This window comes from Shewanella sp. NKUCC01_JLK, assembly GCF_019345615.1.
Lineage (GTDB): Bacteria > Pseudomonadota > Gammaproteobacteria > Enterobacterales > Shewanellaceae > Shewanella > Shewanella oncorhynchi.
The window spans coordinates 1-57,671 of sequence record NZ_JAHKRD010000016.1; the positions used below are offsets into that span (position 1 = coordinate 1).

Genomic DNA, 57,671 nt, shown 5'->3' on the forward strand with positions numbered 1-57,671 from the left:
GTGCCCGCGAGCATCAATGTCCCCAGTGCGACGGTGACGAACGGCAGTATAGCGATAAGCTGGGCCGCGGCATCGACGGCCACAAGTTACACGTTGCAAGAAAGCGTGAGTGATGGGGCGTGGACAACGATCACATCAGCGACCACCCCGAGTTACACGGTTACTGGGCGCCAAAATGGCAGCTACAAATACCAAGTGCAGGCCTGCAATGCATCTGGTTGCAGTGGTTGGAAAGCCTCTGCCGCGGTCAGTGTGTTATTGCCGCCAGATTGGATGAATACATCAACTGTTAATGTTGGTGATGCAACAATAATCGATCCTGTATTAACCGATATAACTGACTTAAGTACTGTTGCGGTTAAAGGGAAAGCTGGAGTGTCGGGTGGGCAAGCAATTTATCACATCCCGATCGATTTACCTCCAGGGCGTAATGGTGTTCAGCCTTTGGTATCACTCAGTTATAATTCCCAAGGTGGTAATGGAATTTTAGGTGTAGGTTGGTCCCTTAATGCTGACTCAAGCATTAGTCGTTGTAGTGCCACATTTGCTCAAGACGGTTTTACACGCTCGGTCACTTTTAATTCCTCAACTGATAGATTATGCCTTGATGGCCAGCGTTTGATTGCTATTAATGGTAGTTATGGAGTAAGTAATACTGAATATCGAACAGAGATGGACTCCTTCATAAAGGTTGTCCAGCACGGCAATATTAATGATAGTAATAGTAGCTTTACTGTTTATAAGTCGGATGGAAGTTTGGCAATATATGGTGCGAGTGCTAACAGTAGATTCGTGCCGAGCGATTTAAACACAGTGTTAAGCTGGAAAATAACGCAAGAGTCTTATTCTAATGGAACTAATACCATTGATTATGAATATGATAATAATGTTGTCTTGGGCGAAAGCTTACTAAGTAAAATATACTATACTGGGAATAATAATTTTAAAGGTGAGTGGTCTATTTCCTTTGGGTATGAAAATAGAAATGATATATCCACTCAATACGTTGGGAAAGGAAAAATTCAGAATATTAAACGCATAAATGAAATAGGCGTGTACAATTCTAGTAATAACTTGGTAAGAAAATATATAGTGGAGTATGTTTATAGTAAAGTATCATCGAGAAGTTTAGTCGCTAGCATTCAGATGTGCACTAGTAATAATCAATGTACTTTGCCAACAACATTTAATTGGTTAGATAGCAATTATGTTGCTGAGCCTGAAATTCTAACAATAGGGAATACGGAGCCATTTTATGGTGTTAATCGTATTCATGAAGTAATACCTCAAGGAGATATGAATGGTGATGGTACTCGTGATTTTGTTGGAGTAAACACAAATGCGGAGCAACAAAATATAGGTGGTAACTTTCAAGGAATAAACTATTCTTGCTATCGGTCGCTTACTTCATTTACATATTCATGCTTGGAAATGGATATTGATCAAGATGGGGTTAACGATGCTTTTAATGGATATGGCGGCTATTTAAATATCCGTTATTCAAGTGAGACAGGTTCATCAAACTCTAATTACCATAACACTGGGATATTATATAAAATACCAGATTCTGCAGATGTAAATCATTCTCCTTCATATGTAAATAATTATGATAGATTATTATCTTCATCTGATATAGATGGTGATGGTTTTCCTGATTTAACAATATATAAAGTTGTTTTTGATGGTGAGGACTCTGGTAAGGTGCACATCGATGTATATTTGCACAACAAATCCAATACAATGCCATTTTATGATAAAAACAATCCTTCACGTATATATGATCTTGCTGTCAATAAAGGTTTTTTAGGCACTCAATATAACTATGCTGCAATTGAATCTATTACAGCAATAGGTGATATTGATGGAAATGGTCTAGATGATTTTGTTTTGGAGAAATTTGATGATGGTTATAAAGGCATGCCGGATGGAAAGCCATATAAAATATTACTAAATAATAGTAAGCCAGGCCAGCCATTATTTATTTTGAAGGATATTATGCCTTTTGATCATTTTACCCCTAATCCAAAAAAGCAAATGTATTTTCATAAATTTATTGATGTTAACGGAGATGGCTTAGCAGACTTACTCGGTTGGGATAGAGGGCTTTTAACGTTGCAACTCAACATTGGAGAGGGGGAGTTTGGCAATAAAATTACACTTGATAATGGAGAACTTTTAAGTCAGAGAAGTTATACCCATGTTGTTAATGGTGGGTTTGGGGTTGCAGCTATTTTAGATTTGACCATTCCAAAGTATTTAAATGCTATTAACGTTCAAGATATAAATAATGATGGTAAACAGGAGTTGATTATCCCAGGAAAGAGACTTATAACAGCATGCGCAGTTGTAAGGAATGAAAAGTTGTGTGGTGATCAATTATATCAGGCAATAGCGTTGAATCCTGGTGATACTATTTATCCTTACAATGAGATTTTGATAAATGCCTATCTTTTAGATGATTCACTTTATCAATTTGATGCCATATATTTTGATGAAACTGAAAATGGTACATATTCTGCAAGAAAAGTTACAACATCATTTATAGGTACGGCATATGAGTCACAGTTTATTGATGCTTTTGGTGATGGCAATATCGATCTAATATCAACATATGGTAGCCGACCTTTATCTGGGCTTACTACTGGAAACAATCTAGACTATTCAAATTCAGATTCAAATTTGTTATCAATTTTTAATCATAGCGGTGCTTATATTTCGAGAAGTTATGGTTCTGGAAACGGACAAACACATTCAGATTATGGTCCATTAGAACGATTAAGTTCAGCCATGGGCCCTTTTAATCAAGTATCTACTTGGGATTACAAGCCCTTATCAACAGGAAGTGGTAGCGGTGACCAAAGTAAGACGTATGTTACTGATAATCTGAAACTAGGTGATGGTTATATTCATTTTGCTTCCAGTATGTATGTGGTGCAGTCCTTTAAGCAAAACAACGGACAGCGTGGCGAAAATGAAACCCAATATGCCTATAAAGGAGCAATGTATAACCTGCGAGGACGCGGCTTTACCGGATTTAATCAAATCTGGGAGAAGGATATGCAGCGAGATAAGACGGTGCATAGCATCTTCAAGCAGAAGTTCCCTGAGGTGGGACTGCTAACCAAGCAAACGGTCAGCGTGGGCTCGACTACCGTTAACCAAGTGACTAACACTTGGGCAGATAATCCACAGCACACCATAAGCGGTGTTTACCACAATATTCAAACCCGTTCGCTACAGCAAAGTTGGGACTTGCAAGGCACGCCTTTATCAACACAAGATGTACAAGTAAGTGCCAGTGATGTTGATGCATCGGGTAATATTAAAAAGCAAACTCAATCGGTTACAGACTACATAAAGGGCCAGGCGAATACCTATACTAGTGTGACGGAAACTGATTATGTGCCCGATATTAATAATTGGTGGCTCAATAAGTTCAATTCGATAAAGACGAGCCACGATATAGCCCTGCGCAATTGGGGAGATGACCCCGTCGGCACGATGGATAAGGTGCAGTGGCAATTGCAAACGGTCAATACCTGGGATGGCAATCATAAGTTACCCACTAAGGTGACTTTCACCGCCAGTGATAGCAGTTGCAATCGCGTCGAAGAAACCGGATTAAACAGTTACGGTCTGCCACTGTGGACCAAAACCACAGGGCAAAGCAGTACGTGTAGTGCCTTGGTGGCAAGGCAAACGAGCTTTACCTACACCAAAGACGGCACAACTCAGGCTGACGATGGCTATCTGCCTTACAAGGTCACCAATGCCAAAGGCCATATCACCACTACCGAATATGATATGGGCTTGGGGCTTCCCACTAAAGTGATAGCGCCCAACAATATCGTCACCCAAACCCAGTACGACGGTATCGGTCGTCCGGTGCAGGTCAAACAGACGGGCAGCCCGACTCGCTATTTGCGCTATTTACTCGCCAATGAGGGTAATAATCCGCCCCAGGACAACGACAACATCCCCGTGGTGATGACCCGCACCAGTGGTGCCGGTATCCCTGAAACGGAGCAGTATTTTGACGGCCAAGGTCGCTTACTGCGCACGGCAACCCAAGGCTTTGATGGGGGTTATCAGTATCAAGATAAATATTATGATGCACTTGGGCGCTTAACCCGCGAATCGACACCCTATGGTAATGGCACGGCGGCAGATTATACCGAGTTCAGTGATTTTGATGCGCTCGATAGGCCCGGCAGACGAACTATCCCTAATGGGCGCTCCGGTGGGCTAGAGTCCCTATACACCTATAACGGGTTAACCACGGATATCAATGTTGAAGGACGCTTGATGTCGCGCACCTATGGCAGTCAAGGCTGGTTATATGAAACCGTGGATGCACAGAATGGGACTAACCGCTTTGCCTATGATAGCGCCGGTAGACCGTTAGTTATCCGCGATGCTAACAACAGTGATATCAAGTCTACTTACAACGGTTTTGGCCATAAAACCCAAGTTATTGACCCTAACCAGGGCACCACAGTCTTCGGTTACAACAGCGTAGGCGAACTGGATAAGCAAACTGATGCCAATGGCGTGGTACAAACCTACGTACTCGATGTGCTCGGCCGCGTCACCAGTAAAACCACCACTGGCGGCAGTGCCCCAGGCACCTTTGTGTGGGACACGCTCAAACAAGGCTTACTCACCTCTGAAACTGAAAACGGTGTCGCCCGCACTTATGCCTATACGCCCGCGCTGCAACTGGCACAAACCACAGTGACCGTTGATGGTGTGAGCCGCACGGTTAAGCATCAATACGATAGTTTCTATGGTCGTCCTAAGGCGCTCGAATACCCGAACGGCTTAACCCTGAAATATACCTATAACGATTATGGTTACCTCGAGCAGACCAGCAATGCAGCTTCTGGCTACCTCTATCGTCAAATCACTGCTATGGATGAAGCTGGCCATATTACAGGGGCGGATTTAGCCAACCGCGTGATGTCGGAATCCCGCAGTTATTACAGCGAAGGCACCATGGCGAGTGTCGAAGTGGATGGTCCGCTCGGTCGTATTCATGCGCACTACTATGATGGCTATGATGATTTCATGAATCTCACCAGTGAGCGTGATGGCGTCACAGGACTGACGAAAAGCTACCACTACGACAGCCTGAATCGATTGGAAAGCTACAGTTTTAGCAATACCAATCCCACCTTTAGCGCCACAGTTAACTATGCCTACGATAAGGTGGGTAACTTCCTTAAAAAGACCGACTACAGCGCCAATAGCACCACGGCCTACCGTTATGGTGGCAGCGCCTGTGGCTACAAGCCAAACGCAGTGTGCCAGCTAGATAAACTCAATGGCACGACGGTGAGTTTTCAATACGATAATCGCGGTAATTTACGTGTGGGTGATGGTCTCACCATGACCTACAACGCCATGGATAAGCCGCTGAGCGTCTCTGGCCGTGGTGCCACTACAAGCTTTGTCTATGGCAGTGATAATATGCGCGCCAAGCAAAGCCGCACCGTTGGTAGCACGACTACAACTACCTATTATGTCGATAAGTACTATGAAGCCGACAGTGATGGTAGTTGGCGTGCTTACTTAGACGACATTGCGGTACTCAGTTATACCTCACAGCGTGGTCACTTACTTCAATACACTCTTCGAGATAGGCTGGGCAGTGCCACCACCCTAGCCGACCAAAATGGCAATATTGTCAGCCAGCGCTATTTTGACCCCTTTGGCCGTACTACAGATCTGGGGGTTAATCATCAGTTAGATATCCAAAATAAAAACACGACACTCTCACAACTACAGGATTTAGCTGTCACCAATCAAAACCGTCGCGGTTTTACCGACCATGAGCATCTGAATGAACAGCAGTTAATTCATATGAACGGGCGGATTTACGACTATAACCTCGGTAGGTTTATGAGTGTGGATCCGTTTATTCAGAGTCCGACCTCAACTCAGAGTGTTAATCCCTATAGCTACATAATGAATAATCCGTTGGCAGGGACAGATCCTACGGGTTATTTCGCAATGTTTATGTATAGAGAAAAAGGCGCTGTTGGTCCATTCTCGGTGACATCTTCAAGCTCGAAAGGGACGGGATCTCGTAGTAATGGCGCTTCTGGTAATTCAAATGAAAAATTGCAAACAAATAATATTGCGGATATTGGAAGTACTAAGCAGAAACAGAATCCAAGTTATGGTAATGATGCTAACTTTGCCAAAGGTTATAGTTCAATCAAAGGCGATATGTCTGGAGCTTTGTCTTGGACGGGACCCGGACAGGCGGTTGATAGTATAAAATCTGGCATTGAAGGTGTTGAAACCGCACTAGAAGAGTATGATAGAACAGGTTCGCTAGCTGGAGCCGCTTGGGCTGGAACTGTATTCGCACTTGAAAAGTACGTTGAGTACAAGCTTAAGATTGGTAGAGGGCCTGATGTTACAAACACTGCAGAAGCGGCTGCTGACGCAGCTAGACTGACAGGTAAGAAGTCAGGGGCAGCAGCTGAACTCAGAGTAGGTGATAAAACATTTACAGGTGTCAGTGGCGAAATAGTCTCTCATAATCCAGATGTTACTGGAGCACTTATGGGGACCTCTGCTTCAGCCAGAAAGCCGTGGCATGGAGGCTGTGCAGAAATAGTTTGTTTAGATAAAGCTATGAATGCAGGAGTCGATCCAAGTGGTGGAACTATGCGCGCAGTGAACATAGGAATTTCTGGCAATGGTCATAATACAGTAAAAGAAATTTGCACGTCTTGTAACGATATTTTGAATTTCTTCGGAGTAAATAAGTGAATATAGGTTCAATTCTTTGGCCGCTAGACAAGCGTGAAGCGGTCAATTTATATCTTGGATTTTTAATAAAAATTGTAGAGTACTTTGGATTCCGTTTTTCCAGTGATGGCCCTGATCCTATTTCAATTTCAAAAGCTTATATTGCAGGAACTGTGTCTGAACAGGATTATAGAAAGTGTGCAAATGTTTGGTGGGCCTATTTGGACGGTAGTGGTGCAATACGTAACTTGACCGATGAGGATGCATTGTTGGCTCGTATAGCGATTTGCTTACTATCGGTAACAAAAGAAGATGCAGAAGAACTAGGGGAGCATCTTTCTTGGTTCTTTGAGGTCTTGGAACAAGTAGGGGTAGATATAGATAAGCCTATTGATATGATGGTTAACCATTTCAAATTTAATAAGAACTAAAAAACAGGACATATGTGGGCGCTCCTTGTGAGTTAAAGAGAGGGAGCGGACAGACCAGCAGCCTGAGGCCAGTAGAAGTGGGCAGTCTGTAACAGCCGTGTGTGCAATTTGGTGCAGCACCGCCAAGTGGTGGTACTGGCACAATTGACCGGTTCTGCTGCATATGATTAATCACTTCTACTGTTTTGTGATGCTCAGTCTGCTGTGAGTTTTGACCAAATGAGTTTTTGGAGATCATTCGGTTCAGTTCATGCAACGAAAATGGATGGCTTGTTTATCGGGTTTAATACTAACGTTCAATAATCGCCTTACAAATATTAATCCGAAACCAATTAATTAGAGTAAAAAATCTAGCAAGGTTTTGTCCCAAATTGTGTTAGTGAATCAGACTTGCCTAGTCTGGTTCACGCGCCGAATGCCGTCATTTTACGCTGGCCTTGGGCTAGTGCTATTCGCCCCCATTGTCTTGCGCGCCCGACTAACCTTAGCTCGCTTTTAAACACAAAGAAAAGTCCGCTATCAAGTGTGTTTGTATCTGGATAAGGTTACGCTATTGCATTTTTGTATCTTTTTATTGGTGCAAAAATAATCTATTGTATCTGTAATTCGGTACGTATGACGTATTAGTGTAATTATATTGAAATACGTTAAATTTGAAACTGTATCCGTTTTAGAATACATTTAATGTGTTGATAATGGAAAACGAGGTTACTATGTACTCTTTTAAAAAAACTCCGCGCAAGCTACAACCCGTTAAAAAAACGGTGTTAAGGCAGTACAGAGAACTGGTTGATGCAGTTAAGGGAACGCTATTCCCCTCAACACCTAAAGAGGGCTGGATTAGGACAGTAAGAAAGGCTCTTGATATGTCAGGCGCCCAGCTAGCAGAAAGAGCTGGCATGACAAGAAATAGAATATCAGTTCTTGAAAGGCGCGAAGCGGATGGCGACATAACTCTAAATCAGTTAAAACAGCTAGCTGAAGCTCTAGACTGTGACTTCTCATACGCTCTAAAACCTAAAAAGGCTGTTTCTGACATAATACAAGAGCGTGCGCTTAAGGTTGCGAAAATAGAAGTAAAGAAAGCGTCTAAAAATATGTTTCTAGAGGCACAATCAGTTAGCCAAGAGAAAGAAGATATCTTAATAAGTGAGCTAGCCGAAGAAATTATGCGTGCAGGTGGGCGTAAGCTTTGGGGTAATAGTAAGGAGGGCAAAGTATTTTGATCATTGATGAACCAGAAGGTGCTACACCGCTTGACCCAGATGATATGGAAGGGTTGAAACATCCACACGTAACAACAAGAGAACAACTTAACGAACTTGAACAATCCAATATACTAGCAGGCCAGCAATGGGTTAGTGGTATTTCTGGCCTAACACTGGATTCTATTTTCTCAGTTGAGTTCGTTTTTGCCCTCCATCAGAATCTATTTGGTGATGTTTGGGCTTGGGCTGGGACGTCTCGGAAAAAAGAGTTAAACATTGGCTGCGATCCATCCCAAATAAGGCACAATCTCTACAATTTTCTGGAAGATGCCAAATGTTGGGTAACGTTCAAACACTTCTCACATCTAGAACTCAGCGCTCGCATACAGCACAAGCTTGTTGAGATTCACCCTTTCCCAAATGGTAACGGCAGGCACTCGCGTATATTTATCGATGTTGTTCGCATAGTGTTACTAGAAGAGCCACCGCTTAACTGGGCAGAGGGCAACCTAGAGAAAGTAAGTGAAGAGCGCAAAGCTTATATATCTTGCCTTAAGGAAGCTGACAAAGGTGATTTTGCTCCGTTCGTTAAATACCTAGAGAACCTTGGCAACTAGCTTAAAAATCGGACACACAAAGGTCACTAAATGCGGTGTAGTGGATCGTCACTTGAACTGAGGCTTTCTTCATACTTCAGGTAATCCGTAAAATGAAATAGCTGATTAAATTTTGCCCTAAAGTGAACTAGTGAATCAGAGTTGCATAGTCTGGTTCGCACTGAATACCGTCATTTTTCATTAGCTGCGACTAACCAATTTTTGTCCAAAAGCTTGCTAGAAATTGATCAATATTTATTTTCACGTCTACCGTCGTGTTGGTAGTGATTTTCCTCAAAATTGATCAAACTTTAGATTTTTAATGGCTATCAATAGCTTAAAAAGGCGCATTTCCACTCAAACAATTATCCAGCGAAAATTGGGGCATTGCCAATAAAAAGCCTCTTCCCACATTGGGTAAGAAGAGGCTTTTACTGCCTATCCGGCAGTTTGCTGTATTAACATAAACGTCGAAACGATTGTTTTTATTATCAGCTGCCTATTCGGCAGGTCACCTTGGTATAAAGGATTTTACACTGTTCACTAAATTTTCAGCTGCCTATTCGGCAGGTCACGATTTGAGTCGGCTTTTACCACTTTTGATGATATTTTCAGCTGCCTATTCGGCAGGTCACTCGAGTGCGGGGAAGTGTTAACTCCCGGCGACATTTTCAGCTGCCTATTCGGCAGGTCACGACCAAAATTGCCACGATTGGCGCTGTGGTTAATTTTCAGCTGCCTATTCGGCAGGTCACTATACACTCATAAAATAAGCCTATATAAAATCAATTACTAGATCCAAAATTAAGGAAATAACCATATAATTTTTAAAACAGATAATTGGCTTTAAAATTAAAACGTTACAGTAAACACTAAACCAAAAGGTCAAATTTTATCTACAAGACGAGATAGCTCCGGTACTGTTCCATTTAGTTGTAAATTGCTAGCAAACCCATAGCTACTAAATAATGGTTCAGTTTGCTCCTTTGCTTCCATTTTCTGAATATGAAGAAGGTAATCTTGCTTATTGCTACCGCTACTCATTGCTATCCGGTGAAAAGTAATAAACTCTCTTGGATTCGTATTTTTACTAGGACTAAATGCCTTCCCTCTCGCTAGCGCTCGTTTTTCCAAGCGTTTTAAGCGTCTGCGGGCCTCACCAACGAACATCTTTGCAATTGCCGGATTACGTTTGAACATCACTTCAGCACAATCAGCAGGCACAATTTTCACGCTACCAAGACTAAAAAAGCCACATTCTTTCATATCTTGAAAATAGGATTGCAGCTTCAGCTCGCTTAAAACAGCTTCATTCGCATGAACAAAAGCAATGACATTACCGATAGAGGCATCCGACCAAGCAGGAAACGTCACCCCAAGACCTTTAATTTCATTTTTGCAGATGTACCCATGCATCACTGAGATACAACGCCCCATTAGCAAGGCCAAGTTTGCTTCTTCAGGTAAGAAACGTACCATAAAATAGTAGCGCTGCATGTTATGCCTTCTTTGTTTCGGCTTTCTTCTGGAACATGCCACCCTTTATCAGGACAGCAAAAAGATAGTAAATATTTGGATGAATTGAATGCCCTGACACTGCTGCCTGTTGGTTGAGTTCAGCTAAATACCGTTCTGCATTTACAAATAAGGTATAAAAACTCAGTGCAGATTCAGGTGAGCGTCGTGCAATACCCAGCTCTTTGTCTGCACCGTACTCATGTACTCGTAATCGTTTAACATCGTCCTGATCCCACCAATTATCAATTGATTGAATAGCTGCACCAATCTTGACCGAATTAAAACTCACAGCATAACGACCATCAGTACATTTAACCTTAGTAAACTGTTTCGAAGTTTCACCTTCTGCGGACTTTTCACCAAAGGTTTGGCTTGGGTAGATCTCTTGGCAAAAGACAGTCTCAATTTTTGCTGTAATATCGGCGTTCCAAAATACATTCGGATCAGTCAAAGCTAAGTGCATCTCTTTACTTAATTCATCAAGAACAGTCCGGGCTTCATCAGACCAAATATTCCAAGCTAACTGCCTCGTATTACTGATTTGATAACACTTTCCCGTACTGGTTTTAATATCTATTTGAGTGTTACCAGAGTTTTGATTACGCCAGAGCCAAGTTCCTAACAGCAGATTTTTACAAAAACGGGTCGCCAGCTCTTGGTAACCGTCGCACTCCTTAAATGCTGCGGACAATTTCTCAAGCAAACTAGAAACTTCAGGATCGCTGCAGCCAGAGGGTTTGAGCGAGTTAGCTTGTACTCTTAGCGAGAAGCGGCAATAGATGTGATCTACATTTGGCGGAACATAACACTCTTCAATCGTTAGAGGATTACAGTGTGTAAGGTCCTGGGGTGCTAAGTTTTTCGATTTAAATTGAGGAGTAAATGCTTCAGTGAATCCAGCTTTTTGACCACGTATACGAGTGATTTCAGCTTCAAGAGGAACAAAATCAGAATCGGCTGTTTTATAGAAAAATACCGCCTTACTTGGGTAGAGGGATCGGTCATACTTTAAAACATTGCATAGCTCCATAAACCTTCCTTAAATCCGTTTCATCAGCATTGAATACTCTTTTGCCTCTAACATCCAAAACGCTCTCTTAAAATAGTTTATTTGCCCCTGTAACCTTATCTCAATTGCCGATGCACACTCAACTACGCCAAGCGCTGGTTCAGCATAGCAATGTAAAGGCTCTAGGCTACCGACTCGGTTAACGGGTTCAGTCAATGGTAAATAGCCAAACATAGTGGGGCACAGCGAAGAATTTTTATCCAGCAGAAACAGAAGATCACTAACATTACCCATTGAATATCTAGTCGGCATAATCCATTTTCCTGACATAGGCAGTCTTTTCAATATTGAGAAAAGTTCAGCTTCGGATTGATAAAGCTGGCACCACGCACCAACAGCATCTAACTCAGGAGGATGCATTACTCCACCGGCAAAGTTCGCCGGAAAACTTGCTTTCAACATTTCAGTTTGATTATCTAAGATCGCTAAATCGTCTTCATAACCATCAATGTGAATGACAAGATCAAACACTAAATCACAATGTCGATGATCAATTATTCCAGCTCGCCTAAATTGATTCTCTTTCGCTCCTTGCATGCCGTACTCAGGCAGTTTTTTGCCCGAGACAGATGAGTACTGGCGAATAAACCACGAAAAGGAGGTCAATCTAAGCTGAGTACCCAATCCTTCATTTAATCGCCGCTGGTAGTTATGCATCATTCCCCAAACAGCGGTGAGAGAAGGAATGCCAACACAATAAGGATTAGATAAAGCTTGGGCATCAAACACTCGAATACCTTTCAAATGCAAATATCGCTGGAAATGCTCATCCTCAGCATCTTTTTGTAGCAAAGGTTCTTTATAAGCCAAATGAGTTAACAACCATTTCAAGCTATTTCGAAGATAGGGCATCAATCTCTGGTGAAAAGCATACTGACTTATCGTTGCAGAATACGACATCACCGAATTTAATCTGCCGAACAGAGGCAGCAGCAATTCGGGTAATAGCTCATTCTCAAAGGTTAAAAACTGATACTCTAATGAGCCACTAATAGGCTCAAGCTCGCCAAGAAGAATCGGCACCTCTTTAGTCTCTAATCGCCATTCCAACATTGGCGCAAGCCACTCAGATAACATCGTTCTTATCTGTCTAAGATTGGCGACTTTTTGTTGCCTGCGTTGCTTTAACGCCAATGCTGATTCACTAGATAACAGATCATCCAATACCCTCACAAATCGAGGCTGTGACAATACATTTTGATTCAATACATCCTGACCAGATAAGACCCTAGCCAGTAAATTGTTGCCTAATCCGTGAGTTTTTTTATTAATACGAGGCGGATAATTCAGGGCTTTAGCATTACCGCCAAGAGATGCGACTAGCTCACTGACTGCCGCAGGACGAATAAACTCAAGACTAGTATATCGGCCCTGTTTTTTGATTGCTGCTTGCTGGAGTTCAGACTGAAGTGCATGGCTTACAACGGGGGTAACCGCTATATATCCATCACGGTATGGCATTCGAACCTGTACGGAGTATTTATCGACTTTATCTGGGCTTAACTGCTCAGGTAAAAAATGCTTCACCCTACCGCAAATATTCATAAACTGTTTAACAGGCATGCCAAGTTCTTGAAAAGCCTCTTTCCAGTATTTTGGTGCTTCACACATTAACGTTGCAAGGCAAGTTACTTTACCTTGCCAAATAAAATGGCAAACAAACAGCTTGGCGAAATTGACTTTAGCACTGTCATGAGACCACCCTAAAGTACGCTGGCAATTAGCGCTACTCAATATGCTGGGATGTAATTGAGGACTGGGGGTAACGAGCCTTTGTTTACTGACCCGAATATCTGGGTACTTGAGATTATGGGTATGCAGCCATTGTACTTCGTCAATGCAAACATCAATATGGGTTTGGTTGTTAACAGTTGTTCTAGCTAACCTTTTATCGAGTAAGTCATCCACCAACTTTTTCGGATAGGTAAGATTAAGCAAAATAATTAGGGCAGAGCTTTCCTCGCCAGTCACATCTAACGGTTCTGTATAAGCAGCAAATGCACGCCTCAACGCTGCCGAACGTGCTTGAACATCTTCAATATCTAGCAGTTCTCGCAAATGTAAATTCTTTACCATGCCGATAAGTACACCCCCTGTCTATCACTGCCGAAGCTGCTTTTATACTCGATCACTTGCCTTAAATAAAATACAGCTGCGTGAGGGTCAATCCGCTGCTTCATTTTTTGTCTAAACGCCGACGTTAATATCCCATCTTGATGAAGCCGATAAACTTGCTCTTGGGTTGTTGACAGTAAAACCGCTGTTTCTGCAACGCTGACTAGCATATCGGCCACGTTAGGCTTTTTCGATTTTGGATGTAACACCACCAATCTTTGCAAATAACCCATTGAAGCAGAATAGATAAAATGTGGCTCTTTATCCTCTGGATACAGACAGCGGGAATGCAGAATTAACTCACCAAAAATAAACCGAAAAGCAGTACGATTAAATAGCTCTATCAGCCTTAATTCAGCGCCTTGCGTCAGTTTATCCAGTTCTTGATAAAGGATTTCAGGCCAGTAATCAAAATACTCCACCGCATCGCTAAAAGAAGCTTCTTTACTTTTGCAATAACGCTTTTGATACCAAAGTAGAGCCGCAAGCCGATGAGTCGCAGATACTTCATGAAGAAGCGGATTTGTAGAGGTAACATCACCACCAATAAGGCTCCTCGCTAACATGAGATCTGGCTGTTTAGCGCGAACAATTTCTGCTTTTGAAAGCTCAAATCCACAGGAACAATAGCCAATTGATTCATTCTCAATATAGTTGAGCGGCGCTTTGCATTCGGGGCAATGATGGATCAACGCACACTCATGCTTGGCACAGGCAGCATATGGTTTTAAATGCCAAACTTGCCGAATATAAGGCTCATCCTTTAAGCATTGAGGGCAAACGGGCACACTCTCAACATCATCCTCATTTGCATAACGGATAAAACTTAAAGGAATATCGATACCATTACGATGCACTGCAACGCTAGACCCAATAAAGACTCTGTTCGATCTAAATAGGGCTATTTTCTCGAGTTCATGGGGAGGTAAACCAAGAAGGGATTCAAGTAAGCCCAACGCCCTCATCCTAAAATGGCTATTGTGCTTAGCATGATAAATATTGAGGCGTTTTAGCTCGATAGGGAAAGCCCCATGTGCTTCAAAGTCGAGCTCATGTAGCTCTTCTCTGATCGCCAAGCTGAGCTGCTGGTAAGAATCAAAAAAGTTCTCTGAAACGATTCGAAGCAAATAACTTTCAAGCGACTCATCAATGAATGCTCTTGCTCTAGGGGAAAATAAAAATGCCATCACTCACCAAAAACTAAGAAATCCTTAGCAATATAAATAAAACAGTTACATAAAAATAGCAAATGGTGAGTAATTGATTCTTTGTAGTTACCATGCCGCCGGTAGCAATACAGCATACTCTAAGCTAAGCTCACTTTGGGACATGAACCTTGTTAGATTGTTAGTTCTAATTTTTGATTTTCGGATAAGATATTCTATTAGTAATGCCCCAAAACAATTCGCCTCAGGCAAAAAGAGCGTTAATGGCGGTATCACCAAACGCGGCGACGGCTACTTACGTAAACAACTTGTTCACGGTGCCAGAGCCATAGTCAGTCATGCCAACAAGAAAAGTGATGATTTAAATCAGTAGATAACCCAATTAAGAAGCTGTAAGAGTATCTGCACAAAAGTAGTGGCCACCGCTCATCGACTCGATAGGCTGATGTGGACTTTATTGCACAAGCAAGTGCTCTACACACAGCAATACGGTACCTACCAAGGCAGCATAAACCATGAAGCAAATCGCTATCTTGCACAACTCGGTCGTGCCAAGGGCTTATAGCCCGTCTGGATGATAAGAGCAGCAAGATAGCACCTAATACTCAAGGTTGTTGTTAACGATGAAGAAATGGCTCAGTCCAACCAGTGTAAGCCCGATTAGGCCAAGGATAGGGTAACCCTAATACGCATGGGTGTTTCACATTTACAGGCACAGCGGTACGGATTTCATTAGGGGCAGCACATTCAGATGAATGAATGCATGCATAGCCCGTATATATGGCAGTACAACCGCTTTTAGCGGAAATTAGTCGCATCAATAACAATGGCAGGAGTAAAGCAGTTGAACAGAAAACTAAGGCCAAAAAGCCTTCGGTGAGCAGATTATTGCCTTGACTCACCGGGAGCGTCCATATATGGCCCCTTATTTTTAGAAATAACAGATTTGAGCGACAAAAAAGACATTCTGAAAATTGTCTGGTAATCTGGATTAAAGTCAATTTTTACCCAAAAATAGACGTTAGAAATTCAGTGATTTTGATCCTTTAGATTCAAATAAGGGTTGGGTCCCCCCCAAGAATGGAACTAAAATTAATAGCATTACAAGGAGCGACATTAATGTCAGGTAAACTTAGGAATGTATTTATAAGTCATCATCATAAAGATGATGCTAGTGTAGATGGTTTGACCAGTATTTTAGCAGGTAAAAATTACACAATAAGAAACAGTTCAATTAGGGCTAAACCTGAAAATCAAAAACGTTTAGATCAAAATAAAGTTAGCGATAATACCATTAAAAGACTTTTACGAATGAAAATGAGTTGGGCTAGTAAGGTAATCGTAGTTATCGGTAAAGAAACCCATTTAAGACCCTGGGTGAATTGGGAAATAAAAGAAGCTCATCGGCTTGGTAAACCAATAATCGGCGTATTCGAGAATGGTCTTAAAGATCAAGTAGATCTTCCTGAAAATTTAAAAAAATATGCATCATCTAGAGTTGGTTGGCGTTCAGAGTCCATAATTGATGCGCTTGAAGGGGAAAGCCAGTTTGAAAACCCTGATGGAACAATTTCACCAAAAATAGATGGGCAAAATATAGTATGTTGATAAATCCAAATTCAACTTTGTTCGCATATGTAATCACAAGAGACTTTGGATTTGCGCCAAATCCGTTTTACGGAATTTGCACACTAGCTACTTGTAAACCCAAAATAAGAAAAGGAGCAAAAATTGGCGATTGGATACTGGGTGTAGGTGGACGTGATTTAGGTACAGATATCCAAGGAAAATGTATCTTACTTATGAAAGTTTCAGAAAAAATGAGTTTCGAAGAATACTGGAATGAACCTCGATTTTCGCTAAAAAAACCTTGTAGAAATGGCAGTCCATTAAAAATGCTTGGAGACAATATATATCATAGAGATGGTGTTGGTAATTGGATTCAAGAGGACTCTCATCACAGTAATTCTGATGGAACTACAAATAATGATAACTTAAAAAGAGATACGGGTGATTGTGACCAAGTATTAGTTTCAAATAACTTCTTTTATTTTGGTAATAATCCCATTTCGGTGGATTTAGGTTCCATAAATTATAAGCCAGGAATAGGTCATAAAAAAATCCCATTTTCTAGTTCAGCAAGTGCTAAAAAACTCGTAGAGATGGTTTATTCTAAAAATAAATGCAACCTAAATTGTGTTATGTCAGATCCTTGTCAATTTATGGTTTCCCACCAAAGGGTAAATCAAAGCACAGGTGTAATATATTAACAAGAAAAAATTAAGCACATGATTTAATTGATATTTAATGTTTAACATTGGCGCTTACAAGGTGTTCGTTATTATAGAACAGGACCGACTCTAATTTGAGAGGAAACATACTTATGGACAAAAATATTTCTGAGGTGATGCTTTAATGGAGCATTTTTATAGCCCACCTTTAGCTGTCAATTTTATATGGAATCCATCAGATTCTGATTTAGCGATGCCTGTCCTAAAGGTTATTAGAGAAAGTCTAACTAGAGATAGGGATAAACCTTTTTCTCGAAGCTTAAATATCCCATTTTTTCAATACAGTTCATCAAATGGTAATGAAACGCCAAGTAAGTATCCCCAGAAACTTGCTGATAAAACAATTATTTTTGTGTTTACAAGTTTGAATACTGTAGGTAATAGCAATTGGAGTGATTATATTGAAGGTATTCCCTTAGATGATTCTGTATCTATTGTACCGATAGCCTTGGACCAATATGGGTTGAATCACGCTGGAACTCTTTATGGCTTGAATTGTATCCGCGCATATGACTGGCCAAGCGAGAATAAAAGCCTATTTGCGACTGTTTATCTGGCGCATGAAATTTACAGACATGGCTGTGTACAGAATAATTTCAATAATGCTGGAAGCGACCTATCTATTAAATTATTTTTAAGCCACTCAAAGCGAGGGGATACAGGATTATCTAATTCATTAAAAGTAAAGGAATTTATTGACACCACGAATATGAAGCGTTTTTTTGATGCCACAGAAATTGCTCCCGGTTTCTTATTTTCTGAAGAAATTGAAAAACATATTCCAAACTCTACACTCATTGCATTTGAAAGTGATTCTTATTCATCACGCTATTGGTGTCAAAGGGAGATACTTTGTGCAAAAGAGAATAATAGACCAGTAGTTGTCGTAAACTGTCTAGATACTTTCGAAGATAGAATATTTCCTGCAGCTTCAAATGTTCCATGTGTTCGTATTTCAACGTCTAAAGAACTAGGTGAAAGGGATGTACTTCGCATCTTGTCCACAGCGATTATTGAAACCATACGGTTCGATTTGGCATTAAAGTCATTGCAAAAATATAAGGAAGAAGGATGGCTATTATCGGATTGTCATTTATTCGCGCGACCACCCGAAATACGACAGATTTTGAAACTAAGTGAAACAAGCTCAAAAACGGTTTACTACCCTGACCCTCCTATTTTTGCTGAAGAAGCAGATTGGCATTCTTTGTTAGGAGTTAGGGCATGTACACCTCTTTGGGATCCATCTGATCATGATATTCTAACTAGAGTTAAGGTTGGAATATCAATATCAGATAGAAATGAGAATGATTTTTCAGAAACCCATAGTCATCCAGACCAGTTGATTTTATTGGCACAAGAGCTAGCAAGACACATGCTTGCAAGGTCTGCAACATTGATATATGGCGGAGATTTACGACAAAATGGGTTTACAGAATTCATCCTAGATGAAGCGACTATATTAAAAGAAAGGCTAAAAGATACAGATATTCATATAGAAAATCATCTCGCTTGGCCTTTATATTTGTCAGATAAAAACATAATTGCTTGGAGAGCAAAATATCGTCAAATAATGTCTACTGTCCAACATGCTATTCCAACTGATGTTAGTGTAGGAATATCTAACACTGTTTTTTTACCTTCAAATTCACCAGAAAATTCTTATATCTGGTCACGCTGTCTGACTAGTATGCGAGAAAAATTAATAGATACATCAACGATTATAATTTGTGCCGGAGGGAAGGCATCTGGCTATAAAGGGAAAATGCCGGGGGTTTTAGAAGAAATAATAATTTCACTATTTAACAAAAAACCAATTTTTCTCTTTGGTGGTTTTGATGGAATTGTAGGCGATGTATGTAACGCTATACTAAATAAAGAGACGCCGGATACTTTAACTGAAGATTGGCAAACATCCAATAATTCTGGCTACTCAGCCTTGCAAAAACTTGCAAAATATCACAATCATAATTGTGACTATCAAGAAGTAATTACTTTTATTCACAACATTTGTTTGTCAGATTTAGCATCAAACGCTGGACTTAGCGAATCAGAGTATAGACGTTTGATGGTGACACCATTTGTTGACGAATGTGTTTACTCGTTATTAAAAGGCTTAAAGCAATTAAACGAAAATACTTAGCTGTTTAGCCAATATTATTAAGAACTACAAGGAGTTTGGGAATGGAAACCTATTCAAAAAAAAGCATAGAAAATGTAGGCGGGTCATTACCACTTGCTGAATACGAGGCCGCTATCGAGAAAACAGATATGTTTTTGAGTGACGATATTACTCCTGTTCTCCTAGGCCTTTTTGGTGAAGTCGGCAGTATAATGGCAGCCACAAAAAAATATCGAAGGGAGGAAAAAGCATACACCGGTTACAAAGAATCTGTTGAGGAAGAATTTGGTGATGCACTTTGGTACTTTACCGCAATCTGTAGACGATTTGATTTACGGATATCTGACATTTTTGAAGCTGCATTTAATAATAATGATCTAAAAACAATTTCAGCTAATGACAGTGAGGATGCACCTATATCTCAAATTATAACATCTGAAAAAATCAATGACCTTGATGAAACTTTCATCGCGTTGGGGTGTGCAACAGCTAAATTACTTAAAGTGAATAAAAATACAGATCAGAACTTTGATTGTCTTGTTGAGTTTGCTCGAATTTATATTCAATCATTACAGTCTATAGGACTTTCATTCGCAAAAGTTGCGAGAGAAAACATAAAAAAAGCGGTAGGCCGTTTTGAAAAACCAATTGCATCTACATTACCTGATTTTGACGCAGAATTCCGTGAGGAAGAACAACTTCCTAGAAATTTTGAAATAGAAATAACTCAAAGAGATAGCGGTCAAAGTTACTTAAGATGGAACGGTGTTTTTCTTGGTTCTCCTTTGACCGATAATATACGAGATCCAGATGGTTATCGGTTCCACGATGTATTTCATTTGGCACATGCTGCGATTTTGCACTGGTCACCTACTTTCCGAGCCCTAATTAAACATAAGAGAAAAAGCGATCCAATTTTTGACGAGGCTCAAGACGGCGGTAGAGCGATTGTTGTTGAAGAAGGGCTTACCGCTTGGCTATATTCATACGCAAAGGACCTAGATTATTTTGAAGGACATAACAGTGTTTCTTTTGATGTTCTCAAAATAATTAAAAAATTTGTTAATGGTTATGAAGTTCATGAATGTCCATTAAATCTGTGGGAAGATGCCATATTGCAAGGATATGAGGTGTTTAGACAAGTCAAAAAGTATAATGGCGGTATAATTATAGGAGATAGAGAACAACGAACTCTTAGATACAGAAAAATTGGAGAACAATATGAAAGCTGAAATTTTCATCAAAGAATTGAGTGGATTAAAATTTGACAATACTTTCAATCCCTACTCCGATCGCTGCGAGGTTTATGATAACTCCAATGCACCGGTACATCGTCGAGATGTATTAAAAAAAATGTTAGTAGCGGCGAGCAAAGTTGAAGTCGATTCTATTTGGATTGGCAGAGATTTAGGGCACCGGGGGGGGAGAAGAACTGGACTAGCACTAACTGATGATGTCAATTTTGCAAATCATTTGAGTAGATGGTCTTTAGGCAGTGATCAAATTACGAAAGGAGAAGCAGTGCCAGAACGAACAGCTGCGGTAATATGGAGCGTTCTCGAAAAAATCACATTGCCTATTTTCCTATGGAATGTTTTCCCACTTCATCCTTATGAGCCAGGTTCCCCCTTTAGTAATCGTGCCCATAATTCTAAAGAACGAAAAGCAGGTGAAGAGTTGTTAGAAGCTCTCATAGCTTATTTACAACCTAAGAAACTAATTGCAATAGGGAATGATGCTGAGCGTGCTGCTTTGAAATTTTCAAGTAAATGCAGCGTTTATAAAGTTAGGCATCCTAGTTATGGAGGACAAAATATATTTCTTAAACAAATGAGCTCGCTTTATCCCTAAGATTAAATATTTACGGGATCAGATACATTGATTTTATAATGTCTGTTATTAGCACTTTGCAAATCGAGATTCCGAGCGTCAGCGAAAGAGTCTTCTTCCCACAGTCTGGTAAACAAACATCATAATGCATGCCAGTCTTTAGTCGTTGCCAAAACTAAATAGGATCAGAAGTAAGGTTACTTTTAATTCAAATTGGCTGAAGAAGTAAGTGTAAAAATAGTTAATCGGTTCAGGGTCGGTACCTGTCTCTTGATCAGATCTTATAGCACCTTACCAGCAGCCAACATTTTTTTTAGCTAACCGATAAGCCAGACACTTGCGCGCGCAATATGTCCCAGCCTTCCCAAATCGTTGACCAGCTCGCTACGCCAGTGCGTTTGGTGTCCATAAAACCACCTAACTTAGCTAGTGATGTATAAGCCCAATGCCAAATTTAACAACGCAAGATCTCTGACATTATGTTCAATTTCTAACCTAGTTCTGATCCGCCATATGTCTTCAAGTTTAAAAGGACGTTATTGACCGATATGCTTAGTGTCTTGTTGAGTAACCATGTGAACCTCTTTATTCAAGAAAGATTACTGGTTAAGTGTAAAGCGATTAAGATTGGGATGTTGGATAAAATGCAGATTAGCTTTATGAATTTTGCATGAGAAAATGTAGGTCAAATGTACTCATTATTGCGAACGTGAAATATCAGTTCTAACGAGGAATGGGGCAAAAGCACGTTAACTCAAGGTTAGCTCAAATAGACAGTTTTATGGCGAGAATCAGACTTGCCTAGACTGACTCACATACATACTTTAAAACTTTATTCATCCTCAAATCGCAATAACACCGAAAAAATTGCGACGACAAAAAGAGCACGAATAGTTGCGCTTTATTAAGCCTTGTACTTGACAGAACCACTGACTTTAAAAGCATGCATACACCGTCTTCCTGAGGTTTCAGCACCATGACAGGTAATATTTTTTTCTATTTTTTCTTTCTTGCCGCTTATCGCTTCACGTAAAATATTACCCATTGAAAAACCTCCACCTTCACATGATGGATTGGTGCAATTAATGTATTCGCCGCCGGGGCGCTCTAGTGTGAGATGATGTGTCACCTGTTCCTTCATCCAGATTAGGCTCTCTAACTCTGTAACTCTGTAACATGAATAGACATCTCCTGAATTTCAGGATATGCGTCCTTGAAATCACTTTTTGAGCCGAAAACGAAGTTTGTTTCGTTAAAAATATCAGAAGGCTTCTTCGACATACGCATTCTCCTATATGGCTTAACATTTAATACGCATTTAGCTCATGAGGCGATTAAAACGCGCACTATTAATTCTCTTTTTGCATCGCCTGTATTGCGGGGTTATACATTAGGGCACGCTCAACACTATCATGCCGAATAACCAAGGTCTCATTACCAAGCCAAAAGGCACAATGAGTTGGACTACAGATGATCTGCTTCACACGTATGGGGGTTGGAAGCAACTTTGAATGAAGCATTGCATACGCCCCAAGCTTATCGTTGAACACTCCTATTTCTTTAACGGCCTGTTCTTTGCCAATTTTTCCAGATAAAACAGTAGCTAACACAAGAGAAAGCACCAATAAAAAGATACCAACACTATATCCATAAATGATTGTGCTCTTATCTACGAGATTGTGCATAGCTTCTGAAGGGCGATTTTTTAGTTTTAACGAAGCTAATCGGGCAAGAATAATGGATTGCCAATGTTTAACCTTTGGATAAGAAGAGAGTATTGCTGTAACAATCACCGTAAAAACCAATGTGCAAACAGCTATTATCGCGTACAGCATTGGCTTGAAACTAAATATCATCAAAGCAAGGAATCCAGACACTAGAGATTTATCTGATGCGAGTGGGAACTGTGAATCATCAAGGCCAAACACCGCGAGATAACTTTGATGATACGTAATTCCCATAAAATACAACGCTGCAGAAATGACTGGCAATACGGTAAACAGCGTTTGTAGACGAGACTCATTCATAATGCGATTTCACTTGAAATTTTAGAGTTAGTTTATTGATAACACTATAAAATATTGCAAGCAAGTGAATCTAGCCTACATTCTCTTTTGAAGATAGTAGCGCGGTAATCATTTTGTAATGCAAATTTACCAGCGGCCTCTATAAGAGGAACTTTGCATTAAGAAGAAGGAAAATAGGCGTATGCACCACATAGAATGAGTTATAACAGTAGAGTAGCGAAACAGAAACAACTAATAAAAACTCAAGAGCAATGTAAATATCCGTGTCTGAAGCACAAACTAGAAAGATCTAAACATGCAACAGTGATGAACTGATATTGATGAGCACATATGTAGACTGAAAATTATGTCGTTCTAGTCAATGAAAAGCCATGTCTAATCCCATTAAGACACTTCTTTTCGGTATGTTTTTCATTACCAGATAGTGAGGCCAAAACAATGCCTAACTCATTAGCCAAATCACACAACTCAATATCCTTCTGAGGAATAGCACTTAAAACAGCCTTGAGCTTAGTCATGAACAATTCAATATCAATCCGATTTGATTCTGAGGCTCTTTCAAGCAAGTAAGCTTCGAGAACAGCTGGGTCCTTGAATGCAGCGGCTTTAACTGCTGAAAATGGAATGCCTTTAACTTTATTTTTCACAATTAACCACCTTGGGAGTACTTACTATCTTTCTATGTGGGAAAACTTAAAGCGACATCAGCTCAACTAAGAACTTTCGACTGAGATATGGTATTTTCCTTTGCCTATTTGCTACTTAACAGCATAGAAGCACGGTTAGTGCGGCAGCCCTACGCAACTTCGATAACCTCCCACGAATAACAGAAGGACGATGAGCTATCTTCAGAAACGGACCGATTCAAATCTAGCTAAAAAGCACCACAAATATTTTATGACTTTGTGATTTGTTCTATCAAATTGGACTTTTCTTCTTCTGTCATTTTTTCAAGTAAACATAGCAATTTAGCCGTGCTTTCCGACTCACAAAAAAAGTAAGCGACTGGCACATCTAATTCATCAGCGATAGCCTTTAAAGTCTGGTAGTCAGGTGTATGCTTGCCTTTTTCGTACTGATTCATACGCGCACTCGCAGTGCCCACTTCCATACCTAGCTGGATACCCAGCTGTTTTTGACTAATCCCCTTAGCAGTGCGAGCTTGTTTGAGCCTGAGAGGTAATGGATTGGTGATTTTATCAGCCACAGCTTCAACATGATTTGTCCTTTGATAACTCAGATTGTCTTAGTTTTTTCACATAAGGTATACTAAGGAATCCTTAGCTTTTTAGGGCTTGTTGTCAAGATTTAATCTGAGCTAAGTAATATCAAGTTACCTATCAATGAAGACTCTGTTGATTTAAGCGTAACCAAATGTCATGGAGTGGCTCGTTAAGCATTGAAATTAAAAACTATTGGTAAAAACCGTGGCTATAAAATTAATCCGTATAAATGAAATTTTGTTTAGTATTATCATTGCCGTAGAGCTTGAAAAATTCACTATTACTCAGATAAAAAACTTAATAATAGAGGCAAATTCTTCAGTATCGCCAAAAGATATAGATCAACTGGTGCGTCGTGCTTGTGCAAAGCTGGTCAATGTTGGATTTTTGGAGAAAAGAAACCAGGGGAATAAGCACGTTTATTATAAAACAGCACTGTTCGATAAATCACAGCTAGTACCCAGCAACACGCGGATCAAAACAATAGTAACCACATCTTCAAACTCACAAGAACTGACGCGACTTAAGGCTACACTCAACCAATATCAAGTTGATTTACTTGGATACATTGGGGAAGCTGAAGAGTTTAAACGTCTCATTGAAGATATCCCCAATTCGAAACCCAGGCTTTATCCGAGATACATGAATGCTCGTAATCAAAGTTCAACCTTGATGGGGAAGATTAAAGCTGTAGAGTCATGCCTTAACGACCTCAAAGGCCTATGACTGTGAAGTTAAGACAATGGCAAAGCCAATGCGTTGATGCGGCATTGGCACGATATCAAACTCAAAGTCACTTTATGTGTTTAGCCACGCCAGGTGCGGGCAAAACAATAATGGCAGCTGAACTAGCATCAAGACTAATCGATGCTGGTAAAATTGATTTTGTGCTGTGCTTCTCTCCATCATCAGAGGTGAATGACAGCATTCGCTCAACCTTTTCAAAGCGTCTGAACAAGCGATTTGACGGGCTAATGGGGGCCATTGGTAGTGTCTATACTTATCAGTTCATGCCCTCCTTAACTGAGGCGTTTTGGCAGCTATTACGAACGCATAAAGTGTTTGTGATCATGGATGAAGTTCATCATCTAAAGGGCAATCTTCTTAGTAATGCCAATGCGTGGGGAGAAGAGGTACTACTAAATATTCAATATCATGCGGCATATACGTTAGCGCTTTCTGGTACACCTTGGCGCTCAGACAAGGCCCCTATTGTGCTTTCACGATTCACTGAACCAGATAATACAATCCACTGTGATTTTAGCTATGGATTAAAACAGGCAATTGCGGATAACGTCTGTCGTCAGCCTAATATCGTTTTAATTGATAACAACAAAATCAAACTAGAACTTGATCAAGAGATTGAGACATTTGCATCTATAGCTGAGCTCTTGTTAGGCCCAAGATACAGTTATCAAGCGTTAATAAATCATCATCAAATAATGCATTATATGTTGAATCAAAGCGTTAAAAAATTAGCTGAAACACGCCTGAGTAACCCGAATGCCGGCGGTTTAGTTGTCGCGGCATCAATTAAGCATGCTAAACGATTACTCCAAATACTTGTCTCTGACCTTAAGCAAAGTGCGTGTATCGTGACGTCTAACTCAAAGCATCCTTCCTGTATTATTGATGGATTTCGACAAAGTCACACCCAGTGGATTGTTAGTGTGGGGATGATTTCTGAAGGTACTGATATCCCTCGGCTGCAAGTATGTTGTCATTTGAGCCGAATAAAAACTGAAATGCATTACCGACAAGTGCTAGGTCGAATATTAAGGGTTAATTCAAATGAGGCTCAACAAGCTTGGTTATTCACGTTAGCAGAATCAAGCCTGACAGAGTTTGCTTATAGAATTGACCAAGATTTACCAGAGCAATCTGTGGTTATCGAGCAGACTGGCTCACAGGATTTAGACCTAGAGTTACCGCAATTAACATCGAGTGAGGCTACGCAAGGGAATATAGGTAATGAGTTACATGTAGATCTGTCAGATTTTTCATTATCCAATACTAATGGGCATGCTAGCGCTTCACATAAGTCAGCCATTGACGAAGAGAACTCTTACAATTTGGCATTGCTAGGTTCATATAAAGAGCAAATCGTCAGAATGTTTGATAATTATTTACTCAGTAGCTGAGCCAAGGTTTGTGGTTTAGAAAATACTCTAGCAATCAGCATGTCTTCTGCTGACATTGCATTGGAGTTATACCTAGAATGCCCAAAAACTTCAGAAATCAGAATCTCCTCTATTGGTTGAGTAAATGGATTATTTGAGACTGTCTCTGATGTTCTATTGAAAAGTGTTGTATAAGCATCAGCAAAATGTTGATTTTCTAGCATGTTAGCATCTGCGAGCAGCGCATTCTTCAATGATTCTAAAAGAAGGTGTTTTAGAATCCTATTTTCACCTCTACAGGCTGCAAACAAGGGAATTGCCACATACTTATCTTCCAGCTTGGGAGGCTCCGCAAACGGCATGTACTTAGCTAAACCCATCAGATATTGGCGGTAATACTTGCTGTCTTTTTGAAGACTAAAATATTCAAGCTTTCTTCTTCTCACTAAGCGAGATGACCACTGTGGTTCTTCTGCAATTTGTTCGGCCCAAGGCATACCGACTAACACAATAGGAACTCTGGCTTCTTCACTTATATACTTGAACGCATTTGCAATCAGCTGTCTCTCTTGAACTGTTTTGAACTCGATTAATTCTTGAAACTCATTAATGATAAGCAGCTCAACTTTGGCTTTAACCAAGTTATCAACCAGTTTTTTCCTCAAGTCTGTGGCATAGCCATGCTTCTTTCTTTGATGGCTTCCAAACAGTTCAAGATCCATCAACATCTGAGTTAGTGTTGCATCTAATCCTTTGCCACTAGATATACGGCTAACTAGAACTGGTATAGATTCACGTCCGTATTTCTGGCTAGCTAATACTTGTTTTTTATAGTGGTTAATTAGATGGCTTTTGCCTACTCCGGTATCTCCAGTTAAGAGCATACATTGCTGATCTGATTGAAAAGTTCGATTAAACCTTAGTTCATCAAAATCATTGAAAATGGTTATCAACTGAGGATGCATGACAATACAGTCGCTAAATTTACCCAGTTGTTCAATTTGAGTAGGACTTAATGTCTTCATTCAAAAGCCTCTAAATCGTCGTCCCAGTTTTCGAAAATATGGATTTGTTTAGCTGCTGATTTATTAGGTAAAAGTAAGCTCTGATCATCACTTTTCATTTTTATCGTATTTTGGCCTGTGCTACTCACATCAGCCAACTGAGCCTGTTTCTTAACCGCTGTAATTTTTGCTTTGGTTTTGGATGCTATAAATGCTTCTTGCTCTTGTTTAACTCGAGCATGAATAGCCATACGCGCTTTAGCTAATCCCAAATCATCCTTCCCTTCCCGAATAATCTCACGATTAATTTTCTTAATCACTTTATGCTCATGAAGGCTCAAACCGTGGGTATAATCACTATTATCAGTACAGGGGACTCTAAGATAACCGCCTAATTCCTCGAGGTAAACATGGATACTAGATAGATCATCAGGGTCGACTTTAATGATTTTTTTGATGGTTTCTTTGGTTTGTGGGTAATGCTTTCTGTAATCGGCCAAAGCAGTAGAGTCATACATTAACTCTTCAAATTTGAAACCATTTCTGGTTAATGTTCGCTCATCTGAAATACCCATCAGCACAGTAAACCGTTGTTCGTCCTCTGCGCTCATCTTTAGTGGCGGGAAAATATCAAAGCCGCGTTGCCACTGTTTTATGGGAATTCGCGTTTCACGTGAGTCTGAATCTTGATGATAAATATCAACAATCCAACGATGGAATTCTTCGACAAATGTGGAGAAACGCATAATGGCATCTTTTTCAGGTTTAAAATCTTCTTTTGCTAGGATGTTGGGGAAGGTTTTGCCTGGTATCTCAGTTAAAAAACACTCGTTAATCATCCCGAAAAAACGTTCTACAAATGGCTTTAACCAAGGTTTGCGAACTGGATTATATTGAATGTTAATTCCCGCCTCTTTACATGCATGCTCTAAGCTTTTAGACCAAAACTCTGCTCCATTATCCACAACTAGGGTTTCAAATTTGCCAAAGCAAGGCCACTCATTTTTAAGCTCGATTCCAAGGCCTTTAAATGATTTGGGTTTTATTGCATGTACTATTGCTTTTGCGGCTGAAACATATGAAGGAGCTCGATAACTTAAGTGAAATCCCAAAACGCAACCGCTGAAAACATCAACAACTAAAGTTAAATAAGGTCTGCCAATTGGGATAGATAATTCATCGTCAATCAGGATTAGATCTAGTGGAGTGTGATCAATTTCTACCCGTTCTAATATTCGCGTTGGGGGAATATGGGATGAGCAATATGCAAACCATTGATCTGCTCTAAATTTACCGTGCCGCGCCACTGCAACAGGATAAGGAGGTAATGACTTTATTCTTTGGTTAAAGCTTTTATAAGAAATGATAGGAATTTTTCCATCAACAATGCTCTCATTTTCAATTGTGATGGCATCTTTATAGTACTGATATGCTGTAGATACTTTAGGCCTTTTAGCATCTAAAAAACGAGTTAGGGCTTGCTCAAAAAATGCTTCATCCCCCTTAACTCGACTCGTTCTATTACCCATTTTGTGTCGCTTAACGACTAATGCTGCAAGGTCACCATCACTTTCAATGTAGCTTTTACGCCAACGGACTAACGTTCGCCAGTTAGGCCGCTTGTCCGTGGTGGTAATAAAAAGAGCATCAAGAATTGGGTCTAGATTTTTTTGAGTCCATCCACCAGTGATTGTTTTTTCGATGAAGGCAATGAGCTGGTATTTATCGAGCGCTTTGTTTTTTAAAAAGTCAGGAAAGGTATCTAAGTCTCTTTTGACTAATACTGTATCCTCTAACTTTACATATTGAATGGGGGTGTCGGGCTTCTTGACTAATTCAAACTCACTGAACTCATCCTCGAAGTCCATCATTCAATACACCATACTGCAGGATTGCAACTAAGATCATCTTGGCTTAAGTTCGCCTTAAGCAATCCTTTATGCATAAGGGAATACAAGTGTGAACGGGTTTCCCCTAATGCTAATGATTGCTTTACAGCTACATCGTTAACATTAATTTTCCCCGCTTTTTTTATAAGATTGAGCAGTTCAACTTGAATGTCGCTCAAGCCGTAAACTCCCGAATATCGATGCAAAATTTTAAGGTTATTTAGAATAGGATTTACGCGGATTTGTCGTTCTGTTATCAAGATAAGATCTGCTCCCAAAGACTGAGCAGCCGCCTTCTTTGCTAGAAATTTAGCCCTAAAGATTGGATCGAATGTTTTACTATAAGGTTTGTATTCGTGGAACTTTGCCGTCCCATCAATAAAGTGAACTATCGTATCAGGTGTATAGGGCAATCTTTTGCCCTCAAAATCGTAATAAAACCCTTCAGGCTGACTACCAAACTCCTCTATACAATCATTGTATTCATGATGAAAGCACGCATCAAACTCCAGTGTACTTTCACACATTATCGTTTCGCTAACTTTTGCGCTAGCGAATTTAAATACGTTTTTGTTCGGTGATGGTTTACGTAAGCTTCTTATATACATAAGTATAATTCGAACGAATAGTGTACATTTAGTTTACTGGCATGCAGTTTTTTGTCAATCTATGGGTTATTAATTGTTCAACATACTAATATTAAAGAAAATAGCTTTTGTAACATGATTACAAAAGCCATTTTTATGTCATTGAATGAGTTAAATTTGTCATACTATTGGTACATTATGTCAATGTATGGGTTCAGCGACAATGGTCATCATATTTAATGAGTGTCTTACTTAACCCTATTTCATCGCGGCTTTTACATAGACATCGAAACGGTTTTTCTTGGTTTCAATAACCGTATTAGGCTTAACCCCGTCCAAATCTTCGGCATAGTCTGGGCGCTTAACAACGACACGTTTAGTTGCTAAGGCTAAAGCGGGGGCGAGTAAGCCATCGGCATCTAAATCGGCACCGACTAAGGATTGGAATACACGCATTTCTTTTTTAACAAGGGCCGATTTATCACGGTGGGGGTACATAGGATCGAGGTAAACCACATCCACCTCTTGTGCCAATTTCGATAGTGCTTCTAGGCTAGATCCATGAAACAGGCGCATCCGCTCACGCATCCAATCGCCAATTTCAGCATCTTGATAGGCGCGGCGCAGGCCGTCTTCAAGCAATGCCGCAACCACAGGATGACGTTCAACCATAGTTACAGTGCAACCAAGGCTTGCGAGCACAAACGCATCGCGCCCTAAACCCGCAGTGCCATCAACCACACTCGGTGTTACCCCTTGCTTTAATCCCACCGCTTTAGCGATAGATTGGCCGCGACCACCACCAAACTTACGTCTATGGGCGACGGCACCAGTCACAAAGTCCACCACTATGCCATCGAGCTTAGGCTCATCGCGTTTATGCAGTGATAACGTATCTGATTCAAAACGTAATTCGAAGGTCGCATTCGCATCGTAGACGAGTTGCCAACGTGCACAAATATCCACAAGTGTTGGGTATTGCTGATTGAAAAAAATCGGGGTCACAGGCTGTCTTCTAACCAACGAAAATGATGGCCATTATGCCTAAAAATCTCGTTTATGAATATGCTAGTAAGCAAAACACATCGCTAAGCTCATCACTGTCTTAGCCAATTTGTCTCAGTACGCCCTTAATAATTCAAACAAGCATCACACTGTAATGTACTGATTTATAAAGGCAGCAATCTATTTGTATAACAGTTTAGTGATTTATGTTATATGTTACGTCCCCAGCCAACCTGCGTGACTTCCGTACGGGATAAGGACTTTTTTTGCTTCAATGGCTAAAAGGTTTTTTGTTTATCAGGGAGCAAGATTTTTTAAATCCTGACAAAACGATATTAAAAACCAGCTTATTGCGGATTATTCTGCTTAGTGGCGCCATCTTGACCACTAGCATAGTGCTGCATAGCTCTTTAATTGCGTATGAGTTAAACCTCACTTTCATTATCAGCATTACGGTCAGTTTTTTAACCGTACTATTCCTGTCTTTATGGTTTACGCGCAAATATTTACTCGTCAGCTCTATCAGCCTGCTGGCGATGGTTATTGCAGCCTGTTTATCTATGCTGTTGTTTATCCCTGACTTCAACTTATCGCAGGTAGGTATTACTTTCTTATATACCTTGCCCTTGATGGCGCTTTTCCTGTTTGGCAGAAAAGTCGCTTTTATTATGATGTGTTTCAACGTATTGCCTTTTTTACTGCTACTGCGTAACCAAAACCTGCCTCCCATTATCGATATTGATATCAGCCTACCTGCGACCCACGCTTATCTAAACGGTTTGCTGTTTATGTTTTTTAATATCTGTATCCCGTTGTCGGCGATGCGTCTGCTAAAAACCCAGAAAATCCATGCGCAGCAAATGATCCAGCATCAAAATGCACTGCAACATACATTAGACCAATATGCTGAAATCTTTGAAAATAATGGTACAGCCTCTTTCTTCTGCAATGAGGATGGAGTCATTCTCAACCTGAATAATGCCGCGAGGGAAATCGCTGGAGAAGTCACACTAAACCGCACTCGCCTATGTGACATTTTTGAACTTACCGAAGATACCAGCACGAATTTACTGGCGGCCTCGTTTCCGACCCATTTAAAGAACAATAACAGCACTAAATATCTGCTGCAAAAAGCCTCATTACAGCACCATGATACTTTGTTATTTCACTGCCACGATGTCACAGAACAGGCGAACCATGCGATTGAGCTGAGTCGACTTAAAAAACACCACATCAGCACGCATTTCTATGATTTAGTGACGGGATTACCCAACGAAAATCACTGGTATAACCCAGCGCCAAGCTTGATCCATCAGGAAATGACCGTAGCCTTAATCAAAATTGATAATCTTAGCCAAATTAATGCTGCTTTCGGTATCAACGTCGGAGATGCCATCCTAAAAGCCTTTGCTATTGAACTCAAAAATCGCTTTGGTCATATCGCAAAAATATACCGATTTAGAGGAGCATCGTTTGCACTCGAGTTTACTAGCCTGCCGCTTATCTCCCCTGAAAACCTAGCGCTACAATTACGCGAGCGTATTCCAACAAACCTACAACTTAAGCAAGAACAACAGACTGAATATCATCTCGAGTGCAGAGTCGGTTGCAGCTCTGGTAATAAAGCCTCACCGCAGCAAGCCGCGGAGCAATGTTTAATTGCCATAAAACAAACCACCCAAGCTAGCCCAGTGATAGTGTATTACATTGGTTTGATTAACAATCTGCTCGAAGCTTCATCGCAAAAAGCCAGAATCCGTGACGCGCTGAAACACAACCGCCTTGAAATGTGGCTGCAACCTAAAGTGATGGCCAATGGCCACATTACTAGCTTTGAAGCGCTAGCCAGAATGTTTGACGAAGACGGCACTATGATCATGCCGAACACTTTTATCCCCATCATAGAGTCATCTCAATTGCAGGCGATTTTTGCGATAAAAGTTTTCAGGCAATTACTACAACTGATCCGTTCTTGGCCTAAAAATGTGCCTCTGGTTAGGATTGCCTTTAATTTATCTGGGCAAGATATTCTGTCGGATCGCTTCTTTAAAGTGTTGATCCAAACCTATATGAATCATCCTGAACTCATCCCATTGTTGGAAATTGAAATTACTGAAACCTCTGTATTTTCAACCCATAAAGAAACAGGCCGACGCCTAAACACCTTAGCTCGCATGGGGGTTTCTATCGCTATTGACGATTTTGGCACTGGCCATGCATCATTAAGCCAGCTCATTGATATCAGTGCCGACACGATTAAAATCGACCGTTACTTTGTCAGTCAAATGGGCATTAGTGAACGCCATACCCAAATTGTTAACGCCGCCATCCTGTTAGCCAAGAGCTTAAAACTCAACGTCATTGCCGAAGGTATCGAAACCGAAGCCCAGTTATTGCAACTCACTGCGCTAGGATGCGAACAATTTCAAGGTTATTTATTCGGTAAACCCGCACCTGCGAATCTCTGGCTGAAAACCTTTCAAATGCAAACCCCCACACATTGGTTTGCCAATAAAAAGAGCGCCAACTGAGGCATTAAATTTACGCCTAGAACCATCGCAGGTATAATTGCCGACTGGCATTTGCCTCTCTTTGCTATGTTTGCAAATTACTAGGATTACCCCATGTTAAGTTACCGCCATGGTTATCACGCTGGCAATTATGCCGATGTGTTGAAACACGCCATCTTGCTACAAACCTTGCAGCTGATGCACAAAAAAGACAAACCACTCGTGTATATCGATACCCACGCAGGTGCGGGTGGTTATGCTTTAAGCGATGAATTTGCACAGAAAACAGGTGAATACCTCGAAGGTGTAGCTAAGCTTTGGGATAAAACTGACTTACCACAATCGCTGCAGGACTATGTCGCCGCCGTGCGCCATTTTAATGAAGAAAATCCAGACGAACTCAACTTCTACCCAGGTTCACCCGCCATTATCGACATGGAGCTAGGGCCTAAAGATCGCATGGTCTTGCACGAGCTGCACAGCACTGATTACGTGTTATTGGATGATTATTTCTGCGAAGACAGACAAGTTAAAGTGATCAAAGGTGATGGCCTAAAAGGCCTTATCGCCGCAGTACCACCATTAGAGCGTCGTGCTCTGGTGCTAGTCGATCCTAGCTACGAGATGAAAACCGACTACCAAGATGTGGCCGAAACCCTGATAAAAGCACACAAACGTTTTGCGACGGGTGTGTTTATCCTGTGGTATCCAGTCGTAAATCGCGCTCAGACCGAAGGTATGTTATCGCGCCTCGCCAACAGTGGCATTAAACGTCAGCTGAGAATTGAACAAGCCATTAAGCCCGATTCAGATGAATTTGGCATGACTGCGGCAGGATTATGGATCATCAATCCACCTTGGCAGTTAGACGAAATCGCAACTGAATTAATGGATTACTTGGGTAAAACACTTGGACAAGTGGACGGTAACATTACTGTAAAATGGGAAGTCGGCGAGTAACCTTCGACTCAAATGGCGGCGATGATCTCCGGATTTTCGCCACTTCATTTCAGCTTATCAATGCGGTAACTAAACGTCCTTCTGCTCGCGGTAACGCTTCAATAAAATTTTCACACGCTCAACATAGGCTTGGGTTTCAGGATAAGGCGGAATGCCATTGTACTGAACCACGGTCGTCGGCCCCGCATTGTAAGCCGCGCAGGCCAATGCGATATCACCATTGAACTGTTTTAGCATTTGTGCCAAATACTTACTGCCACCTAAGATATTCTCTTCGGGTAAAAATGCATTTGCCACACCCATTTCTTTTGCTGTTTCTGGCATCAATTGCATTAATCCCATGGCGCCAGTTCGCGAAAGTGCACGCGCATTAAAGGCTGATTCCGCGTGGATCACAGCGCGGATTAAGGCGGGATCAAGTTGATGCTTATGGGCTGCATGGGAGATCAGGGCATCATAATTAGCGGTAAATAGCCGAATACCATTCCAGTCTATGGTCGAATCGGGACGACAGGCAAAACAGTCATATAACAAAATTTGATACTGGTTATTTGCGGGGGCTTTGTCGGTAAATACGGTGACACCATTAGCTTGTTGGTATTGATAAACCTTGAGTTTTTCTAGACCTTCACTACTCACTATGCCGCTCTGTGAGTACCGCGCCACAATACGCGGCTTAGCTTTTTCGCGCGCCTCCTCAGCATTTGCATTTATCATCAAACTCGAAATCAATAATAAGCACAGGCCTAACACCTCAAATCTGCAGGGCAATGAAAAGGCTGCAAAAGTCAGTGTACGAGCAAGCGCTAAGCGAGTAAGCAACATCAAAGTCCCGTGTACTGATTAAGTTTAAGTACTTCAATAATAGCAAAGAGTTGCTTCATTTCTCGGTTTATCTGACTAAATTCTACTGAAAAGGTTGCGCCATGAAAAATGGACTGCATTTGAAAATGCGTTCTGCGATTCGGCAGGAACAAAGTCAATTTATTGCGGAAAAATGCACATTGAATATTGCCATCGAAATGTTTGGCAAGCTCCTGTAAGCGCTCCATAAATGCCGTATTGAGCAAATAGCGTGACTCGATTTGATCCGTTGAAAACACGTCGAACTCTTTTTCAAATTGCGGATCTTCAAGTTTGACTCGTACCAGTCCTGCATGGCTGTCGGACAGGAAATTGGCTAAACCACCGCGATCCCTCAGCACCACAGTATGACCCATAAACGCTTTATGGCTACTCAGCTCAACCACTAAGCCACGAAACTGGGTTTCCGTGCGGGTCACAGTTCTGCGGCTATTCGTACCGACATCCAGCTCTTCGACTTGCACATTCTTGGTCAGGGTAAGCTCATTAACCGCCAACTCAACGCCCTTATAGCAGCCTTGTATATAGTCACCGAAGCTGACTTTGTCGTATCGCGGTAATACTTTAGCCGCAACGAGTCGATTCATGTCGAGGCGCATTTCGCGGCTATAAATAAAATCATCGCCGAAATATTTAAACATCAGCGGATAAATATCATTTTGAACCAAATGCTTAAACTCACGAGTCGGAGCAAAGCTCCACCAGCATAATCCGACTAAGGCAAGCAATGGCAAAGACGGGAAATAAGCGCCACCGCTGTAGTAGCCAATAACGGTGAGCAAGCTCAGCCCAAGCACTATCATCAAACTCAAATACAAACGTTTACGCGCCGCCTTAAGGCAAGCCACACGCTTAGTTTCATATTTGCGACTGATGGGCGCGATATATTCTTCGTAATAGGCTTCGAGTTGAGGTAGTTCGTCCAAATCCGCAGACAAACCAACAGGCCCCCGATAAGTCCGAATCGGGCTACCTAAAATAAAAGTGATGATATTCATATTGATGTCATAGTATTGCAGGGTAATAACTCACCCTGCACTGCTAAGCTTACAAGTATTCGGCCGCATCTACGGGCGCTTTTGCCGCTTCGCTTACCTCATAGAATGGCATCACTTTAATACTCGCCATAGAAGCGATAATCGAGCCGGGGAAGATTTCTACCGCAGTATTAAGCTCGGAAACTGCCGAGTTGTAAAAACGCCTCGCAGCTGAGATATGTGCTTCGACCTCGTTATAGGTCTGCATCGCCTGCAACATAGTGTTGTCGGACTTGAGCTCAGGATAGTTCTCCACATTCACCATCAAGGTACTCATTTTGTCGTTCAACCGCTCGGCCTGAACTAAATGCTCTTTAACGGCACTCGGATCGGCCTTGTTGTAATTATTGCTGAGCTGAGTGCGTAATTCGGTGATTTCAGTGAGCAGTGACTTTTCATGCTCCATAAATCGTTTAGCAATTTTTAGAATATTAGGCACAAGGTCGGCACGCTTGATCAGCTGTACATCGATACCCGACAAGGCTTCAAGCGCTGTATTGCGCTTTTTGACTAGGCTGACGTACCAAAGATAGGTCACGATAAAAATCAGCGTTAATCCCAATAACAATTTTTCCATCTTCCATCCTTAGGTTTCTTATTCTTGTTAATAGGATACAGCTAACCATAAATGAGTGAAAATTTCACCTGCAGGCTGATTAAGACAATGAAATTACTCGCTGGTCAGAGCTGGCGATGTTATCTAACGAGCAATCATCAACGAAACTGGCCATATTCAGCGATGAAAAGTGATCATCTGCATAAAAAACAGCATTTAACCTATAAATTTATCGATATTCAGCTCCGATACAGCAAACAACGTCTATAGTTATATGGCACAACATTAGAGCATCCAATTTTGCTCGTGAATACTGGACTCCTCGAGAGTCCATTTTTTTATCCTAATTTTAGCCCTCCTCGCCTCAACGCAGTCAATAGCAACATTTAAGTTTCAATTAAAACTTAACAATCATACTTTGCCGCTAATTTTTTAACTTTTACCTTAGCTTTCACTCCGAGTCTTGCACCTAGAGTTATCCCCTCAGCCACGTCATCCACAATCGGCCGTCGGCAATGTCTCGAGTCTGTTATAGGGTCCAAATATTGCGCTGCGTAAAGGTCGACATAAAGGAAGGACGATGAGTTTTAATTCCGGCGATATTCCCCCAAAAAAAGCTTCTGAACCCAATCCACAACCGGGCGATATCAGCTCTAGTGGTTGGTTTGTACGTTTTCTCAATATTGTTGAACGCTTAGGCAACCTGCTGCCCCATCCAATCACCTTATTCGCACTGTTCTGTGTTGCAATAGTCATTATTTCAGGTATTGCGGGCTACTTTGGGTTAACCGTGGTTGATCCTAGACCTATTGGCTCACACGGCCGCAGTGCCGACGGTTTAATCCATGTGGTGAGCCTGATGAACGCCGAAGGTTTGCGGATGATAGTCTCGCATCTGGTGACCAACTTTACCGGCTTTACACCGCTCGGCACCGTGCTCGTGGCGCTACTCGGTGTCGGGATTGCCGAACGCTCTGGCTTATTATCTGCGGCTATGCGTGCTTTAGTCATGGGCGCCTCTAAACGATTAGTCACTGTGACCATAGTATTTGCCGGCATAATGTCCAACACCGCTGCCGAGCTTGGCTATGTGGTACTTATCCCTATGGCGGCGATGATTTTCCACTCCCTTGGCCGCCATCCACTTGCAGGTTTAGCTGCCGCTTTTGCCGGGGTTTCAGGAGGTTATAGCGCTAACTTATTGCTTGGTACTGTCGATCCCTTGCTATCGGGCATTACCGAAGCTGCGGCGCGCATGATAGATCCTCAATACAATGTCGGCCCAGAAGTAAACTGGTACTTCATGTTTGTCTCCACCTTTGTGATCACTTTCCTTGGCGCCTTTGTCACAGAGAAAATCGTCGAACCTAAGTTAGGTCAATACCAAGATGATGATGCAGACGAAACCGTACTGCAATCGATGGAGAGCATCAGTGCTATTGAGAAACGCGGCTTAAAATGGGCTGGGTTATCTATGTTAGTGCTCGCGGTTATTTTAGCGATTTCAGTCGTACCAGAAGGCGCACCGCTGCGCCATCCTGAAACCGGTCTCATCTCAGGTTCGCCATTCCTCAAGGGCATAGTCGCCTTTATCTTTATCTGTTTTGCCATACCGGGCTTTATTTACGGCAAAGTCGTGGGCAGCATCAAAAATGATAAAGATGTTATCAATGCCATGTCCCACAGCATGAGCACTATGGGCATGTATATCGTCCTCGTCTTTTTCGCCGCACAGTTTGTCGCCTTCTTCAACTGGAGTAATTTAGGTGCAGTATTGGCGGTGTTAGGTGCCGATGCACTGCAATCCATTGGCTTGACGGGCCCGATCGTATTTTTATTCTTTATTATGCTCTGCGGCATTATCAACTTGATGCTTGGCAGCGCCTCGGCCCAGTGGGCAATTACCGCTCCTATTTTTGTGCCTATGCTGATGCTGGTTGGTTATGCGCCCGAAACGATTCAAGCGGCGTACCGTATTGGGGATTCGGTGACTAACTTAATCACACCTATGATGAGCTACTTTGGTTTGATCTTAGCGGTTGCCTGTCGTTACCAGAAAAACCTAGGGATAGGTACGCTGATCGCCACTATGCTGCCGTACTCGCTCGTGTTTTTCGTGTTGGACAGCGTTCTTCTTCCTGTGGGTATTTGGCTTTGGTCTGCCCGTTGGGCCAGGAGCCGCGACTTACTACACGCCTTAACCGCAATAAAAAGGGCGTCGATGATAAAGTCGACGCCCTTTCTTTATTCGATAGCTTTAGTCGTATAGCCATTCCATTAACAGACTGCAGATCATCAAAAAAATACCTAGATTAAACACATAGGTCTGTAGGGTAGATTTTAATGTCGTGTCCTCAGCTTGCGATACTATCTGGCTCACTGACATAAAAAATAATTGAGGGGCTAGCCCCATGCCCACAAATAACACTGCAGCACCGACACAGCGAGTTAACTCTGGTAGTACAAGCTCCTGCAAGTAAAATGCATAAACGCCATAGGCCAAAAATGCCAGCGCTATGCCATGGCATACCATTCCCACGATAAGTTGCTTAGTGGCAAGATTACCCCACGAAAACACCATGTCACTCCTACACTCAGCTTAACCAGAACTATTGATACTATTGGGCGCGAAGTTTATCTCGCTTACGATTAATCTGCACCCACACAAACCAACCAAATAAAATACCGCCAATGGGATAAATATAGAGCGCTCTTTGCAGTTCCGCCCAGAATGGATCGCCCGAGATAAAATAATGTATTAAGGCGACCACGAGGGACGTCAGCATACCCCAGAAAAATACGCCAAAGACCAAAATGACGTACATCTTACCCTTAGCAATGAGTGCATCTAGTTTTTGCAATTCCAACGCAGCATCATCCATGTTTCGTCCTCTTAACTGCCTCAGCGCAATATGCCAGAACTCGCGCACAGTGCCTATCCATCTTTATAACTAACAGCATTAAAATAACAAAAAGCCCTGCAATTGCAGGGCTTTAGTTTAGAAACGATCGAGCTTATTCAGCTGAGTTTGGCTTCTGTTCTTTACCTTTCTTCTCGCGCTTACTGAAGAGACGCTCCACTATCACGAAGAATAATGGTACGAAGAAGATCCCTAGGAAAGTCGAGCTCATCATACCGCCGAGTACACCTGTACCAATGGCGTTTTGACTACCAGAGCCTACACCGGTACTGATAGCTAACGGCACAACACCCAGGCCAAAGGCTAGAGACGTCATTAAGATGGGGCGAAGACGCACACGCACCGCATGTAAGGTCGCCTCGACTAAGCCTGAACCTTTCTCATAGAACTCTTTGGCGAATTCCACAATCAAGATGGCGTTCTTAGTCGCTAACCCTACTGTGGTTAACAGCCCCACTTGGAAGAACACGTCGTTTGGCAAGCCGCGACCATTCATTGCAATCAAGGCACCGATGATCCCGAGCGGAACCACGAGCACAACAGCAAAGGGTACCGACCAGCTTTCATAGAGTGCAGCCAATACTAAGAAGACCACTAAGATCGACAGAGCATACAGCGCTGGCGCTTGGTTACCCGATAGACGTTCTTCATAAGATAGACCGTTCCACGCGACACCAAAACCAGGAGGAAGCTGCTTGGCTAAGTCTTCCATAATTGTCATAGCTGCACCGGTACTGAAACCAGGAGCCGTGGCACCCTGAATGTTCATCGATGGTAAGCCGTTAAAGCGTTCTAAACGTGGAGAACCGTATTCCCATGCACCAGTGGCAAACGCAGAGAATGGCACCATGTCACCCTTGTTATTGCGCACGTACCAAGAATCTAAATCTCCCGGTTGCATACGATACTGGGCATCACCTTGCACATATACTTTCTTCACGCGGCCGCGGTCAATAAAGTCATTCACATAAGAACCACCCCAAGCCGTTGCAAGCACATTGTTCACATTAGTGATTTCAATGCCTAACGCGCTCAACTTAGCGTGATCTACATGTAATTGATAAATTGGCGCATCTTCTTGACCGTTTGGACGCACACCCATCAGATTTGGATTCTGTGCCGCCATACCAAGCAGTTGATTACGTGCCGCCACTAACTTCTCGTGGCCTTGGCCGTTCTTATCCTGCAGGTACATGTCGAAACCGTTCGCCGTCCCCAACTCGATTACCGCAGGCGGTACGAAGGCGAATACTAAGGCATCTTTCATCTGACCGAACACACCCATAGCGCGACCAGCAATAGACTTCACATCCATACCAGGCGCTTCACGCTCAGACCAATCCTTCAAACCAACGAAGGCGATACCCATGTTTTGCCCTTGACCCGCAAAACTGAAGCCCGCCACGCTAAACACCGACCTCACGCCCTCCTCAGCCATAAAGTGATCAGACACTTTCTCCAATACTTTTAAGGTGCTTTCTTGAGTCGAGTTAGTCGGCAAAATGGCTTGCGTGAACAAAATACCTTGGTCTTCATCTGGTAAGAACGCCGTAGGCATACGGATAAAGATCCAACCCACTGCAATAACCAGCACAACGTAAATCGCCATCACTCTAAAGCCGCGCTTGATGATCCCAGCAACGCTCGACTCATAACGATTAGTCAGTTTATCGAAACTACGGTTAAACCAACCAAAGAAGCCAGTTTCGATATGAGCATGGCCCTTCTTAATCGGTTTGAGCATAGTCGCACAAAGTGCAGGAGTTAAAATCAAAGCAACTAGAACAGACAACGCCATCGCAGATACGATAGTGATAGAGAACTGACGATAAATAACCCCCGTTGAACCTGACATAAATGCCATAGGGACAAACACTGCGGAGAGGGTCAGACCGATACCGACTAAAGCACCGGTAATTTGATCCATCGACTTACGCGTCGCTTCCAGTGGACTTAAGCCCTCCTCGGCCATTACCCGCTCGACGTTTTCCACCACCACAATCGCATCGTCCACCAGCAAACCAATGGCGAGCACCATAGCAAACATGGTTAAAGTGTTAATCGAGAAACCCGCTAACGACAGAATCGCAAAGGTTCCCAGCAATACTACAGGTACCGCAATAGTTGGGATCAAAGTTGCGCGGAAATTTTGCAAGAAGAGGTACATGATGATGAACACTAGTACAATAGCTTCAAGCAGGGTATGTACTACACCTTCTATCGATTTTTCAACGAAAGGCGTTGTATCGTAAGGGTAAACAACTTCTAGCCCTTGCGGGAAGAAAGGTTTCATCTCAGCAATTTTTTCACGAACAGCTTCAGCAGTATCAAGCGCGTTAGCACCCGTTGCCAGCTTAATCGCTAACCCTGTCGCAGGTTGACCATTATATAGTGACACCACAGCATAACTTTCAGAACCTAATTCAACCCGTGCCACATCGCTTAGGAAGACGTTTGCGCCTGAAATATCCGATTTAAGGATAATTTTGCGGAACTCTTCCGCCGTTTGTAAGCGGCTTTGAGCCGATACCGTTGCGTTCAACTCTTGGCCAGCCACAGAGGGCGCGCCACCTAACTGTCCAGCTGAAACTTGAGCGTTTTGAGAACGAATCGCAGCGATAACGTCTAAACTGGTCAAGTTGTATTGAGTCAATTTCAACGGATCTAGCCATATACGCATCGCATATTGGGCACCAAACAGCTGAATTTCACCTACGCCCGGTACGCGACTCATAGGATCTTGAATGTTCGCACCAACATAGTCGGCGATATCGCCTTTATCTAACGAACCATCGGTCGATACGAAGCCTAATACCATTAAGAAGCCTGAACTCGACTTGTTAACGTTAACCCCTTGCGCCTGCACCTCTTGCGGTAACAGGGTCATAGCGCCCTGTAACTTGTTCTGCACTTGAACCTGTGCAATATCCGGATCGGCTTCAGCGTTAAAGGTTAAAGTGATCTCAGCATTACCAAAACTGTCACTGGCTGAGGCGATATAACGGAGGTGATCGATACCCGTCATACGTTGCTCAATCACCTGAGTCACAGAATCTTCAACAATCTTAGCGGAAGCGCCAGGATAGTTAGCACTGATCACCACGGTCGGTGGTGCAATGTTAGGATATTGGGACACTGGCAGCGAGCGGATCGAAAGGATCCCCGCCAGCATAATAATCAAGGAGATCACCCACGCAAAGATGGGGCGATCAATAAAAAAACGTGCCATAGCTATGCCCTATTGTGCTTGCGTTTCAGAAATAACTTTGGTGGTTACTGGAGCGCCGGGACGAACTTTCTGTAATCCTTCCACAATCAACTTGTCGCCCACAGTTAAACCAGAAGTGACTCGCCATTGGTTGTTAATCACTTCTGCGGTCGTCACTGTTTTCGCTTCGACTAAACCTTGGTCATTCACCACCATAGCCACAGCTTCACCCTTAGAGTTACGCGTAATCGCTTTTTGTGGAACCAAGATAGCCTGTGGATCAGTGCCCGCATTTAACATAGCGCGAACATACATGCCAGGTAACAAGATACCTTCAGGGTTAGGGAATTCTGCGCGCAGAATAACTGAGCCAGTGTTTGGATCCACGCTCACTTCAGCGAACTGCAACTTACCCGGATGACTATATTGAGTACCATCTTCAAGCAATAATTTCACGTCTGCATTTTCTGAAGCTTGTAGTTTACCTTGCTGCAACTTAGCTTTAAGACGTAACAACTGAGCACTCGATTGCGCAATATCCACATTGATAGGATCAAGTTGTTGAATCGTCGCCAGCGTTTGGCTCTGGTTGGCAGTGACTAACGCACCCGCAGTCACACTCGATTTACCGATACGACCAGAGATAGGTGCTAATACTTCAGTATATTGCAGGTTGATTTTAGCGGTGTTAATCGCAGCTTCAGCCACGGTTACATTTGCCAATGCTTCTTTATATGCCGCTTCAGCTTCATCGAACTCTTGCTTACTGATGGCGTTGGTTTTTACCAATTGCTGATAACGTGCCGCCTTAGCTTTTGCTGAGGCTAAGCCCGCATTCGCTCTGGCTAAATCAGCATTGGCACTCACTAAAGCAGCTTTATAAGTAGAAGAGTCAATCTGATACAAGGATTCACCCTGTTTCACATTGCCACCTTCAACAAAACTACGCTTAGTGATAATACCGTTAACCTGTGGACGAACTTCAGCCTCGAGGAAAGCTTTACTGCGTCCTGGTAATTCCACCTGAATCACTTGTGGCTGGGCAACAACATTAAGGATTCCCACTTCCATACTACGTGGACCAGCACCCGCCTGAGCGCTCTCTTCTTGAGGGCTGCAAGCTGCCATCCATAACGCCACGCTTATAACTGAGGCAAGTTTAATTGTCTGCCGCATGAGAACTCCTTCAAATATTAACTGCCCACATACCAGTACACTTATTGCGCTGACACGAGCCGTAATTATAACTAAAATCAAATCCGTTATTTATCTCATAGCCTATATGAATCAACAAGGAAGATAACGAAACTAAATTGTAAACTAATGAAAATTTTCACTCATTCAGCATTACTATATTCATCGAATTGTTATTCGATTTAAAAAATCGGTTAACTTTGAGTGGCATTGTTAGGGGGATATGCCGTAAAACACCCAATAAGCCTACTCCATATTGAATATGTTGCAAATCTGTTCATATTCTAGACTTGCGGCAGGCCAAGGCCCACAGCTCAATGACGTTAGCTTAACCGTCACTTGTTGCAATAATTTGTACATAGAGACGAAAACGCAGCGCGCTTGTTTTTACTCAGGCCACTCTCAGCATCAAGTCGTTAAAAACGACCCTATCAAGACTGACAATACCGAAAGAGAGTAAGCAAAGAGCTGGCTTCAGACTGCTTGTGCGTAAAAACATGAATACATCCGATAGCGGATTGCTGTGCAGTTTATTACATCTACTATTTGTGCACGGCTAAAAGGCAGCGCCAGCGTTATGAGTCAACGCCACACAATTAAACAGTCACAAATAATAGCTAGCGGGCTATTTTAGTGGTTACCCCAAAACGGAGCAAACCCGAAATTCAGATTAATACCCCATTAAATGAAACTCAGACTCCCACAAATAATGCTTCTGTAATGACAAATATTGCTAGCAAAGCAATATTTGTCTATTAAAACTAATTTGTTCATCTTCAATCACAACTTAACAGGACTAAATTCGATTATCGCCCACGCTGCAAGCCAAAATACGGCTGATATCAGCCAAACAACGACCCGACTCCTGTTGCCACTGATTAAATACGGCTTGCACTTGCTTAAGCGCCGTTTGTGATGAAAAGCCCGCATCGACTAACTTATGTGCTTTAAAATAGCCTTGTACATCATCGGTTAACAAAAAGGTATCTTTGCCAATGCCGCGCAGAAAATAAGGACCCGTATTGCCGCCCAATCGAGTACCGCGTTTCTTCAACAACGCCCACAAACCAATAATATCCTGCGTCGGCCAAGCGGCGATCAGTTGCGCCAAACTGCCATGTTCGCGAGCAACATCGTGGATCATCAGAGCATTATCATAAATGGCTTGAGTCTTTTTAAGATGGCGAATCAAGGTCGCATCACTTGCCCGCGCTTGAATTTGCTCAGGCGATAACATTAATACTTTATGCGGTTCGAACCCAAAGAATGACTTCTCATACTCGGGCCATTTGTTAACAACCACCCGCCATACAAAACCACTTTGAAACACCTGACGGCTCATCGCCGACAATAATTCAGCATCCCGATATTGGCGAATTTCATCATCAGACAGGCAACCAGACAACAAGGCTTCGAGTCCAGCAGGTCCGCCTTTGCGCTCACTGGCTCTGGCATAAATAGATGAAAAACGCTCTAACTGGCTCATATTATTACCTTTAAAATGATTAAATCCCGACACTTTCTATATGGGCTCATAATACCGATTTTTATCCTTGATAGATCACTTGGCTTTGCCAATAAAAATTGTGTTTATTCCAGCATTTTTTAAGAAAACTCTTACAGCAGGCGCTTCAATTACGACTAAAGTTAAAACGTAAAGTCCGTAAAAGACTGGGTTTGGAGTGAGTGCCTATGGAGCTTTTTTATCACCCGTTATCACGCTATTCACAGAAAGTGCTCATCGCACTTTATGAAAAGCAGGCCAACTTCTACCCCAGAATCATAGATCTACGCGACCCTTTGTCTCGCAAGGAATTTCACCAACGTTATCCGCAAGCGCGAATCCCCCTGCTTAAAGCCCAAAATGAACAGCTGATACCCGAATCCAGCATTATTATCGAGTACTTAGATAGGCATTTTGAAAACAGTACCCAGCTGCTGCCACAAGAACCACAACGCAACTTACAGGTACGTTTGTTCGATCGCATCATAGACAATGATATTAACAACCCATTATTTCAATTAGAAAAGTTAAAGCATATAGAAGACAGTAATGAATTCGAAATCAAACAATTAGAGAAGCAACTACTGACACAGTTTCAACGCTTAGACGCGCAACTCACACAACATCATTGGGTCTGTGGCGACAGTTTTACCTTAGCCGACTGTGCACTCATCCCTTGCTTAAGCTATAGCTTCCAACATCTAAACCTGTTGGATTTAGATGAAATCGTGCGCTATTGGCAACAGGCACAACTGCGTGGCGCTTGGATGTTAGTACAAGAAGAGGTGTTACTGGCTGAGATGGAGGAAACGGCAGGAATAAGAGGCATACCTTAACGAGTAAGTCATGCCTCAACACAATCACATATTGCGTTCTTTCTTCAACTGCAAAAACGCTTTCCACTTCACGACTTCGGGCGGCAACTCAGGTGCAGGATCGGTATAACCCGCTTCTTTCACGAGTACATCTAGCGGCACTTGCTTACCTTTGCACACAAACACACCGCGTACATGGACGATACAATGTAGGCCACGTTCGCTCACAAAGCGTTGTTCAATATAGAAATATTTTTCATCCCAACCGACGACTTTGGTTTCAATCTCAAAAGTTTTCAGCGGCTTAATATCGCGAATATAGGTAAATTCGGCGGCGTTGACTATTGGCATCCACTTCAACTTTAAGAAACGTTTCAGCAGACCCATCTCAGCCAACATATAAGTCCGCGCCAGATCCATAAACGCAGGATAGCGAGAATTAGTGAGATGGAAATTGATATCGCAATCGCTCGGTAAAGCACGATAAGTGATACGGCTTGTCCCTAGAAAATCGATCTTACGACAATGGCGCGTGCGCCAGAATAACAACCAAAACAAACGAAAATACAGATTCATAACGCACCGCCCTTGAAATAAGAGCCACAGGCTAACAGAGGTCATACCACAGGGCAAGCGAGATATAGCTCACAAAAAAGACGCCCTAAGGCGTCTTTTTATCGTTCGATTAAGCTAAATACCCTCAGATAATCATCCCATTAAAATGGCTGATTTATCAAAACTCACAATTGCTTATGCAGCAATGCCTGAATGTCTTAACAGAGCATCGATATTCGGCTCGCGTCCCATAAACTGTTTGAACAAGTCCATCGGTTCGGCTGAGCCACCCATTTCGAGGATATTGTGCAGGAAGCGACGACCCGTTTCAGGGTTAAAAATACCTTCCTCTTCGAAGCGGGAAAACGCATCCGCCGACAGCACTTCAGCCCATTTATAGCTGTAATAACCTGCGGCATAACCACCCGCAAAAATATGGGCAAATCCATGTTGGAAACGGTTAAAATCCGGCGGTGTTAATACGGCCACCTGACGACGCACTTCGTCTAAGGTTTCTTGAATGCACGCGCCTTTAGCTGGGTCGTATTCGTGGTGCATTCTAAAATCGAACAACGAGAACTCGAGTTGGCGCAGCATCATCATGCCAGACTGGAAGTTTTTCGCCGCCAGCATTTTATCTAACAAGGCTTTAGGTAATGGCTCGCCCGTTTCGAAGTGGCCAGAAATTTCGGCTAATGCTTCTTCCTGCCAACACCAGTTTTCCATAAATTGACTTGGTAACTCGACCGCATCCCAAGGCACACCATTGATACCCGACACGCCTGCAACATCGATTTTGGTCAGCATGTGGTGGATACCATGGCCAAATTCGTGGAACAGGGTTGTCACTTCATCATGGGTAAACAGCGCAGGTTTGCCATCGACCGGACCATTAAAGTTACAGGTCAAATAAGCCACTGGCTTTTGTAATCCATTGGCGGTTTGACGGCGCACACGGCAGTCATCCATCCAAGCACCACCACGTTTACCTGTGCGGGCATATAAATCGAGGTAGAAACTACCTCTGTGTTCGTCAGTTTCGTCGAAAATATCGAAGAAACGCACGTCTTTATGCCATCGGTCAAAATCCTTTTGCTCAAGGATTTTAAGGCCGAACAAACGCGATACTGTGTAGAACAACCCCGAGAGCACTTTATCTTCGGGGAAATACGGACGCAGGATTTCCTGTGAAATCTCATACTTATGCTGCTGCAACTTCTCAGCATAGAAACTTAAGTCCCAAGAGGCCATTTCAGTCACGCCATATTCGGCCTCAGCAAACGCTCTCAGCTCAGCCAGTTCTGCCTTAGCTTGATCCTTTGAGCGCAGCGCTAATTCATTTAAAAATGCCATCACCTGCGCCGGCGTTTCAGCCATTTTCGTCGCTAGGGATTTGTCAGCAAAACTGTCAAAACCGAGTAACAATGCGAGTTCGTGGCGCAAAGCAAGAATTTCGTCCATCAGCGGGCTGTTATCAAACTCTCCGGCATTGGGACCTTGATCTGAAGCGCGAGTGACAAACGCACGGTAGCATTCTTCCCTAAGACTGCGGTTTTCGCTGTAGGTCATGACGGGTAGATAAGATGGAAAATCTAAGGTAAATAACCAACCTTCTAGCTCACGCGACTGCGCCATCGCTTTAGCGGCGGCTTTGGCAGACTCAGGCAAACCAGCAAGCTCAGCTTCATCAGTGATCAACTTAGTCCAAGCTTGCGTCGCATCCAGTAATTGATTCGAAAAACCACTGGTGAGTTCAGAAAGACGTTTTACAATCTCGCCATAACGCACTTTTTGCGCGTCATCTAAACCAATACCCGATAGTTCAAAGTCGCGCAGGCTGTGCTCTATCACCATCTGCTGCGCTTGGCTCAATTGTGCAAATTCATTGGATGCTCGCAGCGCTTTATAGGCTTGATACAAACCTTGGTGTTGGCCAACGTAAGTACCGTATTCCGATAAAAGAGGTAAACAAGCATCATGGGCGGCACGCCACTCATCTGTGCTAGTCACTGAATTCATATGAGAAACGGGCGACCAAATTTGGCTTAGCTCATCGTCAACCTGTTCTAATGGCGCGACCAAGTTGTCCCACGTAAAAGGACCTTGGTTCTGCAGCACTTCATCAATCTTAGTGCGGCACTGAGCAATGGCATGCTCAACGGCGACTTGAATATGTTCCGGTTTAATCTGTGAAAAAAGCGGTAATTTTGCGCCGCTAAGCAAAGGGTTGCTCATATTGACTCCTCAACAATCTGTATCTGTTATAAATAAGGGCTAATGGCCTATTTATCAAGGCGAGAAAACCGATTGTCCCCTTCGAACGCCTTACTTAACCCTATTTCCCCTGAAAAAAAGTGAACTAGTTCGCATTTAGGATTTACGTTTTATTTACCTACACATTGTTGCAATCTCGATCGCAAATCGAATCAATTCGCATTAATGTTTGTATGTGAGCAAGGTATTATCTGCGTAACTAACGTACCTCGACCAAAATCAGTAAAAATATGGCAACACACTCAGTGAAACTTATCGCCAGCGTCCTCTGCACATTAGGGATCAACTGCCTTAGTCACAACGCAGTTGCTAATGAGGGCCTAGAACAAGTCGATAGTATTTCAAACACCATATTACCCCGCCAGATAACAGAACCTTTGGCGGTGACGCTGGATTTAGGTTGGGACAGCAAATATGTCTCACAGGGTCGCAATAACTTGCAAAATGGGGGTATTTATTGGCTCAATGCTGCTGTTCAACACGGCAACTTAACCACTTATGCCTTAGTCGGACGCGGTGATAGCCAAGCCTATACAGAGTGGAATATCGGCCTTGAATATGGGTTCAACTTAGCCGAAAACCTAGAGGCCAATTTGGGATATCAGCGCATTGAAGGCTATAGCAATAGCCGCTGCCAAGATAACGAGCTATTTGCAGAACTCGCCTACAGCGCCACAGCTTGGTTGGTACCATCGGTGAGTTATGTCTATTCCACAGAAGCGGCAGGCTACTTTGTTGAAGTGAGTTTGCACAGTTATTGGAATATCACAGACCAGTTCAGCCTCACGCCCTATATCACTCAAGGGTTTGATTTTAAATACCGCACAGAAGAACACGATGGCAGTAATAACCTGCAGTTTGGCCTCGAAGCGAATTATCAACTGACCCCAAGCATGAATATTAGCGGGCACATTAGCCACAGCATTGCCCAGAGTGATATTGAGCAAGAAGCCTCAGCCAATGGCGATATGAGTTCACAGGATCAAACCTATGCAGGCATCCACTTTGCAATAACGTTTTAACGTCGTTTTAGCTCTGTGTTTCTAGCGCTGTATTGCAACCTTCCTCTGTCAATTTATCCCGTGACATTTGGCAAAAACAAAGCTCACTAACTAAACTCAAAATGTCGACGGAGCGACTCACTATTCATATCGATTTTGCCGAGGAACAGGGAATGTTAACGCATCATTTCTATCTTATCCGAACCGCTGTCATTACCTTGCTCCTGCTTTTTATCCCAGTGACAAGCTCGACTAATGCGCAGCAGGTATCTGAGCCTGAACCGAGTCTAGAATCCTTAGCGCAACCGACACAAACCGCGCCTTTGCCCCTAGGCACTTTGCTCGACAATGAGGGCAAGCCGATTAATGTGCCTAACCAAGTGCAAAGTGCATTCGAGTATTCGCCCCCCACTGTCACACCCGCAGAGCCATCCAAAACCAATAAATCAACTAAAGCCACTCAATCGAACAAAGCCGCTAAGAGTAAAAAACTCAGTCGCAAACAACAGCTCGCCAGTCGTGAACATGTCGCCAATGATCCTAACTGCCGTTGGCTCGATAAACGTATGGATCAGCTAGAGTCCCTACTCGGCGACAAGCAAGATAACGCTGCTAAACATCAAGCCGACGAACTCAGCGCCCGCCAAAAAGAGTGGCAGTGTTTAAAATGTGGTGCAGAAGGCCCAGCTCAAAACGATCACTCTAAGTGCCAATATCGCCGCGAAACAGCCACGCGATAACAACTGAATGCAACTTTAGGAGTATTTTTATTAAAAGCAATGCCTTATACGTTAGTGATGCAATAGGCTGGTCTGTTACCGCAAAGCCCCCTACAATGACCTTCTGCTGTAAAGCATCTCATCCTTGAAGTAAGACGGAGAAACTCATGGCTCAACATTTTGACTATATCTGCATAGGCGCAGGCAGCGGCGGTATCGCCTCAGCAAACCGAGCGGCAATGCGTGGTGCTAAGGTTCTACTTATCGAAGCCAAACACGTGGGTGGCACCTGTGTAAACGTAGGTTGTGTGCCCAAAAAAGTCATGTGGTATGGCGCCCATGTTGCCGAAGCGATGAACCTTTACGCCAAAGATTATGGTTTCGACGTCACTGTTAATAAATTCGATTGGAACACTTTGGTCGAAAACCGCGAAGCCTACATTGGTCGCATTCACGATGCCTATGGCCGTGGTTTTGCCAACAATAAAGTGACGCTGTTAAATGGCTACGGCCGTTTTGTGGATGGCAACACCATCGAAGTGGACGGCGAACATTACACCGCCGATCACATCCTTATCGCCACTGGCGGCGCACCGACGATTCCGAACATTCCTGGCGCGCAATACGGTATCGACTCCGATGGTTTCTTCGCCCTACGCGAGCAACCTAAGCGCGTTGCCGTTGTTGGCGCGGGTTATATCGCTGTTGAAGTCGCTGGCGTGTTACACGCTCTGGGCAGTGAAACTCACTTATTAGTGCGTAAACATGCGCCGCTGCGTAACTTTGACCCTATATTAGTCGATGCTCTCGTCGATGCGATGGCAACCGAAGGCCCAACATTGCACACCCATAGCGTGCCAAAAGCCGTGGTTAAAAATGCCGATGACAGCCTGACATTAAACTTAGAAAACGGTGAAAGCATTACAGTCGATTGCTTGATTTGGGCGATTGGCCGCTCACCTGCGACGGGCAATATCGGCTTAGAAAACACCGAAGTGCAATTAGATAGCAAAGGCTATGTCATCACTGACGAGCAACAAAATACGACTCACAAAGGAATTTACTGTGTCGGCGACATTATGGCGGGCGGCGTAGAGCTCACCCCTGTTGCGGTTAAAGCGGGCCGTTTGTTATCCGAGCGTTTATTTAACGGCATGACAGATGCCAAAATGGATTATAGCCTGATCCCAACGGTCGTGTTCAGCCATCCACCAATAGGTACTATGGGCTTGACCGAACCAGAAGCTCGTACTCAATACGGCGATGATAACGTCAAAGTGTATACCTCGACGTTTACCTCAATGTACACCGCCGTTACAGCCCATCGCCAAGCCTGTAAGATGAAGTTAGTTTGCGCAGGCAAGGACGAAAAAGTCGTCGGTATTCATGGTATTGGTTTTGGTATGGACGAAATCCTCCAAGGTTTCGGCGTCGCTATGAAAATGGGCGCAACTAAGGCCGATTTCGATGCGGTTGTTGCTATCCACCCAACGGGCGCCGAAGAATTCGTTACTATGAGGTAAAAGCGATTTTTGCTTTGATTTCATTATATTTAGGGCCAGCTAATGCTGGCCCTAATTGATCACAGATAACATAAAACCATTAACTCTCACGCGACTTTCCTATAATCTCGACTAAGTACTTTGCATTTTAAACACCTAGCGCGGTTATCGCTGCGCCACTGTCATCGGGATAAATAGCGTAATGCTTAAAGAACTCGCGTTCGATGGTTTGTTATTTAGTCCATTAATTATCTTTATCCCCTTAGCTTTTCTGCTTTCCTGCATCACTCGCTGGGTACTCTATCAAACTGGGCTCTATCACAAGCTGTGGCGCGCAGCTTGGTTCGAAGTTGGGCTGTTTATCTGCTATCTGGCGTTGGTCATTTACTTGCTTGGGAGTTGATTGTTCATGGGAAAAATCTTTCGTATCAGCCTCACCCTTATTGTGGTCGCGATTGCAGGTATCGCCGGACATTGGATATGGTCGCACTACCTTTATTCTCCTTGGACCCGCGACGGCCGAGTTCGCGCCGAAATCATTACCATAGCGCCAGATGTATCCGGTTGGGTAAACCAACTGAATGTAAAAGACAATCAAGTCGTTAATAAAGGTGATGTATTGTTCACAGTGGACGATACCCGCTACAAAGCCACCATTGCCGAATTGAATGCCAAAGCGGAAAGCCAAAAATTAGCATGGGAACTGGCAAAACATAAATACAAACGCCGTATTGGTTTGACCAACGCCAACTTAGTCAGCAAAGAAACCTTCGACGAAGCCTTTATCAATACCGAACTGGCAAGAACCAGTTATGAACTCGCACAGGCACAATTGAATACCGCCAAAATTGACTTAGCGCGGACGCAAATTCACGCCCCCGAAAATGGCACCCTAATCAATTTAAGCCTGCGTAATGGCAACTATGTCAGCAAAGGCAACTCAGTATTTTCGCTCGTTAAACAAGACTCTCTCTATATCACAGGGTATTTTGAAGAAACCAAAATCCCCTTGGTTCACATAGGTCAAAACGCCGATGTCAGCCTAATGAGTGGTGGCCATGTCTTGCACGGCAAAGTGGTCAGCATAGGTAAGGCGATTGCCAATACCAATGTCACCGCTAATGGGCAGTTATTACCGCAAATTGGCCAAACCTTTAATTGGGTGAGGTTGTCACAGCGTATTCCGGTCGATATCCAGCTAGATAGCATTCCTAAGGACATAGAGCTGAGCGTCGGCATGACAGTTTCCATCCAGCTACAGACTGACAAATAGTCATTATGACGCTGTTACTTAAGAGTTTATTTTTTCCTGACCGACGAACCCTCATTTTCGCGATTAAAGGCGTGATTTCGATGGCGCTCGCCTTATATGTGGCCATGTTTTTAAATTTAGAACGGCCATATTGGGCGCTGGTGTCGGCGGTATTTTTGCAAATTCGCCCCGAAAGTGGCCTCGTGATCGAAAAGGGCTTATGCCAAATTGGCGGCACCTTAGTCGGCGCACTCGCGGGGATTGCCATACTCAACGGGTTTACGCCCTATCCCGAACTCGCCTTAGGATTACTCGCCTGCTGGATAGGGTTAAATTCTGGGTTGTCGGCCATGGTGCGCCAGCAAAACTTTGTCTATGCCTTTGCTATGGCGGGCATGACAGCCTGCTTGATAGTGCTCATTGTGATGGCGAGCCCAGGCACAGCCGATAGTGCAAAAATATTCGATGTGGCGCAGGCGAGGATCAGCGAAATTATCGTCGGCGCAATTTGTGCCGTCTTGGTCAGTTCGCTACTTTGGCCGACTAAGGTAAAACATGGTCTGCAACTGCATGCTAAAAACACAATTAATCAAACGCTTAACTATCTTGCATTAGAACTCGATTTACAGGGCGTACATGCGAGCCGCCATGAACATATCGACACTATTATGGAATCAGTATCGGCGCTGAGTGACGACTCCAGCGCGGTGATTTATGAAGGTCCCGAAGGTCGCGGGCAGAGCCATGCGGCGAACTTTCTCTGCAATAAAACCCTTTCGCTGTTGGCGGCAATCCAAATATTTGGCCGACTACAACGTAATCATTCCCATCTGGTCAGCGAACCGCTCGCGAAAACCTTAGCCAATATGCGCAGCAGTTTTACCCTGATGGCGCAATCCACTGATGACCAAGAATGCTACAAAATGGCGCGTACTTTAAGGTATCAACTCCAACAAAACCTGATGCAATACCGCGACCGAACCCCATTAGAGACTCGCTTACTCAAAGTTGCGATGGAGTTAAGCGCCGATCTGATCATGGTGCTCAAGAGTTATAACGTACTGACAAGCAATTCTGCGGTACAACTCAACGCGCCGCCAATGGAATTTCACCGAGATCCACTGATAGGGTTTACGACCGGTCTACGCAGCATGGCGGTATTTGTCATTGGGGCTTCGCTGTGGATCGGCACAGGGTCGAGTGCGGTACTCATGATGATCCTGATGCCTGTGGTCTTTTCCATCATGATGGCGCGCCAGCCACTGCCGATGCTAACCACGATTTTGCGCCGTATTCTTGTCGGTATCACTATCGCTGTGCCCCTCACAGTGTTTTACGCTTTACCTTTGCTGGCAGAGAGTAGCGGCGATTTCGAAATCCTCATTTTAGTGCTCGCAGGTCCCTTTTTTATTGGGCTACTCGCCTTAGCGAATCGACCGACCTTGCCCTATGGTCTCGGGATTTGCGTGCCGTTTGCGGTATTAGTACAGCCCAGTAATACCATTTCATTTGCGATAGAAAACACTGTCAGCAATGCCTTAGCGATTTTTGTTGGCGTCACTGTGCTGTATTGGTTGTTTAAATTGATTACCGAACCTAGCCAGCGTTTGATGCAATATCGTCTGCTGCAATCCATCCAAAAAGATCTAGTGCATATCGCGCAGCATAACGATCCTGAGCCTTGGTTTAACGCCCGCATGGGCGATCGACTGCTGCGGATAGCCAGTTACGAAAAAGGCTCGGGCAAGAGTTCGAGGGTATTTACCGATCTGGTGTTTACTGCACTTAATCTAGGCCATGTGTCGATTCGAATGCGACGCATGTTGCAGGGGATTTCAGATACGCACTCAGACTTAGAAAATGCACTCAACCTCTGGCAACACAATTTAGGTCAGGCATTTATCGCCTGCGCCCACGGCCAAGTCGCAGAAGAGTTTAACATCAGCAGCGAAGCCTTATTACAAGCGCTGGCGCAATGCCCGTTACCCCACGAACAATTCACTCTGATTACTGGGATGTTTGAACGCATCACATTAACCTTCGAACGCACTGCCCACAGTATCGCCGAGCAGAAAAACACCTCTGAAAAATAGTCAGCTCTCAAACTATTTTCCGCCGAAAAAGCCACTCTCGTGCTGCCGCCAAAACCATTTAAATCCAATAGAAGCTTGATATTTGGCCGATAAAATGCCTTAATATAATTAGATCACTAACTATATTGGTGATATAAATTCAATTATCAACCAAGGAGCAATTATGTCTACGGAGAACCCACCAGAGGAAAATCTTATCTCGCAAGTAGCAAGCTTTACCCGATTACACGCCAAGGAAACCATGCAGTTTATGTGTTTATGCGCAATATTAAGCACCTATCTCTTTGTCATTTTGAAACCGAGTATTATTCAAAATAACAAAGCGTTAGGAGACAAATAACCCATGAATTACCTGGCTTACGTTTCCTTAGCGATTTACTTTATCGCCATGCTTGCTATTGGCTTATTCGCCTATAAAAAATCCACCAGCGATGTATCCGGCTATATTTTGGGCGGCCGCAAGGTGAGCCCACAGGTCACCGCACTCTCAGCGGGTGCATCTGACATGAGTGGCTGGATGCTAATGGGTCTTCCCGGCGCAATGTTTTTGGTTGGTTTCGAAACCATTTACATCGCACTTGGACTATTAATTGGTGCTCTAATTAATTATTTGGTCGTTGCACCCAAATTAAGGGTCTATACCGAAGTCGCGGATAACGCCCTTACTATCCCGGAGTTTTTTGCTAAACGCTTCGGCAATGCCAACAGCAGTATCCGAATTATCTCGGCCGTGATCATTGTGATCTTCTTTACCTTGTATACCTCAGCGGGTTTAGTGGCTGGCGGTAAGTTATTTGAGTCAGCATTTGGCCTGAACTACGACATAGGTTTAGTCGTCACCCTCGGCGTAGTGGTTTCTTATACCTTGTTGGGCGGATTCTTAGCAGTGAGCCTCACTGACTTTGTCCAAGGCTGTATCATGTTTGTCGCTTTAATCTTAGTGCCTGTGGTGGCATATCAAGAGTTTACCAGCGCTGACACTATGCTGAACTTTGCGTATCAATCGATTCCACACTTCACCGATGCCATGCAAAACGTCACTATGTTAGGGCTTATCTCAAGCTTATCTTGGGGACTCGGTTACTTTGGCCAACCACATATTATTGTGCGTTTTATGGCAATTCGTTCAGTCGCTGACATTAAAACCGCCAGACACATAGGTATGGGCTGGATGACAGTGACCATTGTGGGTGCACTGGCAACTGGCCTTGTCGGTATCGCTTACGCCAATAAATTTGGCATGAAGCTGACCGATCCTGAAACCATCTTTATCGTGTTTTCTGAGTTGTTGTTCCATCCGATCATTAGTGGCTTCTTATTAGCCGCAATTCTGGCCGCGATCATGAGCACCATTTCATCGCAACTATTAGTGTCATCAAGCTCGCTAACGGAAGATATTTATCGCGTTATTTCGAAGAAAGAATCTAGCGAAAAAGACATGGTGAAAATGGGACGTTTTGGCGTAGCAGGCGTGGCAATTGTCGCAAGTCTACTGGCGCTTGACCGCTCTAGCAGTGTGCTGTCACTGGTGAGTAATGCATGGGCAGGATTCGGTGCAGCCTTCGGTCCGTTAGTCTTGTTTAGCTTGTATAAAGCTAACCTAACCCACAAAGCCGCGATTGCCGGCATAGTGTCAGGCGCAGCTACAGTGTTGTTTTGGATTTATGCACCAGTACTTGCTGACGGTAAAGCTTTAACCACAGTGGTGTATGAGATGATCCCCGGCTTTGCCGTGAGCAGTGT

The 57,671-nt window shown here is 43.0% G+C and carries 44 protein-coding genes, 2 pseudogenes and 1 CRISPR repeat array (1 of these 47 running past the window's edge); of the genes and pseudogenes, 24 read left to right on the forward strand and 22 right to left on the reverse strand.

Going from position 1 to position 57,671, the window contains the following annotated elements; translation table 11 throughout:
* Window positions 1–105: 105 nt before the first annotated feature.
* The 4 genes from KO537_RS16755 (at window position 106) to KO537_RS16770 (ending at window position 9,018) form a co-directional block, all read left to right on the forward strand.
* Window positions 106–6,783, forward strand: a complete 6,678-nt coding sequence (locus KO537_RS16755; protein ID WP_346729630.1) for a SpvB/TcaC N-terminal domain-containing protein — start codon at window positions 106–108, stop codon at window positions 6,781–6,783.
* Window positions 6,780–7,193: a hypothetical protein gene (locus KO537_RS16760; protein WP_219235022.1), complete on the forward strand. Its 414-nt coding sequence runs from the start codon at window positions 6,780–6,782 to the stop codon at window positions 7,191–7,193. Before KO537_RS16755 ends, KO537_RS16760 begins: the two co-directional genes overlap by 4 nt.
* 695 nt (window positions 7,194–7,888) lie before the next feature.
* Window positions 7,889–8,419 carry a mobile mystery protein A gene (locus tag KO537_RS16765; RefSeq protein WP_251071138.1) on the forward strand — a complete coding sequence of 177 codons (531 nt, stop codon included), beginning with the start codon at window positions 7,889–7,891 and terminating at the stop codon, window positions 8,417–8,419.
* On the forward strand, window positions 8,416–9,018 hold the full coding sequence (locus tag KO537_RS16770; RefSeq protein ID WP_219235024.1) for a mobile mystery protein B: 603 nt from the start codon (window positions 8,416–8,418) through the stop codon (window positions 9,016–9,018). The genes KO537_RS16765 and KO537_RS16770 overlap by 4 nt, the downstream gene beginning before the upstream one ends.
* 466 nt (window positions 9,019–9,484) lie before the next feature.
* Window positions 9,485–9,752: direct repeats of the CRISPR family, unit length 28 nt; unit sequence ATTTTCAGCTGCCTATTCGGCAGGTCAC.
* A 130-nt stretch (window positions 9,753–9,882) separates the two neighbouring features.
* On the opposite strand, the gene cas6f is transcribed toward KO537_RS16770, so the two are convergent.
* From cas6f to KO537_RS16790, 4 genes are read right to left on the reverse strand one after another with little or no spacing between them, the layout of a single operon-like run.
* Window positions 9,883–10,494 carry a type I-F CRISPR-associated endoribonuclease Cas6/Csy4 gene (gene cas6f / locus KO537_RS16775; protein ID WP_219235026.1) on the reverse strand — a complete coding sequence of 204 codons (612 nt, stop codon included), beginning with the start codon at window positions 10,492–10,494 and terminating at the stop codon, window positions 9,883–9,885.
* 1 nt (window position 10,495) lies between these two features.
* A complete protein-coding gene (gene csy3 / locus KO537_RS16780) occupies window positions 10,496–11,545 on the reverse strand; it encodes a type I-F CRISPR-associated protein Csy3 (protein WP_219235027.1) in 1,050 nt (349 codons plus the stop codon).
* Window positions 11,546–11,554: 9 nt separating this feature from the next.
* Window positions 11,555–13,660, reverse strand: a complete 2,106-nt coding sequence (locus KO537_RS16785; protein WP_219235029.1) for a type I-F CRISPR-associated protein Csy2 — start codon at window positions 13,658–13,660, stop codon at window positions 11,555–11,557.
* Window positions 13,654–14,886 carry a TniQ family protein gene (locus tag KO537_RS16790; protein WP_219235031.1) on the reverse strand — a complete coding sequence of 411 codons (1,233 nt, stop codon included), beginning with the start codon at window positions 14,884–14,886 and terminating at the stop codon, window positions 13,654–13,656. Before KO537_RS16790 ends, KO537_RS16785 begins: the two co-directional genes overlap by 7 nt.
* 208 nt (window positions 14,887–15,094) lie before the next feature.
* On the opposite strand from KO537_RS16790, the pseudogene KO537_RS16795 reads away from it, so the two are divergent.
* From KO537_RS16795 to KO537_RS16820, 6 genes and pseudogenes are all read left to right on the forward strand, one after another.
* Window positions 15,095–15,430 (forward strand): annotated as a pseudogene (locus KO537_RS16795) (transposase); the annotation flags it as partial.
* 554 nt (window positions 15,431–15,984) lie between these two features.
* Window positions 15,985–16,473, forward strand: a complete 489-nt coding sequence (locus KO537_RS16800; RefSeq protein WP_219235033.1) for a TIR domain-containing protein — start codon at window positions 15,985–15,987, stop codon at window positions 16,471–16,473.
* Entirely contained in the window at window positions 16,467–17,135 is a 669-nt protein-coding gene (locus KO537_RS16805; protein WP_219235035.1) for a hypothetical protein, read from the forward strand. Before KO537_RS16800 ends, KO537_RS16805 begins: the two co-directional genes overlap by 7 nt.
* 145 nt (window positions 17,136–17,280) lie before the next feature.
* Complete coding sequence (locus KO537_RS16810; RefSeq protein WP_219235037.1) at window positions 17,281–19,299, forward strand: hypothetical protein; 2,019 nt, start codon at window positions 17,281–17,283, stop codon at window positions 19,297–19,299.
* Between the two features lie 41 nt (window positions 19,300–19,340).
* A complete protein-coding gene (locus KO537_RS16815; protein WP_219235041.1) occupies window positions 19,341–20,510 on the forward strand; it encodes a nucleoside triphosphate pyrophosphohydrolase family protein in 1,170 nt (389 codons plus the stop codon).
* Complete coding sequence (locus tag KO537_RS16820) at window positions 20,500–21,129, forward strand: uracil-DNA glycosylase (protein ID WP_219235043.1); 630 nt, start codon at window positions 20,500–20,502, stop codon at window positions 21,127–21,129. Before KO537_RS16815 ends, KO537_RS16820 begins: the two co-directional genes overlap by 11 nt.
* Before the next feature lie 883 nt (window positions 21,130–22,012).
* Here the strand turns inward: KO537_RS16820 and KO537_RS16830 are convergent.
* The 4 genes from KO537_RS16830 to KO537_RS16845 form a co-directional block, all read right to left on the reverse strand.
* The gene (locus tag KO537_RS16830; protein ID WP_219235045.1) at window positions 22,013–22,249 is read right to left on the reverse strand and encodes a hypothetical protein; all 237 of its coding nucleotides are present in this window, start codon (window positions 22,247–22,249) and stop codon (window positions 22,013–22,015) included.
* A gap of 208 nt (window positions 22,250–22,457) precedes the next feature.
* Window positions 22,458–23,135 (reverse strand): hypothetical protein, encoded by a 678-nt coding sequence (locus KO537_RS16835; protein WP_219235047.1) that lies wholly within the window; start codon window positions 23,133–23,135, stop codon window positions 22,458–22,460.
* A 344-nt stretch (window positions 23,136–23,479) separates the two neighbouring features.
* Complete coding sequence (locus KO537_RS16840) at window positions 23,480–23,782, reverse strand: hypothetical protein (protein ID WP_219235048.1); 303 nt, start codon at window positions 23,780–23,782, stop codon at window positions 23,480–23,482.
* A gap of 248 nt (window positions 23,783–24,030) precedes the next feature.
* Window positions 24,031–24,342 (reverse strand): helix-turn-helix transcriptional regulator, encoded by a 312-nt coding sequence (locus KO537_RS16845; RefSeq protein ID WP_219235050.1) that lies wholly within the window; start codon window positions 24,340–24,342, stop codon window positions 24,031–24,033.
* Window positions 24,343–24,562: 220 nt separating this feature from the next.
* Between KO537_RS16845 and KO537_RS16850 the strand changes: the two genes are divergently transcribed.
* Entirely contained in the window at window positions 24,563–25,084 is a 522-nt protein-coding gene (locus tag KO537_RS16850) for a hypothetical protein (RefSeq protein WP_219235052.1), read from the forward strand.
* Window positions 25,081–26,499 carry a DEAD/DEAH box helicase family protein gene (locus tag KO537_RS16855; protein WP_251071139.1) on the forward strand — a complete coding sequence of 473 codons (1,419 nt, stop codon included), beginning with the start codon at window positions 25,081–25,083 and terminating at the stop codon, window positions 26,497–26,499. The genes KO537_RS16850 and KO537_RS16855 overlap by 4 nt, the downstream gene beginning before the upstream one ends.
* Here KO537_RS16855 and KO537_RS16860 read toward each other — a convergent pair.
* From KO537_RS16860 to KO537_RS16875, 4 genes are all read right to left on the reverse strand, one after another.
* A complete protein-coding gene (locus KO537_RS16860; protein ID WP_219235056.1) occupies window positions 26,481–27,503 on the reverse strand; it encodes a TniB family NTP-binding protein in 1,023 nt (340 codons plus the stop codon). The two genes, KO537_RS16855 and KO537_RS16860, sit on opposite strands and share 19 nt — an antisense overlap.
* Complete coding sequence (locus KO537_RS16865) at window positions 27,500–29,353, reverse strand: Mu transposase C-terminal domain-containing protein (RefSeq protein ID WP_219235058.1); 1,854 nt, start codon at window positions 29,351–29,353, stop codon at window positions 27,500–27,502. Before KO537_RS16865 ends, KO537_RS16860 begins: the two co-directional genes overlap by 4 nt.
* Window positions 29,350–29,898, reverse strand: a complete 549-nt coding sequence (locus KO537_RS16870) for a TnsA endonuclease N-terminal domain-containing protein (RefSeq protein ID WP_247651559.1) — start codon at window positions 29,896–29,898, stop codon at window positions 29,350–29,352. The genes KO537_RS16865 and KO537_RS16870 overlap by 4 nt, the downstream gene beginning before the upstream one ends.
* 318 nt (window positions 29,899–30,216) lie before the next feature.
* A complete protein-coding gene (locus KO537_RS16875) occupies window positions 30,217–30,963 on the reverse strand; it encodes a class I SAM-dependent methyltransferase (protein ID WP_107949945.1) in 747 nt (248 codons plus the stop codon).
* A gap of 266 nt (window positions 30,964–31,229) precedes the next feature.
* Here KO537_RS16875 and KO537_RS16880 point away from each other — a divergent pair, with 266 nt between their 5' ends.
* Entirely contained in the window at window positions 31,230–33,494 is a 2,265-nt protein-coding gene (locus KO537_RS16880; protein ID WP_219235060.1) for a bifunctional diguanylate cyclase/phosphodiesterase, read from the forward strand.
* Between the two features lie 93 nt (window positions 33,495–33,587).
* Window positions 33,588–34,433 carry a 23S rRNA (adenine(2030)-N(6))-methyltransferase RlmJ gene (gene rlmJ, locus KO537_RS16885; RefSeq protein ID WP_173497834.1) on the forward strand — a complete coding sequence of 282 codons (846 nt, stop codon included), beginning with the start codon at window positions 33,588–33,590 and terminating at the stop codon, window positions 34,431–34,433.
* 69 nt (window positions 34,434–34,502) lie between these two features.
* Here the strand turns inward: rlmJ and KO537_RS16890 are convergent, their stop codons facing one another.
* From KO537_RS16890 to KO537_RS16900, 3 genes are read right to left on the reverse strand one after another with little or no spacing between them, the layout of a single operon-like run.
* Window positions 34,503–35,258 carry a lytic transglycosylase domain-containing protein gene (locus KO537_RS16890; protein ID WP_219235062.1) on the reverse strand — a complete coding sequence of 252 codons (756 nt, stop codon included), beginning with the start codon at window positions 35,256–35,258 and terminating at the stop codon, window positions 34,503–34,505.
* On the reverse strand, window positions 35,258–36,295 hold the full coding sequence (locus tag KO537_RS16895) for a DUF3137 domain-containing protein (protein ID WP_219235064.1): 1,038 nt from the start codon (window positions 36,293–36,295) through the stop codon (window positions 35,258–35,260). Before KO537_RS16895 ends, KO537_RS16890 begins: the two co-directional genes overlap by 1 nt.
* A 49-nt stretch (window positions 36,296–36,344) precedes the next feature.
* Window positions 36,345–36,911 carry a LemA family protein gene (locus tag KO537_RS16900; protein ID WP_219235066.1) on the reverse strand — a complete coding sequence of 189 codons (567 nt, stop codon included), beginning with the start codon at window positions 36,909–36,911 and terminating at the stop codon, window positions 36,345–36,347.
* A 559-nt stretch (window positions 36,912–37,470) separates the two neighbouring features.
* On the opposite strand from KO537_RS16900, the pseudogene KO537_RS16905 reads away from it, so the two are divergent.
* Window positions 37,471–39,091 (forward strand): annotated as a pseudogene (locus tag KO537_RS16905) (AbgT family transporter).
* Window positions 39,092–39,147: 56 nt separating this feature from the next.
* Here the strand turns inward: KO537_RS16905 and KO537_RS16910 are convergent.
* The 5 genes from KO537_RS16910 to KO537_RS16930 form a co-directional block, all read right to left on the reverse strand.
* Complete coding sequence (locus tag KO537_RS16910; RefSeq protein ID WP_219235070.1) at window positions 39,148–39,471, reverse strand: hypothetical protein; 324 nt, start codon at window positions 39,469–39,471, stop codon at window positions 39,148–39,150.
* Between the two features lie 37 nt (window positions 39,472–39,508).
* Window positions 39,509–39,772 carry a hypothetical protein gene (locus KO537_RS16915; RefSeq protein ID WP_168826198.1) on the reverse strand — a complete coding sequence of 88 codons (264 nt, stop codon included), beginning with the start codon at window positions 39,770–39,772 and terminating at the stop codon, window positions 39,509–39,511.
* A 133-nt stretch (window positions 39,773–39,905) separates the two neighbouring features.
* Window positions 39,906–43,040, reverse strand: coding sequence for an efflux RND transporter permease subunit (locus tag KO537_RS16920; RefSeq protein ID WP_219235073.1), 3,135 nt, complete (start codon window positions 43,038–43,040; stop codon window positions 39,906–39,908).
* Between the two features lie 9 nt (window positions 43,041–43,049).
* Window positions 43,050–44,195, reverse strand: coding sequence for an efflux RND transporter periplasmic adaptor subunit (locus KO537_RS16925; RefSeq protein ID WP_105250703.1), 1,146 nt, complete (start codon window positions 44,193–44,195; stop codon window positions 43,050–43,052).
* A gap of 814 nt (window positions 44,196–45,009) precedes the next feature.
* On the reverse strand, window positions 45,010–45,699 hold the full coding sequence (locus KO537_RS16930) for a DNA-3-methyladenine glycosylase I (protein ID WP_219235075.1): 690 nt from the start codon (window positions 45,697–45,699) through the stop codon (window positions 45,010–45,012).
* Between the two features lie 206 nt (window positions 45,700–45,905).
* On the opposite strand from KO537_RS16930, the gene KO537_RS16935 reads away from it, so the two are divergent.
* Complete coding sequence (locus tag KO537_RS16935; RefSeq protein WP_131524442.1) at window positions 45,906–46,553, forward strand: glutathione S-transferase family protein; 648 nt, start codon at window positions 45,906–45,908, stop codon at window positions 46,551–46,553.
* Between the two features lie 24 nt (window positions 46,554–46,577).
* Here the strand turns inward: KO537_RS16935 and KO537_RS16940 are convergent, their stop codons facing one another.
* Window positions 46,578–47,108: a thioesterase family protein gene (locus KO537_RS16940; RefSeq protein ID WP_011791203.1), complete on the reverse strand. Its 531-nt coding sequence runs from the start codon at window positions 47,106–47,108 to the stop codon at window positions 46,578–46,580.
* Between the two features lie 174 nt (window positions 47,109–47,282).
* Complete coding sequence (gene prlC / locus KO537_RS16945) at window positions 47,283–49,322, reverse strand: oligopeptidase A (RefSeq protein ID WP_173248372.1); 2,040 nt, start codon at window positions 49,320–49,322, stop codon at window positions 47,283–47,285.
* 269 nt (window positions 49,323–49,591) lie between these two features.
* On the opposite strand from prlC, the gene KO537_RS16950 reads away from it, so the two are divergent.
* The 8 genes from KO537_RS16950 to putP all read left to right on the forward strand — a co-directional run.
* Window positions 49,592–50,383 carry a hypothetical protein gene (locus tag KO537_RS16950; RefSeq protein WP_173497829.1) on the forward strand — a complete coding sequence of 264 codons (792 nt, stop codon included), beginning with the start codon at window positions 49,592–49,594 and terminating at the stop codon, window positions 50,381–50,383.
* A 152-nt stretch (window positions 50,384–50,535) separates the two neighbouring features.
* Complete coding sequence (locus KO537_RS16955; protein ID WP_173497954.1) at window positions 50,536–51,102, forward strand: hypothetical protein; 567 nt, start codon at window positions 50,536–50,538, stop codon at window positions 51,100–51,102.
* Window positions 51,103–51,248: 146 nt separating this feature from the next.
* Window positions 51,249–52,604 carry a glutathione-disulfide reductase gene (gorA, locus tag KO537_RS16960; protein ID WP_219235076.1) on the forward strand — a complete coding sequence of 452 codons (1,356 nt, stop codon included), beginning with the start codon at window positions 51,249–51,251 and terminating at the stop codon, window positions 52,602–52,604.
* Window positions 52,605–52,785: 181 nt separating this feature from the next.
* Window positions 52,786–52,986 (forward strand): DUF1656 domain-containing protein, encoded by a 201-nt coding sequence (locus tag KO537_RS16965; protein WP_105250710.1) that lies wholly within the window; start codon window positions 52,786–52,788, stop codon window positions 52,984–52,986.
* A 6-nt stretch (window positions 52,987–52,992) separates the two neighbouring features.
* Window positions 52,993–53,856: an HlyD family secretion protein gene (locus KO537_RS16970; protein ID WP_212599471.1), complete on the forward strand. Its 864-nt coding sequence runs from the start codon at window positions 52,993–52,995 to the stop codon at window positions 53,854–53,856.
* 5 nt (window positions 53,857–53,861) lie between these two features.
* Window positions 53,862–55,928 carry an FUSC family protein gene (locus KO537_RS16975; protein WP_219235079.1) on the forward strand — a complete coding sequence of 689 codons (2,067 nt, stop codon included), beginning with the start codon at window positions 53,862–53,864 and terminating at the stop codon, window positions 55,926–55,928.
* A 163-nt stretch (window positions 55,929–56,091) separates the two neighbouring features.
* Complete coding sequence (locus KO537_RS16980; RefSeq protein WP_168826181.1) at window positions 56,092–56,268, forward strand: hypothetical protein; 177 nt, start codon at window positions 56,092–56,094, stop codon at window positions 56,266–56,268.
* 3 nt (window positions 56,269–56,271) lie between these two features.
* Window positions 56,272–57,671, forward strand: the 5' portion of a protein-coding gene (gene putP / locus KO537_RS16985) for a sodium/proline symporter PutP (protein WP_168826179.1). Its footprint extends 97 nt past the window's final position; only the first 1,400 of its 1,497 coding nucleotides appear in the window; its start codon is at window positions 56,272–56,274; the stop codon falls past the right edge of the window.

Coding starts and splice junctions, on each gene's coding strand:
- KO537_RS16925 (WP_105250703.1), bottom strand. CDS start 44,195: ATGCGGCAGACAATTAAACTTGCCTCAGTTATAAGCGTGGCGTTATGG.
- KO537_RS16805 (WP_219235035.1), top strand. CDS start 16,467: ATGTTGATAAATCCAAATTCAACTTTGTTCGCATATGTAATCACAAGA.
- rlmJ (WP_173497834.1), top strand. CDS start 33,588: ATGTTAAGTTACCGCCATGGTTATCACGCTGGCAATTATGCCGATGTG.
- prlC (WP_173248372.1), bottom strand. CDS start 49,322: ATGAGCAACCCTTTGCTTAGCGGCGCAAAATTACCGCTTTTTTCACAG.
- KO537_RS16970 (WP_212599471.1), top strand. CDS start 52,993: ATGGGAAAAATCTTTCGTATCAGCCTCACCCTTATTGTGGTCGCGATT.
- KO537_RS16820 (WP_219235043.1), top strand. CDS start 20,500: ATGAAAGCTGAAATTTTCATCAAAGAATTGAGTGGATTAAAATTTGAC.
- KO537_RS16785 (WP_219235029.1), bottom strand. CDS start 13,660: ATGGTAAAGAATTTACATTTGCGAGAACTGCTAGATATTGAAGATGTT.
- KO537_RS16810 (WP_219235037.1), top strand. CDS start 17,281: ATGGAGCATTTTTATAGCCCACCTTTAGCTGTCAATTTTATATGGAAT.
- KO537_RS16830 (WP_219235045.1), bottom strand. CDS start 22,249: ATGAAGGAACAGGTGACACATCATCTCACACTAGAGCGCCCCGGCGGC.
- KO537_RS16855 (WP_251071139.1), top strand. CDS start 25,081: ATGACTGTGAAGTTAAGACAATGGCAAAGCCAATGCGTTGATGCGGCA.
- KO537_RS16940 (WP_011791203.1), bottom strand. CDS start 47,108: ATGAATCTGTATTTTCGTTTGTTTTGGTTGTTATTCTGGCGCACGCGC.
- KO537_RS16835 (WP_219235047.1), bottom strand. CDS start 23,135: ATGAATGAGTCTCGTCTACAAACGCTGTTTACCGTATTGCCAGTCATT.
- KO537_RS16975 (WP_219235079.1), top strand. CDS start 53,862: ATGACGCTGTTACTTAAGAGTTTATTTTTTCCTGACCGACGAACCCTC.
- KO537_RS16910 (WP_219235070.1), bottom strand. CDS start 39,471: ATGGTGTTTTCGTGGGGTAATCTTGCCACTAAGCAACTTATCGTGGGA.
- KO537_RS16965 (WP_105250710.1), top strand. CDS start 52,786: ATGCTTAAAGAACTCGCGTTCGATGGTTTGTTATTTAGTCCATTAATT.
- KO537_RS16915 (WP_168826198.1), bottom strand. CDS start 39,772: ATGGATGATGCTGCGTTGGAATTGCAAAAACTAGATGCACTCATTGCT.
- KO537_RS16865 (WP_219235058.1), bottom strand. CDS start 29,353: ATGATGGACTTCGAGGATGAGTTCAGTGAGTTTGAATTAGTCAAGAAG.
- KO537_RS16895 (WP_219235064.1), bottom strand. CDS start 36,295: ATGAATATCATCACTTTTATTTTAGGTAGCCCGATTCGGACTTATCGG.
- KO537_RS16900 (WP_219235066.1), bottom strand. CDS start 36,911: ATGGAAAAATTGTTATTGGGATTAACGCTGATTTTTATCGTGACCTAT.
- cas6f (WP_219235026.1), bottom strand. CDS start 10,494: ATGCAGCGCTACTATTTTATGGTACGTTTCTTACCTGAAGAAGCAAAC.
- KO537_RS16765 (WP_251071138.1), top strand. CDS start 7,889: ATGGAAAACGAGGTTACTATGTACTCTTTTAAAAAAACTCCGCGCAAG.
- KO537_RS16920 (WP_219235073.1), bottom strand. CDS start 43,040: ATGGCACGTTTTTTTATTGATCGCCCCATCTTTGCGTGGGTGATCTCC.
- KO537_RS16950 (WP_173497829.1), top strand. CDS start 49,592: ATGGCAACACACTCAGTGAAACTTATCGCCAGCGTCCTCTGCACATTA.
- KO537_RS16790 (WP_219235031.1), bottom strand. CDS start 14,886: ATGGCATTTTTATTTTCCCCTAGAGCAAGAGCATTCATTGATGAGTCG.
- KO537_RS16930 (WP_219235075.1), bottom strand. CDS start 45,699: ATGAGCCAGTTAGAGCGTTTTTCATCTATTTATGCCAGAGCCAGTGAG.
- KO537_RS16980 (WP_168826181.1), top strand. CDS start 56,092: ATGTCTACGGAGAACCCACCAGAGGAAAATCTTATCTCGCAAGTAGCA.
- gorA (WP_219235076.1), top strand. CDS start 51,249: ATGGCTCAACATTTTGACTATATCTGCATAGGCGCAGGCAGCGGCGGT.
- KO537_RS16870 (WP_247651559.1), bottom strand. CDS start 29,898: ATGTGTGAAAGTACACTGGAGTTTGATGCGTGCTTTCATCATGAATAC.
- KO537_RS16955 (WP_173497954.1), top strand. CDS start 50,536: ATGTTAACGCATCATTTCTATCTTATCCGAACCGCTGTCATTACCTTG.
- KO537_RS16815 (WP_219235041.1), top strand. CDS start 19,341: ATGGAAACCTATTCAAAAAAAAGCATAGAAAATGTAGGCGGGTCATTA.
- KO537_RS16860 (WP_219235056.1), bottom strand. CDS start 27,503: ATGAAGACATTAAGTCCTACTCAAATTGAACAACTGGGTAAATTTAGC.
- KO537_RS16935 (WP_131524442.1), top strand. CDS start 45,906: ATGGAGCTTTTTTATCACCCGTTATCACGCTATTCACAGAAAGTGCTC.
- csy3 (WP_219235027.1), bottom strand. CDS start 11,545: ATGGAGCTATGCAATGTTTTAAAGTATGACCGATCCCTCTACCCAAGT.
- KO537_RS16890 (WP_219235062.1), bottom strand. CDS start 35,258: ATGTTGCTTACTCGCTTAGCGCTTGCTCGTACACTGACTTTTGCAGCC.
- KO537_RS16800 (WP_219235033.1), top strand. CDS start 15,985: ATGTCAGGTAAACTTAGGAATGTATTTATAAGTCATCATCATAAAGAT.